This window comes from Pseudomonas sp. UBA7500, assembly GCF_002478435.1.
Classification (GTDB): domain Bacteria; phylum Pseudomonadota; class Gammaproteobacteria; order Pseudomonadales; family Pseudomonadaceae; genus Aquipseudomonas; species Aquipseudomonas palmensis.
Window position 1 is genome coordinate 365,762 of record NZ_DLNW01000044.1, and the last position, 57,671, is coordinate 423,432.

Below are 57,671 nucleotides of genomic sequence, written 5' to 3' on the forward strand. Positions count from 1 at the left end.
CTTGACCCGCGATGGGCTGCAACGCAGGCCCGAAGGTCAGAGAAAGCTGATCGGGTAGCTGACGATCAGGCGGTTCTCGTCGAATGCATTGGTGCTGAAGTCGCGGCGCATGGTCGAGTTGCGCCATTTGAACGACAGGTTCTTCAGGCTGCCGGACTGGATCACGTACGCCAGCTCCGATTCCCGCGCCCATTCCTTGCCGTCGCTGACCACGGCGGTGTGCACGTTGTCGCCCTTGATGTAGCGGTTCATCAGGGTCAGCCCCGGCACGCCAAGCCCGGCGAAGTTGAAGTCGTGACGCAGCTGCCAGGAGCGCTCCTTGGCATTGTCGAAGCTGGCGTTGTAGCTGTCGTTGGCCAGGGTGCCGCCACTGGTGCCGTTGACCCGCATCCACAGGTCGTCGCCGCTGACTTTCTGCAGCCCCACGTAGAAGGTGTTGCTGCCATAGCGTGCCGAAAGCAGCGCCGAGGCGGTGCGGTTGTCGAGCTTGCCGGCACGCTCGGCGCCGTCTTCCTTGCCGATGAAGTAGCCCAGGTTGGCGCCCAGGGTCCAGTCGCCCAGCGGCTGGCTGTGCACCAGGTTGATGTATTGCTGGTTGTAGATGTCCTTGAGCTGGGCGTTCCACACCCCGACCAGAGTGCGCTTGTCGTTGAAGGTGTACTCGCCACCGGCAAAGTTGAAGCGGTCGGAGGTGATACCGGCGCGGCCGTTCATGGACATGTCGTCCATGCTCGCGTCGTTGCGCGGGCTGTTGCCGCGAAATTGCCCGGCATACAGGGTCAGGCCGTCGATTTCCTGGGAGGTCAGCTGGCCGCCGCGAAAGGTCTGCGGCAGCGAGCGGCCGTCGTCCGAACGCAGGATCGGCAGTACCGGCATCCATTCGCCGACCTTCAGCTCGGTCTTCGAGACCTTGGCCTTGAGCGCCACGCCCAGGCGTCCGAAGTCATCGGCCGGGCGGCCGTCATCGTGTACCGGCAACAGGTGCGTGCCGGCGGTACCCTTGCCGCCGTCGAGCTTGACCGAGTACAGGCCCAGCACGTCGACGCCGAAGCCGACGGTACCCTGGGTGAAGCCGGACTTGGCGTCGAGGATGAAACTCTGGGTCCATTCCTCGCCCTTGCCCTGGGGGTTGGCCGGGTCGACGAAATTGCGGTTGATGTAGAAGTTGCGCAGGTTGAGGCCTACCTTGGCGTCTTCGACAAAGCCCCCTTCGTCGGCCAGGGCGGGCAGGGCGCAGCTCATGGCAAGCAGGCCGGGGAACAGGTGACGTGCGGGCTGGAAAGTGTTCATCGTTAGGGCGTCTCTTGTTTTTATGTTGGGGCGATGGCGGATGGATGGTGCTGTGGCAGGCAGGAGGGAATCAATTCGTTACAGGCGGAATTGGGCGATAACCGAACACTAACTGTCTGGTTACTTTTGGTAGGGGCAGGCTTGCAGGCACAAAAAAGCCCACCGCGAAGGGTGGGCTGTTGTGTCGCCACGCTATCGAATCAACCCTTGGGCGACTCGATCGACGCTTGCTGGCGGGCATCACCGGTGCGCTCGTACCAGCCGCCACCCAGGGCCTTGTACAGGTTGACCTCGCTGACCAGCTGCGACAGCCGGTCGCTGATCAGGGCCTGTTGGGCACTGAACAGGTTGCGCTGGGCATCCAGGAACGTCAGGTTGCTGTCGATACCGATACGGTAGCGACGCTCGGCCAGGCGGTAGTAGTCCTGGTTGGCTTCGACCAGATCACGCTGGGCCTGCAACTGCTCGTTGAAGGTCTGGCGCGCCGCCAGCCCATCGGAAACTTCCTGGAAGGCAGTCTGGATGGTCTTTTCGTACTTGGCGACGTTGATGTCCTTCTGGATCTTCGAGTAGTCCAGGCTTGCACGCAGGCTGCCGGCGTTGAAGATCGGCAGGTTGATCTGCGGCTGGAACAGCCAGGTGCCCGAGCCTCCCTTGAACAGCCCGCCCATGTCGGGGCTCAGGGTCCCGGCGTTGGCGGTCAGGCTGATGCTCGGGAAGAACGCTGCGCGCGCCGCGCCGATGTTGGCGTTGGCGGCCTTGAGCAGGTGCTCGGCCTCCTGGATGTCGGGACGACGCTGCAGCACGTCCGACGGCAGGCCGGCCGGCACGTCGGCCAGCAGGTCGCTGTCGAGTTTCATGCCGTTGGGCAGGTTCGCCGGCACGCCGGTGCCGACCAGCACGGCCAGGCTGTTCAGGTCCTGCGCCACCAGGCGCTGGTACTGGGCCAGCTTGACCCGTGCGCCCTCGACCGAGGTACGCGCCTGGCTCAGGTCCAGGGCCGAGGCCACGCCGACTTCGCTGCTGCGACGGGTCAGGGCATAGCTCTGCTCGTAGGTCTTGAGCGTGTCTTCGGTGAGCGTCAGCAGCTCCTTGTCGGCCTGCCAGGTGAAGTAGGCGTTGGCCACGCTGGCCACCAGGCTGATCTGCGTGGAACGACGCGCCTGTTCACTCGACAGGTAGGTTTCCAGGGCCTGCTCGCTGAGGCTGCGCACCCGACCGAACAGGTCGAGTTCGTAGGCACTCACGCCCAGGGTGGCCGAGTACTGGCTGTTGATGCTCGACTCGCCGGTCTGCGAAACGTTGGCCGGCACCCGCTGGCGGCTGCCGCTGCCGGTGGCCGAGACCGCCGGGAACAGGTCGGCCCGCTGGATGCGGTACTGCGCCCGGTAGGCATCGATGTTCAGCGCGGCGACCCGCAGGTCGCGGTTGTTGACCAGCGAGGTCTGGATCAGTTGCTGCAGCGCCGGGTCATGGAAGAACTGGCGCCAGCCCTGTTCGGCCGCAGCCACGTCGGCCGACTGGGTCGGCGAGTAGGCCGGCCCTTGCGGCCACTGGGCCGCCACCGGCGACTCGGGGGTCTGGTAATCAGGGATCAGCGAGCAGCCACCGAGAATGAAGGCGGTGACTGCCAGGGACAACAGGGACTTACTCATTGCCCGGCCTCATAGCGTGGGGTTTCAGGTTTGGCGTCCTCTTCTTCGGGCTTCTTGCTACCGAACAGCGACGACACGCTTACGAAGAACAGTGGTACCCAGAAGATCGCCAGTACCGTTGCGGTGATCATGCCGCCGATCACACCGGTACCGATGGCGTGCTGGCTGCCGGAGCCTGCACCCGTGGCGATGGTCAGCGGCACCACGCCCAGGATGAACGCCAGCGAGGTCATGATGATCGGACGCAGACGCATGCGGCACGCCTCGATCGCCGCATCGACCAGGCTGCGGCCCTGCTCGTGCAGTTCCTTGGCGAACTCGACGATCAGGATCGCGTTCTTCGCCGCCAGGCCGATGGTGGTCAGCAGCCCCACCAGGAAGTACACGTCGTTGGACAGCCCGCGCATGCTGGCCGCCATCAGCGCACCGATGATACCCAGCGGCACCACCAGCACCACCGCGATCGGGATCGACCAGCTCTCGTACAGTGCCGCCAGGCACAGGAACACCATCAGCAGCGACAGCGCGAACAGTGCCGGCATCTGCGAGCCCGACAGCTTCTCTTCGTACGACATGCCGGTCCAGGCGAAGCCGACACCGGCTGGCAATTGCGCCGCCAGGCGCTCGACCTCGGCCATGGCCTCACCGGTACTGTAGCCAGGGGCTGGCGCACCGAGTACTTCCATTGCCTCGACACCGTTGTAACGCGACAGCTTGGGTGCACCGTAGCTCCACTCGCCGCTGGCGAAGGAAGAGAACGGCACCATCTCGCCGGCGGCGTTGCGCACGTACCACTTCTGCAGGTCTTCAGGGCTCATGCGCGAATCGGCAGTGCCTTGCAGGTAGACCTTCTTGACCCGACCACGGTCGATGAAGTCGTTCACATAGCTGGCACCCAGGGCGATCGACAGGGTGTTGTTGATATCGGCGATGGTCACGCCCAGGGCACTGGCGCGTTCGTCGTCGATGGTCAGCTGGTATTGCGGCTCATCGTTCAGGCCGTTCGGACGTACCTGGGTGAGGATCTTGCTCTGCGCGGCCATGCCCAGGAACTGGTTGCGCGCTTCCATCAGCTTGTCGTGGCCGACGCCGGCGCGGTCCTGCAGGAACACGTCGAAACCGGTGGCGTTACCCAGCTCCAGTACGGCCGGCGGGGCGAAGGCGAACACCATCGCGTCGCGGAAGCTGAAGAAGTGCTGTTGGGCACGGGTTGCCAGGTTGAACACGCTGTTTTCGGCAGAACGTTCACCCCACGGCTTGAGCATGATGAAGGCCATGCCCGAGCTCTGGCCGCGGCCGGCGAAGTTGAAGCCGTTCACGGTGAACACCGAGGCCACTGTGTCGGACTCCTTGTCCAGCAGGTAGGCGCGCATTTCGTCGACCACCGCCTGGGTGCGCTCGGCACTGGAACCGGCCGGGGTCTGCACCTGGGCGAACAGTACGCCCTGGTCTTCCTCGGGCAGGAACGCGGTAGGGATACGCATGAACAGCCACACCATGCCCACCACGATCAGGATGTAGGCCAGGAAGTACGGGGCCTTGTGACGCAGGATGTTGCCCACGCCGCGCTCGTAGCTCTGCACGCTGCGGTCGAAGTTGCGGTTGAACCAGCCGAAGAAGCCACGCTTGGCGGTATGGTGCTCGCCTTTCTTGACCGGCTTGAGCATGGTGGCGCACAGCGCCGGGGTGAAGATCAGCGCGACCAGCACCGACAGGCCCATGGCCGACACGATGGTGATCGAGAACTGCCGGTAGATCACGCCCGTGGAGCCGCCGAAGAACGCCATCGGCAGCAGTACCGCCGACAGTACCAGGGCGATACCGACCAGGGCACCCTGGATCTGGCCCATGGACTTCTTGGTCGCCTCCTTGGGTGACAACCCCTCTTCGGACATCACCCGCTCGACGTTTTCCACCACCACGATGGCGTCGTCCACCAGCAGGCCGATGGCCAGGACCATGGCGAACATGGTCAGGGTGTTGATGCTGAAGCCTGCCGCGGCAAGGATGCCGAAGGTGCCGAGCAATACCACCGGTACGGTCATGGTGGTGATCACGGTGGCGCGGAAGTTCTGTAGGAACAGGTACATCACCAGGAACACCAGCACGATCGCCTCGATCAGGGTGTGGATCACCCCACTGATCGATTCGGTGACCACAGGCGTGGTGTCATACGGGAACACCGCCTTCATGCCAGGCGGGAAGAACGGCTCCAGCTCGGCGATGGTGTTGCGCAGTGCCTTGGCGGTGTCCAGGGCGTTGGCCCCGGTTGCCAGCTTGATCGCAAGGCCGGAGGCCGGCTTGCCATTGAACTGTGCGCTGACGCTGTAGTTCTCGCCCCCCAGGCTGACGTCGGCGACATCGCCCAGGCGGACCTGGGAGCCGTCGCGGTTGACCTTGAGCAGGATCTTCTCGAACTGCTCGGCGGTCTGCAGGCGGGTCTTGCCGATGATGGTGGCGTTGAGCTGCGTGCCGGGCAGGGCAGGCAGGCCGCCCAGCTGACCGGAGGACACCTGCACGTTCTGCGCGGCCACGGCGGTCTTGACGTCCACCGGGGTCAGCTGGAACTTGTTCAGCTTGGCCGGATCGAGCCAGATACGCATGGCGTACTGGGCACCGAACACCTGGAAGTCACCCACACCGGCGGTACGCGAGATCGGGTCCTGCATGTTGGAGACGATGTAGTTCGACAGGTCGTCCTTGGTCATGCTGCCGTCTTCGGACACCAGGCCGATCACCAGCAGGAAGTTCTTCACTGCCTTGGTCACGCGGATACCCTGCTGCTGCACTTCTTGCGGCAACAGCGGGGTGGCCAGGTTCAGCTTGTTCTGCACCTGGACCTGCGCGGTGTCAGGGTTGGTACCCTGCTCGAAGGTGGCGGTAATGGTCATGCTGCCGTCCGAGTTGCTCTCGGACTGCACATAACGCAGGTTGTCGATACCGTTGAGCTGCTGCTCGATCACCTGGACCACGGTGTCCTGCACGGTCTGCGCCGAGGCGCCCGGGTAGGTCACGGCGATGGCGATGGCCGGCGGCGCGATGCTCGGGTACTGGTTGATCGGCAACTTGACGATCGACAAGGCCCCGACCAGCATGATCACCAGGGCGATTACCCAGGCAAAGATGGGGCGATCGATAAAGAATCTCGACATGGTTTATTCCCCTTTGGCCCCTGCTGACGCTGCATTGGCCTGGGACGGTTGGGCAGGCTTGACGTTGGTGGCTTCGCTGACCTTGACCTCGACGCCCGGCTTGACGAACTGCAGGCCTTCGGTGATCAGGCGGTCGCCCGGCTTCAGGCCTTCCTCGATCAGCCAGTCGCTGCCAACGGTACGGCTGGCCTTGAGCTGGCGCAGTTCGACCTTGTTGTCCTTGTCCACGATCAACGCGGTGGGCTGGCCCTTGAGGTCACGGGTCACGCCTTGTTGCGGGGCGAGGATCGCGTTGGCGTTCACGCCGGCGGCCAGGCGTGCATGCACGAACATCCCTGGCAGCAGGTTGTGCTCGGGGTTGGGGAACACGGCGCGCAGGGTTACCGAGCCGGTGGTCTGGTCGACCGAGACTTCGGAGAACTCCAGGCGGCCTTCGTGGGTGTAGGTGGTGCCGTCTTCCAGGTTCAGCGAGACCTTGGCGGCGTTGGCCCCGGCCTTCTGCAGTTGCCCGCTTTCGAGCTCGCGGCGCAGCTTGAGCAGCTCGGCCGAAGACTGGGTGACGTCGACGTAGATCGGGTCCAGCTGCTGGATCACCGCCATGGCATCGGCCTGGCCGTTGTTGACCAGTGCACCTTCGGTGAACATCGAGCGTCCGATACGGCCGCTCAGTGGCGCCAGCACCTTGGTGTAGCGCAGGTCGATCTGTGCGCTGCGCAGCGAGGCTTCAGCCTGCAAACGTTTGGCTTGTGCGTCGTCGTATTCCTGACGGCTCACCGCCTGCTCGGCCACCAGTTGCTTGTAGCGGTCCGACAGCGAGCGGGTCGATTGCAGGTTGGCCTGGGCGCTGGCCAGGGTCGCCTCGTACACCGACGGGTCGATCTGGTACAGCTGCTGGCCTTCCTTGACCTCGCTGCCTTCCTTGAACAGACGCTTGAGAATGATGCCGTTGACCTGTGGACGCACTTCGGCCACGCGGTAGGCGATGGTGCGCCCCGGCAGGTCGGAAGTCAGGGTATAGGCCTGGGATTGGAGGGTCACGACGCCGACCTGAGGAGCTTGCGCCGCAGGCGCCGCTTCTTCCTTTTTACAGCCGCTGAGCAGTGTTGCCAGGGCGACGGCGGAAACCAGAGCGGAAACAGCTGGCTTGAATTGCATGAAGATCCTCGGGTCGAAAGAGCTGAAGACGCTCAAGAGTAATGGAAACGGGATGAAGGGAAAATTAATTCCGGGTGGATAAGTAGGATGCTAAGGAATATACTTACATTCATGCTTGTTTGTAAATACCCGTGGCGCACCTTGTCGAGGTGACCACAGGCTTGATTAAGACACCCGGTAGAGGGCCCGACAGTGGCCATACCGGCTCAGAACCCGGACGCCCGCAGCGCGCGTCCGGCTCCTTGATGAGGTTGTACTGCCATGGTCCGTCGCACCAAAGAGGAAGCTCAGGAAACCCGCCAACAGATACTCGAGGCCGCCGAAAAAGCTTTCCATGCCCGTGGGGTGGCGCGTACCACCCTGGCGGATATCGCCAAGCTGGCCGGGGTGACCCGGGGTGCCATCTACTGGCACTTTCAGGACAAGGGCGAACTGGTGCAGGCCCTGCTCGACAGCCTGCGTGAGCCGATCGAGGCGCTGGCCCAGGCCGGCGAGAGCGAAGACGAGCCGGACCCGCTGGGCTGCATGCGCAAGTTGCTGATTCAACTGATGCAGCAGATGCTGCACGAGCCGCGTACCCGGCGCATCAATGAGATCCTGCATCATAAGTGTGAATTCACCGATGACATGTGTGAGATCCGTCAGCAGCGCCAGGCCACGACCCGCGACTGCTACGAGCGTATAGCGCTGACGTTGACCAATGCAGTCAGGCGTGGGCAATTGCCTGCGGACATGGACCCGCAGCGTGCCGCTATTGCAATATTCGCTTACATCGACGGCATCATTGGCAGCTGGCTGCTGCTGCCGGACAGTTTCGATATTGCCGGGGATGCCGAGCGGTGGGTGGATACCGGGCTGGATATGCTGCGCTTGAGCCCGTCGCTGCGCAATTGAGCATTTGTGAGCATTTGTGAAGGTTGGCATAGGACGTTTCCCTGTCGTGCCCCGTGCCCGGTCAACAAAAAACACCGGCGCTGCTTGGAACGGTAGTCGGTGACCGGGTAGTCTGCCCCCAAGGACCATCAACTTTGCATAGAGCCCTGGCATGAGTGCGCACAACCCGACCCTCAAAGGTGCCGAGCAGCCGCTCAAGGCAATCGCCCTGATGTGCATGGCGGTGCTGTTGTTCGCCAGCCACGATGCCCTGTCCAAATACCTTTCCGGCTTCTATGCCATCGTCATGGTGGTGTGGGCACGCTATGTGGTGCACACCCTGCTGATGCTGGTGGTGTTCGTGCCGCGCAGCGGCTTCTCGGCGGTGGTGCGTACACGCCGCCCCGGCCTGCAACTGGCCAGGGCGCTGTGCCTGATCGGCACCAGCCTGTTCTTCACCACCGGCCTGCGTTACATCCCCCTGGCCGAAGCCACCGCCGTGAACTTCCTCGCGCCCCTGCTGGTAACCGCATTGTCGGTACCGCTGCTGGGTGAACGGGTCAGCCGCGCCCAGTGGCTGGCGGTGCTGGCCGGGTTTGTCGGCGTGCTGATCGTGGTGCGCCCGGGCGGGGCGCTGTTCACCCCCGCAATCCTGCTGCCGTTGTGTTCGGCCTTCTGCTTTGGCTGCTACCAGTTGCTCACGCGCAAGCTCAGCGGCATCGACAGCCCGACCACCAGCAACTTTCTCACCGGCATCTTCAACAGCCTGATCATGACCGCGCTGGTGCCATTCTTCTGGAGCATGCCGACCCTGGGGCATGGCCTGTTCATGATCGGCCTGGGCACCTGCGGGATGCTCGGGCACATGCTGCTGACCCAGGCTTTCCGGCATGCCGCGCCGGCCATGCTGGCGCCCTTCAGCTACGGGCAGATCCTGTTCGCCGGCCTGTACGGCTACCTCATTTTCAATCACACCCCGGACGCCTACGGCGTGGTCGGCATTGCGGTCATTTGCCTGAGCGGCCTGGCGGTGGCCTGGGCGCAGCGGCGCAACTGACTACTGCCGGCCGCGCAGCTCGCGGTTGGGCAATGCCAGCGCCGCCGACAATCCCAGCAGGGAGACGGCGGCGCTACCCAGCAACAGGTTGCGAAAGGTCTGCAGCAACTGCGCCTGCACCGCCGCACTGGCCTGGCCGTCCTTGAGGCTGCCGATCAACGCCTCGCCGGCCAGGCTGAAGCCGCTGTCGTGCAGCAGGCTGAGCAGCAGTGCCGACATGCAGGCCACGCCCATCGCCCCGCCCAGCGAGCGGAACAGGTTGGTGGTGCTGGTCGCCACGCCGATGTCCCGCGGCTCCACTGCGCTCTGGGTTGCCACCAGCGAGGTGGGGAACTGCAGGCCCGAGGCGATGCCGGTCAGCAGCATGAACGCGCCACTGAGAAGCACGCCGTCGATCGGGCTCAGGGCCATGCCGATGATCGCCACCGGCATCAACAGTGCACCGCCCAGAATCTGCGGCTTGTAGCGCCCGGTCAGGCTGGTCAGGCGGCCGCCGCAATAGGCGCCGATCGGCAGGCCCATGGCCAGGGGCAGCAGGTGCAGGGCGGCGCTGTCGGCGCCCGCCCCGGTGATGCTCTGAAAGCGCAGCGGCATCAGCATGGTCAGCGAGATGGCCTGGAAACTGGTGAAGAAGATCGTGCACCAGCACAGCACTGCCACCCGGTTGCCGAACAGCTGCAACGGCAGCAGTGGCTCGACGGCGCGGCGTTCGTGCAGCACGAATACGCCCAGCCCGAACAGGGCTGCCAGCAGCAGGCCGGCAACCGGGCCGGACCCGATGGGCTGGCCCTGGCCGATCAGGGTGATACCCAGCAGCAGGGCCGTCAGGCCCAAGATCAACAGCACCGCGCCGGGGTAGTCCACCTGCGCCTTGCGTTGCGGCGTGGCCAGCCCGCGCAGGGTACGCTCGGTGACCCACCAGGCGGTCAGCCCCAGCGGCAGGTTCAGCCAGAACACCCAGCGCCACGACAGGTACTCGGTCAGCAGCCCGCCCAGCACCGGGCCGGCGACGCTGGCCAGGGCATACATGCTGCTGAAATAACCCTGGTAGCGACCGCGCTCGCGGGGCGGCACGAAGTCGCCGATGATCGCCTGGCTGACCGACACCATGCCGCCCGCGCCGATGCCCTGCAGTACCCGCGCCAGCACCAGTTGCTCCATGTTCTGTGCCAGCGCGCAGAACAGCGAGGCCAGGGTGAAAAGCCCGGTACCGGTCAGGATCATGCGCCGCCGGCCGTACAGATCGCCGAGCTTGCCGTAGATCGGCACCGCCACGGTCATGGCCACCATGTAGCCGGAAATCACCCAGGCCAGCAGGGTCACGTCGTTGAATTGCGCGGAGATCGCCGGCATCGAGACCGCGACGATGGTCTGGTCCAGCGCGCCGAGGAAGATCGCCAGCATCAGCGCGACGAGCACGCTGCGCAGGGCGGGTTGCGGAGTGTTCAATTGCGTCACGGGGCAGCTCTGGGCAAGTGGACCGGGGTGCTGCCCAGTGTACTCGATAGCCTGCTAAGCGTCTTCGATGGGCTCGTAGGGCAGGCCCACGTAGTTTTCTGCCAGTGTCCTGCGCCCGGCCTCGGAGCCCACGAAGTAGTCCAGCTCGGTGTGCTGGATACGTTGGCTGAAGGCGTCGCTGTCGGGGAAGCGGTGCAGCATCGAGGTCATCCACCACGAGAAGCGTTCGGCCTTCCAGATGCGCCGCAGGCAGATCGCCGAGTAGCGGTCCAGCAGGTCGGTGCGGCCTTCGGCGTAGACCTTGCGCAGGATGTTGTACAGCGTGCTGACGTCGCTGGCGGCCAGGTTCAGGCCCTTGGCGCCGGTGGGCGGCACGATGTGCGCGGCGTCGCCGACCAGGAACAGGCGCCCGTACTGCATCGGCTCCACCACGAAGCTGCGCAGCGGGGCGATGCTTTTCTCGATCGACGGGCCGGTGACCAGGCGCTCGGCCAACTCGTCGGGCAGGCGCGACTTGAGTTCTTCCCAGAAGCGCTCATCCGACCAGTCCTCGACCTTCTCTTCGGCCGGCACCTGCACGTAATAGCGGGTGCGGGTGGGCGAGCGCATGCTGCACAGGGCGAAGCCGCGTTCGTGGCGCGCGTATACCAGCTCGTCGCTGACCGGCGGGGTGTCGGCCAGGATGCCCAGCCAGCCGAACGGGTAGACCCGCTCGAACACCTGCAGCGCCTCGCTCGGAATCGACTGGCGTGCCACCCCGTGATAACCGTCGCAGCCGGCAATGTAGTCGCAGTCCAGGCGATGCTGCTGGCCGTCCTTTTCGTAGGTGACGTAGGGCTGCCCAGTCTTCATGTCGTGCGGGCGCACGTTCTCGGCGTGGTAGACCGTGGTCGCACCGCTGTCGGCGCGGGCGGCCATCAGGTCGCGGGTGACTTCGGTCTGGCCGTAGATCATCACGCCCTGGCCGCCGGTCAGGCCCTTGAGGTCGATGTGCTCGCGGCGCCCGTCGAAGGCCAGCTCGAAGCCTGCATGGGGCAGCCCTTCGGCGTCCATGCGCTGACCGACCCCGGCTTCGCGCAGCAGCTCGACCATGCCCTGTTCGAGCACGCCGGCGCGGATACGCCCCAGTACATAGTCGGGGCCCTGGCGTTCGAGGATGACGTTGGAGATGCCGGCGTTGTGCAGCAACTGGCCGAGCAGCAGGCCGGACGGGCCCGCACCGATGATCGCGACTTGGGTTTTCATGGTTGTTGGACTTTTTATGATTGGAGTACCTGCATTTTTCGCTTGCCGGCTGGCCTTCTGAAGGGACAAACCGAGCACAAAGCGGTACTTTTCGCTAATGGGTGCGTTTATCGGACAGTGGTCGGGAAGCGAGGGTGTGATGAACAGGGTGTCGATTCCGGTATTCAAGCTGTACGGCGAGACGCTGGGCTGGCCGACGCCCGACCTGCTGCACAGCGAGTCGATCCCGGCGCGCAGCCGCCTGCACCAGTGGGAGATCGAGCCGCACCGGCATGCCGACCTGTGGCAGTTGCTGTTCCTGTACAGGGGCCAGGCCGAGATCGAGCTGGAGGGGCAGGTGTGTCGCCTGGAGCAGGCGGCGATCCAGGTGGTGCCGGCGCTGTGCGTGCACGGCTTTCGCTTTTCCGAAGACGTCGACGGTTATGTGGTGACCCTGGCGGCGCCGCTGGTGGAGGTGCTGCAGCGGCAACTGACGGGCGTGCCAGCCGCCCTGCAGCGCGGCGCCAGTTACCTGGCCGGGGCCGACGCCGATTACCTCAACAGCCTGTTCAGCACCCTGCAGGCCGAGTACCAGCAGGACCTGCCCGGGCGCGAGTTGCAGCTGCATTCGCTGATCAACCTGATGGTGGTGTGGATCAGCCGCCAACAGTTGCGCCGCAGTGCCGGTGCCCAAGTGCCGGAACGTGGGCGCGAGTATCTGCAGCGTTTCAACGGGCTGGTGGAGCAGCAGTTTCGCCAGCAGCCGAGCGTGGAGCAGCTGGCGCATCAGGTGGGGGTGTCGGTGGCAACGCTCAATACCTTGTGCCGGGCATTGGCCGGGCAGTCGGCGCTGCAGATCGTGCACCAGCGCATCGTGCTGGAAGCCAAGCGCGACCTGATCTACACCAGCCTCACGATCAACCAGTTGGCTGACAGCCTGGGTTTTGCCGACCCGGCATACTTCTCGCGCTTCTTCCGGCGCATGACCGGCCTCTCGCCCCGCGACTTTCGTCGTCGTGAACCTTCGCTGGCTACCTGACCACGCTCAGCGTGCCGGCATGGGGCAGGCAGTGGGCGGAGCTGCAGCTGGACGCCGCATAGGGTTGCTGGCGCAGCAGTTCGACCCGATACGCCGCTGCCCCGTACACCCCGAGCACGGCAGTGATGGCCAACAGGGCAGCGCACTTTCTGGATTTCAGGGTCATGGCACCAACCTCCTGTATCCCGCACACAGATGCTTCTACAAGCATAGGCCAGCATTGCGCCAGGTGCCTGCCGGTCAGTCCAGGCCGTGGTCCCAGTGGGGCGGGTCGGTGAAGCGTGCCGCCAGAAAGTCGAGCATGCTGCGCAGGGTTGCGGGCATGTGCTTGCGTGAGGTGTACACCGCGTTCAGGCCCAGTTCGCGGGGCCTGGCCTCGGGCAGCAGGCGTACCAGCGTGCCGCTGCGCAGGGCTTGCCACACCAGGTAGGTGGGCAGCATGGCGATACCGGTGCCGGCCAGGGTGGCGCGCTCCAGGGTCAGGGCCTCGTTGGCGCTGATATTGCCTTGCACCGGCACCGACACCTGTTCGCCGTCGACCTCGAAATGCCAGAGGCTGTGGCCGAAGTACGAATGGGTCAGGCAGTTGTGCTGGCTCAGGTCCTGCACCTGGCGCGGTACGGGGTGCTCGCGCAGGTAGGCTGGCGAGGCGCACACCACCGAGCGGCACACACTCAGGCGGCGGGCGATGAGGTTGGGGTCCAGGTCGTTGCTGACGCGGATGGCCAGGTCGATGCGTTCGTCCACCAGGTTGACCGTGCGGTCGAGCATCTGCAGGTCGACCTTCACCAGCGGGTAGCGCTTGACGTAGTCCGCCACCGCTTCCACCAGTTGCGCATGCCCGAACGAGGTACTGACGCTGATGCGCAGTTCACCCCGCGGGGCGTCATCCGGGGCGCCCACTGCCGCGTGCAGGTCGCCCACCAGTTCCAGCATCTGCCGGCAGCGCGGCAGGGTTTCCAGGCCGGCGGCAGTCAGGCTCAGCTTGCGCGTGGTGCGCTGCATCAGGCGCGCGCCCACCCAGTCTTCAAGTTCGGCCAGGTAACGCGAAACCACCGGGCGCGACAGGTCCAGGTGGTCGGCGGCGGCCGACTGGCTGCCCAGGTCGACTACGCTGACGAACACTTTCATTGCGGTGAGACGGTCCATGATCTGCCCGATTTCAGAAACAAACTATGTTGGAGCATCGCATTTTTTGTGATGGTTCGTGCAACTAAGCTGTGCTCATCGATGACTTGAACAGGTATTGCTTGATGGCTGCTTTCTTTTCCCTGCGTCGCCTGCTGCTGGCGTGTGCCGCTTTCGGTGCGATCACCCAGGCCGTTGCCGGCGACGCACCGCTGAAACTGGACGTGTACAACCCCGGCAGCGAGGCGCTGTTTCCGGTCAGCTCGGTGATCGTCAGTGGCCAGCACGAGGCGATTCTGGTGGATGCACAGTTCGGCAAGGGCCAGGCCGAGCAGGTGCTGAAGATGCTTCGCGATAGCGGCAAGCAACTCACCACCATCTACATCAGCCATGGCGACCCGGACTATTACTTCGGCCTCGACACCCTGACCCGTGCCTACCCCAAGGCCAAGGTGCTGGCGTCGCAGGCGACGGTCGCGCACATCAAGCAGACCATGGCTGCCAAGCTTGCCTACTGGGGCCCGCAGATGGGGGCCGACAAGCCCGCCCGGCTCGTCGTGCCTGACGTGCTGCCCGGCAACGTGCTCACCCTTGAAGGGCAGCGTCTTGAAGTGATCGGCCTGGACGGCCCGCAGCCCGACCGCAGCTTTGTATGGGTCCCGTCGATCAAGGCGGTGGTCGGCGGGGTAGTGGTGGCCGAGAACCTGCACGTGTGGATGGCCGACACCCAGTCGGCGCAGTCGCACAAGGACTGGCTCGCGACCCTGGCGCGCATCGAGCAACTGGCGCCGCAGACGGTGGTACCGGGGCATTACCTGGGGCAGAGCAAGGGGTCGCTCGAGGCGGTGCGCTTCACCGCCGATTACATCCGCGCCTTCGATGCCGAAACCGCCAGGGCGGCCAACTCGGCCGAGCTGATCGCTGCAATGAAAAAACGTTACCCCGGCCTGGGCGAGGAGAGCTCGCTGGAGCTCGGCGCCAAGGTCGCCAAGGGCGAAATGAAGTGGTAAGTGTCGTTCAATCCTGATCGGAGGTTTTCATGAGCAAGATCGCAATCATCGGTGCTACCGGACGTGCCGGCAGCCAGTTGCTGGAAGAGGCCCTGCGCCGTGGCCACAGCGTCACCGCCATAGCCCGTGACCCGTCGCGCCTGCAGGGGCGCGAAGGGGTGAGCACGGTAGCCCTGGACGTGACCCGGGGCGAGGGGCTGGAGCAGGCCGTTGCCGGGCATGACGTGGTGCTCAGCGCCGCGCACTTTGCCACGGTGCCGGCGCAGGCGATCATCGGGCCGGTCAAGAAGGCCGGGGTCAAGCGCCTGCTGGTGGTGGGCGGGGCGGGCAGCCTGCTGCTGCCGTCAGGGGAGCGCGTGATCGACGCGCCGGACTTCCCCGAGGCCTACAAGGCCGAGGCGAGCGCAGGTGGCGATTTTCTGCAGGCCTTGCGCCAGGAGCAGCAACTGGACTGGACCTTCCTGTCGCCGTCGGCGGAGTTCGTCGAAGGCGAGCGCACCGGTAGCTACAGGGTGGGCAAGGATCACCTGCTGGTCGACGCGAAGGGCAGGAGCTGGATCACCTTTGCCGACTATGCGATTGCGTTGCTCGATGAGGTAGAGAAGCCAGCGCATTCGCGTCAGCGCTTTACTGTGGGGTACTAGGGGCTGTATGAAAAGTCTTGAGACGAAGGTCAGGCAAGGCGAAAACAGCCGAGGAAGCGGAGTTTACGGGTTGTAAATGAGCATTCCGAGGCTGTTTTCAACGCAGCATCACCGAGTATCAAGGCTTTTCGTACAGAGCCTAGAAAGCATTCGCCGGCAAGGCCGGCTCCTACAGGTATAGGAGCCGGCCTTGCCGGCGAATGCATCAACAACGCGGTGCCCCTGCCTGTCCGCCCAACCACTCCAGCAAGGCCATCAACCCCGGCGCCGCCACCTGCGCGGGCCGCACCAGGTAATAGCCCTTGCCGGTCTTGACCCGCAGGTCGAACGGCATCACCAGCCGTCCGCTGGCCAGGTCATCGCCGATCAACGCCCAATCCCCTATCGCCACGCCGGTGCCCTGGGACGCCATCGACATGGCCATGTCCAACGTTTCGAAATGCTGGCGCCGGCCTTGCCTGGGCAGTTGCACGCCGGCTGCGCCAAGCCAGGTCGCCCAGTCCTTCTCGTCCCGCGCCGGGTGCAGCAGCATGTGCTGCTGCAGATCATCCAGCGTGCGCAACGGCAACTGCGGCGCGCACACCGGTGTCAGTTGTTCATCGAACAGCTTCAGCACCTGCAGGGCCGGATCAGGCTCGGCGCCATACACCACCGCCGCATCGAACGCTTCCCGGCGAAAATCCACCCCGTGCTGCACCGTGGTGGTCAGCTCCACCGGTACTTCGGGGTGCAGCGCCTGCCATTCCATCAGGCGCGGCAGCAACCAGCGCATCACGCAGGTCGGCGCCTTCAGTTGCAGGGTGGTGCGCTGCGCGCCCACCTGCTGCACGCCTTCCTCGATCAGCCCGAATACCTGCTGCACCCGCGGCAGCCAGTCCTGGCCCTCGCGGGTCAGGCTCAGGCCGCGTGCCTGGCGCACGAACAGCGCGTAGCCCAGGTGTGCTTCCAGGCCGGCGATCTGGCGGCTCACCGCGCCCTGGGTCAGGTGCAGTTGCTGCGCCGCACGGGTGAAGTTGCAGCATTGCGCAGTGATCAGGAAGGTGTGCAGGGCAGGCAAGGGAGGCAGGCGTTTCATCGGGGTAAGCCATGAACTGTAGACATGGCTAGTATGAGGATTTTTGCATTGTGCCGGTAGCGCCTGGCGGGTCCAATCAGGCCTTGTTCCAGAATGATTCCAGGCAGACCACCATGGCGACTTGCGGCGAAGTATTGGTAAAACTCCTCGAAAACTATGGCGTCGACCATGTTTTCGGCATTCCCGGCGTGCACACGGTCGAGCTGTACCGCGGCCTTGCCGGCTCGACCATCCGTCATATAACCCCGCGCCACGAGCAAGGCGCAGGCTTCATGGCTGACGGCTTTGCCCGTACCCGTGGCAAGCCTGGGGTGTGCTTCATCATCACCGGCCCGGGCATGACCAACATCACCACCGCCATGGGCCAGGCCTATGCCGACTCGATCCCGATGCTGGTGATCTCCAGCGTGCAATCGCGCAATGCCCTGGGCGGCGGTCGCGGCAAGCTGCACGAGCTGCCCAACCAGGGCGCGCTGGTCAGCGGTGTGGCGGCGTTCTCGCACACACTGATGAGCGCCGATGACCTGCCGGCCGTGCTGGCCCGTGCCTTTGCGGTATTCGAGGGCGCGCGCCCGCGCCCGGTGCATATCGAGATCCCGCTGGACGTGCTGGTCGAAGACGCCGATCACCTGCTTGGCTGCGAGCCGGTACACATCGCCCGCGCCGGTGCCGCGCCAGGGCCGGTGGCGAGCATGGCGGCGCTGCTGGCCGCTGCCCGTCGCCCGTTGATCCTGGCCGGTGGCGGTGCCATCGACGCAGGCGCCGCACTCGCCCGGTTGGCCGAGCACCTGCAGGCGCCCGTTGCACTCACCATCAATGCCAAGGGCGTGCTGGCCTCCGGGCACCCGCTGCTGATCGGCTCCACCCAGTCGCTGGTGGCGACCCGTGCACTGGTGCGCGAGGCCGACGTGGTGCTGGCGATCGGCACCGAGCTGGCCGAAACCGACTATGACGTCACCTTCAAGGGCGGCTTCGAGATCCCCGGCACCCTGCTGCGCATCGACATCGACCCGGACCAGTGCGTGCGCAACTACCCGCCCAGGGTGGCAATGGTGGCCGATGCAGAGCAGGCGGCGCAGGCCCTGTTGCTGGCCCTGGCCGAGCAGCCGGCGCCACCGCGCGAAGGTGAGTGGGGCGCGGCGCGGGCAGCGCGCCTGCGCGATACCCTGGCCAGCGAATGGGACGCGGCCACGCGGGCGCAGACGCTGTTCCTCGACAGCGTGCTGCAGACGTTGCCCGATGCCGTGCTGGTCGGTGATTCGACCCAGCCGGTGTACACCGGCAACCTGACCCTGGACCTCGACCAGCCGCGCCGCTGGTTCAACGCCTCGACCGGCTACGGCACCCTCGGCTACGCCTTGCCGGCGGCCATGGGCGCGTGGCTGGGCAGTGCGGAGCAGGCGGATCGACGCTTGCCTGCGGTGTGCCTGATCGGCGACGGCGGCTTGCAGTTTACCCTGCCGGAGCTGGCCAGTGCGGTGGAGGCTCAGGTGCCGCTGATCGTGTTGCTGTGGAACAACCAGGGGTACGAGGAGATCAAGAAGTACATGCTCAACCGCGCCATCGAACCGGTGGGCGTGGATATCCACACCCCCGATTTCATTGGCGTGGCCAAGGCCCTCGGTTGCGCCGCCGAAGCGGCGAGCGGGGTGGCGCAACTGCGCGAGGCGTTGTTGCGTGCCCGCCAACGCAGTGGCCCGAGCCTGATCGAGGTCGACCAGGCAGCGTGGATGCAGGCGGTGCAACCATGCTGAACCTGCCCGGTATCTACATCGAGGGCGCGTGGCATCACGGCGCGCAGCCGCTCACGGTAATCAACCCGAGCACCGGGCAGTCCCTGGCCGAAGTGGCCGGGGGCGATGGCGATGCAGTCGCCTGTGCCGCCACGGCGGCGCAGGCCGCCTTTGCCGGCTGGTCGCGTACCACCGGGGCACACCGTGGCGAGCTGCTGCACAGGATCGCGCGGGGTGTGGAGGCCCGCCGCGAGCGGCTGATCGAACTGCAATCGCGCAACAACGGCAAGCCTCTGGCCGAGTCGGCGATGGACGTCGACGATGTGGTGGCAACGTTCGAGTACTACGCGGGCCTGGCGCAGGCCCTGGACAGGCAGCAGGACCAGCCGCTGGCCTTGCCCAGCGAGGATTTCAGCGCCCGCCTGCGCCGCGAGCCGTGCGGTGTGGTCGGCCTGATCGTGCCGTGGAACTTCCCGATGGTGACCACCGCCTGGAAGCTGGCCCCGGCGTTGGCGGCAGGGTGCTGCGTGGTGCTCAAGCCGTCGGAGGTCACGCCCCTGGCCGAGCTGGAACTGGCCCGGATCATCGCCGACTGCGGCCTGCCGGAGGGGGTGTTCAATCTGGTGTGCGGCACCGGGCTGGCGGTGGGGGCGCCGCTGACGAGCGACCCGCGTATCGCCAAGGTGTCGTTCACCGGCAGCAATGCGGTCGGCGTGCAGGTGATGCAGCGCGCGGCCGAGACGGTCAAGGGGGTGAGCCTGGAGCTGGGCGGCAAGTCGTCATTGCTGGTGCTGGAGTCGGCCGAGCTGGAGCTTGCGCTCGAGCTGGCCTGCGCCGGCGGCTTCTTCAATGCCGGGCAGATGTGCTCGGCCACCAGCCGCGTGCTGGTGGCCGATGCGCTGTACGACGCCTTTGTCGACGGGGTGAAGGCACGGGCTGCGGCGATCCGGGTGGGTGACCCGTTTGCCGGCGACAGCGACATGGGGCCGCTGGTCAACCAGGCCCAGTACCAGCGCGTGCTGGGGCACATCGAGCGTGGCGTGCACAGCGGCGCGCGCTTGCTGTGCGGTGGCAAGCCGCTCGAACACGCTGCTGGGTACTTCATCGAGCCCACGGTGTTTGCCGAGGTACCGCTGGACAGTGCGCTGTGGCGCGAGGAAATCTTCGGCCCGGTGCTGTGCGTGCGTCGGGTGGCCAGCGAAGCCGAGGCGGTGGCGTTGGCCAACGACAGCGAGTTCGGGCTGGTGGCCAGCGTGGTAGGTGCAGACCCGGCGGCCGCCGAACGGGTGGCCGACCAGCTGCAGGCCGGGCTGGTGTGGATCAACGCACCGCAGGTGATCTTCCCGCAGGCAGCGTGGGGTGGCTACAAGCAGAGCAGCCTGGGGCGCGAGCTGGGGCCCTGGGGGCTGGCGGCGTTTCAGGAGATCAAGCATGTGGTGAGGGCGGTGTAGCGTTCTTCGCCGGCAAGGCCGGCTCCTACAGGCGACCGCGTACTGCCTGTAGGAGCCGGCCTTGCCGGCGAAAGCGATCTAGAGCGCACTCCGCAACCTGGCCATGTCCCGCAGCGGTGGCGCGCCATACAGCCGGCTGTACTCGCGGCTGAACTGCGACGGGCTCTCATAGCCCACCCGATACCCCGCCACCGACGCCTCCAACCCATCGTTGAGCATCAGCCGCCGCGCTTCCTGCAAGCGCAGTTGCTTCTGATACTGCAACGGGCTCATCGAGGTCACCGCCTTGAACCGGTGGTGCAGCGTCGAGGCACTCAGGTTTACCTCCCGTGCCAGGTCGTCGATGCGCAGCGGGCGCTGAAAATGATCATTGAGCCACTGGATGGCCTGGCACACGCGGTGGGTCTGGGTGTTGGCCATGGCGATCTCGTACAGCCGCGCACCCTGCTGCCCACGCAGCAGCCGATAGAGAATCTCGCGACGGATCAGCGGCGCCAGCACGGCAATGTCCTTGGGCGTATCCAGCAGGCGGATCAGGCGCAGCAATGCATCGAGCATCTGGGTGTCCAGGCGTTCGATGAACACCCCCCGCGACGACGGCTGCGACGGCACGCCCATCGGCCCGGCCTCGGCGATCAGGCTGTTGATCTCGGCCGGGTCGATGTCCAGGCGAATGCCCAGGCTGGGGTTCTGCGGGCTGGCCTCCAGCAGTGCACCGCTGATCGGCATCGCCACCGACACCACCATGTAGTGCAGCGGGTCGTACACATAGGTCTCGTCGCCCAGGCAGATCTCCTTGCGGCCCTGGGCCAGGATGCACAGCGCCGGCTGCGCCAGGGTCGGCATCGAGCGGGTGCTCTGCTCGTAGCGGCTCAGGTGCAGGTCGGCGATGGCCGAAGGCACCGTGCCGCTGGGGCAGTGGCGAACGACCAGCCCGGCCAGTTCCTGGCGCAGAAGCTCCAGGGCCGGGTCCAGCAACGGTGGGGTGGGGTCTGGGGCTGACATGTGCGGGTTCCTCTGCCGATGGGCGCAGCATAGGTTCGCGCACGCCGGGGCGCTAGCCGAATGCTGCGCGGTTCTTGCCTGATCCTGCGACGGGTGCAGAATCAGGCAAGCCGTCGACAGGAATCGCCTAACGCCGCGCGTGGCCTGGGCCGTAGCCTTGGCAGCCTGGGTTTTCTTCCCTGGCCGCTTCAAGGAGCACCGCACATGACGTCATCACAACCGGTCAGCCATCTTTCCTTCGTGCGCGCCAGCGTCGGCCGTTCGGCCGAGCTGGGCGTGCGCCTGCAGCAACTGCTCGAACCGTCGCGGCAAACCCCGGGGTGTCTGCATTTCAGCGTGCAGCGTTCCACCTGCGATGCCGACCTGTGGTTGCTCAACGGGGTGTGGGCCGACACTTCGGCGCTGCACGACTACTTTGCCTCGCCCAGCCTGCAGCTGTTTGGTGAACTGGTGCAGGCGCGGGTGGTGGACAGCCTCGACCTGCAGACGTTCACCGAGCAGCCGGCGAGTTAGAATGGCGCCTTTCCGGCAACCGATGTGGATGTGAGAGGCAATGGCACGTAAAGAATTCGACGTATTCGAGGCTGTTTCGGCGGTGGTGCCGGGCGAGGGTGGCTACAGCGCCGCGATCGCGGTCAAGGCCCTGGGCGCTGGCGGCGCACCGCGTTTTCACAAGGTGCTGCCAGGGCAGGTATTCAAGACCGCACTGGAGGCCGATGACGCTGCAGTGGTCGAACTGCAGCGCCTGAACGGCGTCAGTGACGACGCCGAACTGATCTGGTGATCAGGCCTGCGGGCGGGCCATCTTGAACAGGTTGCCCAGCTCGAAGTAATCCGCCGGGCCGCCGCCGCGCAGAATCGGCTCGGCGGCCGCGGTGTCGTAGATCCCTTCCTTGAGCAGGTGCTCGGCAATGTGCACCGCTACCACTTCGCCCAGAATCAGCCAGCTTGGCACCAGCGCCTGGTCGGCACGTTGCAGTTGCACGATCTGGGTCACCTTGCATTCGAACGACACCGGGCTTTCCTGCACCCGGGGTACCGCAATCACCCTGGAGGCTGCCGGGGTCAGCTGGCTCAGGGCGAACTCGTCGACCTCTGGCGCCACGGCGGCGCAGCTCTGGTTCATGGCCTCGGCCAGCGGGCGTGTGGCCAGGTTCCAGGCGAACTCGCCGGTCTGTTCGATGTTGTTCAGGCTGTCTTTACGCCCGACGCTGCAGAACCCGATGATCGGCGGAATGTAGTTGAAGGCGTTGAAAAAACTGTAGGGCGCAAGGTTCAGGCGGCCGTCGCGGTCCTGGGAGGAGATCCAGCCGATCGGGCGCGGGCCGACGATGGCGTTGAACGGGTCGTGGGGCAGGCCGTGGCCTTTTGCGGGTTCGTAGTAGTACATCATCGGGCCTTGTGGGCGGAGGGTGCGCCTAGTGTGCCAACAGTTGCCGGCCCTGAAAATGACTAAGCCCGGCCGAAGCCGGGCTGTGGCGCTGCATCGGCTGTCAGCTGATGCGGTGGGCCTGGGTGCGGTCGAAGCCATCTTCGACGAAGCGATGCGCGTTGGTGTGATCGAAACCGTCTTCTGCCACGGTAGCGGGCTGGGCGTGTTCCACGGCGAAGTTGTGCGCGTTGGTGCGGTCGAAGCCGTCTTCGGCGAAAGCGTTGGCGGCCAGGACAGAAAAGGTGAGGGCCAGCATCAGTTTGGTTTTCATGGGGGTTACTCCGGTGGTGAGGGGTTGTCTGTTGCTATGGGTTTGATTTTACGCCCGTTAATTTGATTAAAAAGCACAAAATATTGCCTATATGAATCTATTAAATCGATACATAAGAAAGCGGTTGGCCTCTGCTGGCAAGCCAGTGCCCTCAGTGTTTTGCGAGCGCCGAAGCACCCAGGGGCGCTGGCTTGCCAGCCAGGAGGACGACTCGGTTCTGAGTGGGCCCAGCATCGCGCACCCGCATTAATGCCGAATTAAGCCCACAAAAAAGGGGCCTCCATCGCTGGAGGCCCCTTGTCTATTGCAGCAAACCGATCAGTCGGTCTCGATCCGCGAGTTGTTGCGGGTGTCCTTCATGAACACGTACACCAGCAGCGAGACGGCAATGCACGCCGTGACGTACCAGTAGTAGCCGGTCTCCATGTTGATGCTCTTGAACCACAGTGCCACGTACTCGGCCGTGCCACCGAAGATCGACACGGTCAGCGCATACGGCAGGCCCACGCCCAGCGCGCGGATCTCGGTGGGGAACAGCTCTGCCTTGACCACCGCGTTGATCGAGGTGTAGCCGCTGACGATGATCAGTGCTGCCATGATCAGGAAGAACGCACCCCACCAGGTCTCGATGGTGTGCAGCGTGGTCAGGATTGGCACGGTGAAAAGGGTGCCCAACACACCGAAGGCGATCAGGATCGGGCGACGGCCGATCTTGTCCGACAGGCCGCCGATCACCGGCTGCAGGCACATGAACAGGAACAGGGTGGCCGCCGAGATCATGGTCGAGTCACTGATGCTCATGCCCACCGTGTTCACCAGGTACTTCTGCATGTAGGTGGTGTAGGTGTAGAACGCCAGGGTGCCGCCCATGGTCAGGCCGACCACGGTCGCCAGTTCCTTGGGGTGGCGCAGCAGGGTGCGCATCGAGCTTTCCTTGGCCTTTTCCTTCTTGGTGAACGAGGCCGTCTCTTCCATGCCGCGACGCAGGTACAACGCCACCACCGCGCACAGCGCGCCGATCACGAAGGGTACGCGCCAGCCCCACGAGTACAGCTGCTCGGTGGTCAGGGTCTGCTGCAGGATGATCAGCACCGCCAGCGCGATGAGCTGGCCGGAGATCAGCGTGACGTACTGGAAGCTGGAGAAGAAACCGCGACGCTCCTTGGTTGCCATCTCGCTGAGGTAGGTGGCCGAGGTGCCGTATTCACCCCCCACCGACAGGCCCTGCATCAGGCGTGCGATCACCAGCAGCACCGGCGCGGCGACGCCGATGGTTTCGTAGCTGGGTGTCAGGGCGATCACCAGGGAGCCGGCGCACATCAGCAGTACCGAGGCCATCAGCGCGGCCTTGCGGCCCTTGCGGTCGGCATAGATACCCATCAGCCAGCCACCGATCGGGCGCATCAGGAAGCCCACGGCGAAGATCGCGGCGGTGTTGAGCAGTTGGGTGGTGGTGTTGCCGGCCGGGAAGAAGGCCTTGGCGAAGTACAGCGAGAACGCCGCGTAGACGTACCAGTCGTACCATTCGACCATGTTGCCGATGGAGCCGGAGAAAATCGACTTGAGGCGGCTGGAGGTGGTTTTTTCAGCGGGTGCGGCCGCTGCCCCAGCAGGCAGAGAGGTGGAGTTATCCATTGAAGCAACCTTCTAGTTGTTTTTGTGGTGCGCGTGTAAACGCGGCCTGACAGGGCCATAGCAGGACCCGTGCCAGCCAGCGAAGGCCCGGTTTAGAAGGGTTTGGCAGGTCGAATGAGCGGAAATCCGCTCATTGGTGGTGCAGCGATAGGCAAGAATCCGCCTATGAGCCGGGGCGTTCGAGGAAGTCTTCGCGCACCAGTGCGTGGCGTTGCATCTTCTCGTTCAGGGTACGTCGGGGCAGTTGCAGCTCCTCGAGCACCGCCTTGATGTCGCCCTGATGACGGCTCAGGGCGGCGCGCAGGCACTGGGCCTCGAAGGCTTCCTGTTGGGCAGCCAGCGATTGCCCGGTATGCGCCACTGCCGCCGATTGCGCATCGTCCAGGCCCAGGGCGTGGCGCTCGGCGGCGTTGGCCAGTTCGCGCACGTTGCCCGGCCAGTCGTGGCTGAGTAGCCGGCCCAGTTGTGCGCCACTGGGGTCGGCGGCGCTGCGGCCCAGGCGTTCGGCGGCGGCGCGGGCAAAATGGGCAAACAGCAGGGGGATGTCTTCGCGCCGCTCGCGCAACGGCGCCAGGCGCAGTTCGGCCACGTTCAGACGGTACGCCAGGTCTTCGCGAAAACGCCCGGCGCGGGCTTCGAGCAGCAGGTCGGGCTTGGTGGCGGCAATGATGCGCAGGTCCACGCTGATGCTCTGGTTGGCGCCCAGGCGCTCGAGCTTGTGCTCCTGGATCACCCGCAGCAGCTTGGCCTGCTGGGCCAGCGGCATGCTCTCGATCTCGTCGAGGAACAGCGTGCCACCGTTGGCATATTCGAGCTTGCCGATGCGCTTGCCCTGGGCGCCGGTGAAGGCGCCGCTCTCGTGTCCGAACAGCTCGGCCTCGAACAATTGCTCGGGGATCGCCGCACAGTTGAGCGCCACGAACGGCTTGTCGGCCCGCGGGCCGAAATCATGCAGGCACCGCGCGACGCGCTCCTTGCCGCTACCGGTTTCGCCGCGTATCAGCACATTGACCGGCAGCCCGGCCAGGTCCAGCACCTGGCGACGCAGTTGCTGCAGGCCAGGCGACATGCCCAGCAGGGTGTTTTCCAGGCGCACCTTGAGGTCGGCCTGTTCATGCAGTCGGCGGTTCTCCAGCACCAGCTGGCGTTTCTCCAGGGCGCGGCGCAGGCTGCCGAGCAGGCTGTCGGGGCTGAAGGGCTTTTCCAGAAAATCGTAGGCGCCATTGCGCATGGCTTCGACCGCCATCGGCACGTCGCCATGCCCGGTAAGCAGAATCACCGGCAGGTCGGCATCACGCCCCTGCAGTTGCTCCAGCAGTTGCAGGCCGCCCATGCCGGGCATGCGCACATCGCTCAGGATCACCCCGGGAAAGTGCTCGGGCAGCTGTGCCAGACACGCCTCGGCACGTTCGAACAGCTGCACCTCGAAGCCGGCCAGGCTCAGCCACTGCTGCACCGCGGTACGGATGCTGGCCTCGTCGTCGACGACAATCACCGCATTCAGCATGCAGGCTCCGGGTCGCAGGGCAGGGTCAGGCTGAAACGCGCACCGCCTGGCTGGTTGTCGACCTGCAGGCGCCCGCCGGCTTCATGGATGATGCCGTAGGAAATCGCCAGCCCAAGGCCCAGCCCTTCGCCCACCGGTTTGGTGGTGAAGAATGGGTCGAACACGCAGCCCAGGTGCTCCTGCTTGATGCCGCCGCCGCTGTCGAGCACGCTCAGGTGCCAGTGGTCATGCTGCTTTTCGATACGGATCTCCAGGTGTTTCCAGGTTTTGTCGGCCATGGCGTCCAGGGCGTTGCGCAACAGGTTGATCAACACCTGTTCCAGGCGGATGGCGTCGCCGCGTACCCAGGCCGGACGCGCCAGGTACAGCGCGGTGCTGACGCCCTCGGCGCGGATGCGCGGGTCGAGCAACTGTAGCGCCTGGTCGACCACGGTGGCCAGGTCCAGACGTTCGCGCAGGCCGCTGGGGCTGTTGCGGGCAAAGGTTTTCAGGTGTCCGGTAAGGGCCGCCATGCGCGTGAGCATCTGTTCCAGCGGCTGCAGGGCCTGGCGTGCTTCGTCCAGGCGCTCGTTGTCGAGCAGCAGGCGCAGGGTGGCCAGCTGCATGCGCTGGGTGGTCAGCGGCTGGTTGAGCTCGTGGGCCAGCGCGGCGGACATCTGCCCCAGCGCCGCCAGCTTGGTCGACTGCACCAGGCCCTCCTGAGCCATGCGCAGTTCATGGGTGCGTTCCTCCACCAGGCGCTTGAGCTCGTCGCGGCTGCGCTGGCGCAGGCGGGCCAGGCGCAGGCGCTGGCTGATGAACAGCACCGCGAACACCAGGGTCAGCCAGACGGCGGCGGCCGTCAGCCCGGCGTTGCGCTCGTCATCCCCGGTGCGCGGTGTGCGCAGCAGGTGCAGGGTCCAGCCCTCGGCTTCCAGCGGCAGGCTTTCCCACAGGTAGTCGGTGTCGCCTTCGGGGCGCTGCACGCGCACCAGGTGGCTGTTGTCGTCAAAGCGGGTCAGCACCTGGCGCTGCAGGGGCAAGAGCGACTTCTTGTCGTACTGGCGGGTGGCGTCCAGCTCATTGAAATCGGCCGCCGATAGCGGGTTCAGCTCGCGGTAGCGCCAGCCGTCCTGGTTGGCCAGGAAGATGATCCCGCGGGCGTCGCTGACCAGCAGCACGTCGCTGCCCTGGCGCCATTCGCGCTCAAGCTCGGGAAACTCCAGCTTGACCACCATGGCCCCGAGAAACCGCCCCTGGTCGCCCAGCACCGCGCTGGACAGAAAGTAGCCGGGAATGCCGCTGGTCACCCCCACCGCATAGAAGCGCCCGCTGCCCTGGGTGCGGGTCTGCTTGAAGTACGGTCGAAAGCCGTAGTTCTGCCCCACGTAGGTGGTAGGCAGGCGCCAGTTGCTGGCCGCCACGGCCAGGCCGGTGTGGTCGAGCAGTTCGAGGGTGGACGACCTGGCGGCGCCGTTGATGCGTTCGAGCTTGCGGTTCAACGCGTCCTGGGTCGCTTCGCCCACCGGGCCGCCGAGGGCTGCGATGAGTTCGGAGTCCAGCGCCAGCACAGCGGGCAGGGCGCGGTAGCGTTCGATCAGGGTGTGCAGCGAGTTGGCGTACAGCGCCAGTTGCTGGCTGGCCCGCTGGGTATCGTCGAGCATGGCTTGACGCTTGGCCTGATTCATCGCCCAGCCGGCGGCCAGCAGGGTGCCGGCGGTGATCAGCAGCAGAATCAGGCCCAGTCGCACGGCGCGGTAAGTGAACGGCATGGCAAGCAGTACCCTGGCAGGGGGGAAGGCTGCCAGGCGCTTCCCCGTGAACGTCACAGCGACTTACAGCAGCTCGAAGCGTTGCTGTTGCACGGTTTCGGAGTCCAGGCCGACCTGGACGTTGAACTCGCCAGGTTCGGCAACCCACTGCAACTGGCTGTTGTAGAACTTCAGGTCGTCCGGCTGCACGGTGAAGTGCAGGGTGCGCTCCTCGCCGGCCTTGAGCATGAGCTTCTGGAAGTTCTTCAGTTCCTTGACCGGGCGGCTCATCGAGGCGGCCACATCCTGCAGGTACAGCTGCACCACGGTTTCGCCGTCACGCTGGCCGGTGTTCTTCACGCGCACACTGACCTCCAGGCTCTGGCCCTGTTTCAGTGTCGTGCTCGACAGGCTCGGTGCCGACACACTGAAGGTGCTGTAGCTCAGGCCGTAGCCGAAGGGGTACAGCGGGCCGTTGGGTTCCTCGAAGTACTGCGAGGTGTAGTTGCCGGGCTTGCCGGGGGTGAACGGGCGGCCGATGCGCAGGTGGTTGTAGTACATCGGGATCTGCCCCACCGAGCGCGGGAAGGTGATGGCCAGCTTGCCCGAGGGGTTGTAGTCGCCCAGCAGCACGTCAGCGATGGCGTTGCCGCCTTCGGTGCCGCTGAACCAGGTTTCCAGGATGGCGTCGGCCTGCTCGCGCTCCCACGCCAGCGACAGCGGGCGACCGTTCATCAGCACCAGCACCAGCGGTTTGCCGGTGGCCTTGAGGGCCTTGATCAGCTCGCGCTGCACCGCCGGGATCTCCAGGGTGGTGCGGCTGGACGATTCGTGGGACATGCCCCGCGATTCGCCGACCACGGCCACCACCACGTCCGACTGCCTGGCGGCCTTGACCGCTTCGTCGATCAGCACGGCAGCCGGGCGCGGGTCATCGACGATTTCCGGGGCGTCGAAGTTGAGGAAGTTGAGGTAGTCGAGCACGGCCTTGTCGCCGGTCACGTTCGAGCCTTTGGCGTAGAGCACCCTGGCCTTGTCGCCCAGGGCACGGCGCAGGCCCTCGCGCACGGTCACCGACTGGTGCGGGCGACCGGCGGCGGCCCAGCTGCCCATCATGTCGATCGGGGCATCGGCCAGCGGGCCGACCAGGGCGATGGTGCCGGACTTTTTCAGCGGCAGGGTCTGCTGGCGGTTCTCCAGCAGCACCAGGCTGCGACGCGCCACGTCCCGTGCGATGTCGCGGTGCAGGCGGCTGTCGGCATAGGTGTCGGCCGGGTCGTCCTTGGCCTGGCCGATGCGCCGGTACGGGTCGGCGAACAGGCCCATGTCGTACTTGGCGCCGAGAATCTCGCGCACCGCGTTGTCCAGCTCGGCCGGGCTGACCGCGCCGGACTTGAGCAGCCCCGGCAGTTCCTGGCCATACAGCGTGTCGTTCATGCTCATGTCGATGCCGGCCTTGATCGCCAGCTGCGCCGCCTGCTTGCCATCGGCGGCCACGCCGTGGCGCACCAGCTCGGTGATCGCCCCATGGTCGCTGACGGTCACGCCCTTGAAGCCCCAGTCGCGGCGCAGCAGGTCGTTCATCAGCCAGGTGTTGGAGGTGGCGGGCACACCGTTGATCGAGTTCAGCGCCACCATCACGCCGCCGGCACCGGCATCGATGGCGGCGCGGTAGGGCGGCAGGTACTCGTTGTACATGCGCGTGGGGCTCATATCGACCGTGTTGTAGTCGCGCCCGCCTTCCACCGCGCCGTACAGTGCAAAGTGCTTGACGCTGGCCATGATGCTGTCGGCGTTGGCCGGGCTGCGGCCCTGGAACGATTCGACCATCACCCTGGAGATACGCGACACCAGGTAGGTGTCTTCGCCAAAGCCTTCGCTGGTACGGCCCCAGCGCGGGTCGCGGGCAATGTCGACCATGGGCGCGAAGGTCATGTCGATGCCGTCGGCGGCCGCTTCCAGGGCCGAGGTACGGCCGACCTGGGCGATGGCCTGCATGTCCCAGCTGGCGGCCAGGCCCAGGCTGATCGGGAAGATGGTGCGGTGGCCGTGGATCACGTCATAGGCGAAGAACATCGGGATCTTCAGGCGCCCGCGCATGGCGGCGTCCTGCATGGGCCGGTTCTCGTCACGGGTGATCGAGTTGAAGGTACCGCCGATGCGCCCGGCGGCGATTTCCTCGCGGATTTTCTCGCGCGGCATTTCCGGGCCGATGCTGATCAGGCGCAACTGGCCGATCTTTTCCTCGACGCTCATCTGCTTGAGCAGGTTGGCGATGAACGCCTGTTTGTCTTGCAATGGCGCGGCGGCAGGCGAGTCAGCGAAGGCCGACTGGCTGGCCAGGCTGACGAGCAGGCCCAGCAAACACAGCTTGTTCATGAATTCTGTTCTCAAGGCTGCGGCAGTCGTCACGGTGCAGACTGGCAAGCCGAAGTTGGGGAAGCGGCTATTGTTGTAGTTTGCTGGGGCACCTTTTAGCCGATTGGGCCATCACGATCCAGCGGCGGCGTCGGATTATGCCTCAAGTCCGGCGCATTTCGAGCACTCACGGAGCGTAGCGACAATGCAGGTATCGAACAGAGCACGGTTGTGGCTGGTGCTGGCACTGGCCAGCCTGCTGGCCGGTTGCGGCATCAACAACATTCCCCAATACGACGAACAGGTCAAGGCGGCCTGGGCCCAGGTGCAGAACCAGTACCAGCGCCGTGCCGACCTGATTCCCAACCTGGTCGAAACGGTCAAAGGTTACGCCAGGCAGGAGCAGGCCACCTTGACCGCGGTCATCGAAGCGCGGGCCAAGGCCACCTCGATCAAGGTCGATGCCAGCACCCTGGACGATCCTGAAAAACTGCGCCAGTTCCAGGCCGCACAGGCCCAGCTGGGCGGTGCGCTGGGGCGCCTGATGGTGGTCTCGGAGCGTTACCCGGACCTGAAGTCGAACCAGAACTTCCTGGCCCTGCAGTCCCAGCTCGAGGGTACGGAAAACCGTATCGCGGTGGCGCGCAAGGACTTCATCGCCGCCGTGCAGCGCTACAACACCGAGATCCGTACCTTCCCCGGGCGCCTGTGGCACAGCGTGATGTACAGCGACATGCCGCTGCGCGAGAACTTCGAGGCCACCAGCGCCGATGCCGACAAAGCGCCTGAAGTGAAATTCTGATGCGTGTGCTCAAGGCGGCGCTGCTGCTGGTGCTGCTGGCGGCGAGCGGCTGGCTGTGGGCCGCGCCCCAGTTCCCGGCGCTCAGTGCACGGGTGGTGGACCAGGCCGGGCTGCTCGACGGCGCCACCCGCAGCCAGCTTGAGCAGATGCTCAAGGCGCACGAGCAGGCCACCGGCGAGCAGGTCGTGGTGGTGACCCTGGCCAGCCTGCAGGGGCAGGCCATCGAGGACTATGGCTACCAGCTGGGGCGCCACTGGGGCATCGGCCAGCAGGGCAAGGACAACGGTGCGCTGTTGATCGTCGCCCCCCAGGAGCGCAAGCTGCGCATCGAAGTCGGCTATGGCCTGGAGGGCCGCCTGACCGATGCCCAGGCCTCGGTCATCATCAACAGCGTGATCACCCCGGCGTTTCGCCGTGGCGACTTCAGCCAGGGCATCGTGCTTGGCACGGCGGCCATCCTTCAGGTGCTGGGCGGCGCACCGCTGGACGAGCCGGCGCGGCCTCTGGCAGACGAGGCGCAGCAGCAAGGTGCGCCGGTCTGGGCGGTGGGCCTGTTCATCCTGATGATCATCATCGTGTTCGCCCTGCAGGGCCTTGGCGGGGGTGGCCGCGGTGGGCGCGGGGGCTTTGGCGGTGGTCTTGGCGGCGGTTTCGGGGGCGGCCTGGGCGGTGGCGGCGGTGGCTTCAGTGGCGGCGGCGGCAGTTTCGGCGGGGGCGGGTCCTCCGGCGGCTGGTAACTACACGACAAGAGACACACACGTACATGGCATTGCTCAGTGAATACGAACAGCGTCAGGTGGCCCAGGCCATCGCCCAGGTAGAACAGCGTACCGATGCCGAGCTGGTGACGGTGCTGGCGGCGCGTGCCGACGACTATGCCTATATCCCGTTGCTGTGGGCCAGCCTGCTGGCGCTGGTGGTGCCGGGCGTCCTCTATTACCTGAGCGGCTGGCTGAGCGTGCATGGCCTGCTGCTGGCGCAGTGGCTGACCTTCATCGTGCTGTGCCTGGTGTTCCGCCTGCCGCGCCTGACCAGTTGGCTGGTGCCGCGCAGGGTGCGCCACTGGCGTGCGTCGAACCTGGCGCGGCGCCAGTTTCTGGAGCAGAACCTGCATCACACCGTGGGCCGCACCGGGGTGCTGATCTTCGTCAGCGAGGCCGAGCGGTATGTGGAGATCCTGGTGGACGAGGGCATCTCCAGTCGCCTCGACAACCAGGCCTGGGACGCCATCGTGCGCACCTTCACCGCCCAGGTGCAGCAGGGCCAGACCCTGCAGGGCTTTGTCACCTGCATCGAGGCCTGTGGCGAGCTGCTGGCGGCCCATGTGCCGGTGACCCAGGCGCGCAACGAGCTGCCCAACCGGCTGGTGCTGCTGGGCTGAGGCATGCGCGCTGATCGACAAATGCTGTGCCTGGGGCGGTCATCCACGTAAAATGCGCGCCATTGCGCGCCTGCGGGCGCCCCCCGCAACCCGAGGCACCCACTCCCCATGTCCGCAACCCCCACCGTCCAGGCCGCGCCGGATGCGCGTGCGCAGTTTCTGGCGCTGCTCGCCACCAGCCTGCACCAGCACACCTTCATCAAACTGGTGCTGGCGCGCCATGTCGGCGCCGAGGTCGACCTGCAGCGGGTAACGGCCAAGCCGCTGACGATCAAGGGGCAGGCCAGCCTGTCGTTCGTGTACCGCTACAAGACCCGCGACATCACCCGCAACCTGGCGCTGGACGAGGCGCTGACGTTGATCGGTGAGCTGTTGCCGGCTTCGTTTCGCAACGCGCACCTGCTCAGCCTGAACGACGAGGTGCAGCTGGAGTTCACCAAGAAGGGTAAGCCGATGCTGCATCGCAACGCCGTGCAGCAGGCGCGCGAGGTGGTGACCGGCGAGCATGATCGCGAGAAGAAGCGCTACCTGGAGCTGAGCCGGCCGTTTCTGCACGATCTGGGCGTGACCGACAAGCAGCAGGCGCTGATTCCGGCGATGTCGCGCAAATGGAAGCAGATCAACAAGTTCATCGAGGTGTTCTCCCATGCGCTGAGCAGCGCGCCACTGGCGGCAGATCAGCCGGTGCGGGTGGCGGACTTCGGCTCGGGCAAGGGCTACCTGACCTTCGCGATCCACGACTACCTGCGCAACACCCTGCAGCGCGAGGCGCAGGTGACGGGCGTGGAGTTGCGCCCGGACATGGTCGAGCTGTGCAATGCCGCCGCCGCGCGCCTGGAGCATCCGGGGCTGAAGTTCGAGTGTGGCGATGTGCGCAGCGTGGTGCCCAGCGCCATCGAGGTGATGATCGCCCTGCATGCCTGTGACATTGCCACCGACTACGCGATTCATACCGGTATTCGCTGTGGCGCGGCGATCATCATGTGCTCGCCGTGCTGCCACAAGCAGATTCGCCCGCAGATGCACAGCCCGGGGTTGCTCAAGCCGATGCTGCAGTACGGCCTGCACCTGGGGCAGCAGGCCGAGATGCTCACCGACAGCCTGCGTGCGTTGTACCTGGAGGCCTGTGGCTACGAGACCAAGGTATTCGAGTTCATCTCGCTGGAGCACACCAACAAGAACAAGATGATCCTGGCCACCCGGCGGCGCGAGCCGGTGGCGGCGCAGGCGTTGCTGGAGAAGATCCAGGCGCTCAAGGCGTTCTATGGGGTCAAGGAGCATTGTCTGGAGACGCTGCTGCGGGCCGATGGCTTGATTCCTGTCTGAACCTCACCACCGTCATCGCGGGTCAAGCCCGCTCCCACAAGGATCACCCTTACCTGTGGGAGCGGGCTTGACCCGCGATGGCGGCACCTCAGACCTTGACCGGTGCCGGATGCACCCGCGCCTTGCGCCCCAGCACTACCGTCAGAATCACCCCGCCGGCAAACACCCAGGTGATCGGCGCCACCTGCTCGCCAAAGAACAGCGCCGACAGCGCGATGGTGAAGAAGATCTGCAGCAGCTGCACCTGGCTCACCCGTGAGATTCCGCCCAGCGCCAGCCCGGCGTACCAGGCAAAAAAGCCGATGAACTGCGAAAACAGCGACACATAGCCGAACGCCCACCAGGCCCGCGGGCTGATCGCGCCCTCATGCTGCAGCGCCAGGTACACCACCGGCCCCAGCAGCAGCGGGCTGGACAGCACCAGCGCCCAGCAGATCACCTGCCAACCGCCCATCTCCCGCGCCAGGCGGCCGCCTTCGGCATAGCCCAGCCCGCCCACCGCAATCGCCGCCAGCATCAGCAGGTCACCGGCCTGGATGTGTCCGGCGCCCATGATCATCGCGTAGGCCACCACCAGTGCGCTGCCCAGCGCCGCCCATGCCCAGAACGCCGTGGAAGGTCGCTCGTGGGACAGCCACGCCGCATACACCACCACGCACAAGGGTTGCAGGCCGTTGACCAGTGCGCCGTGGGAGGCCGGCACGCTCTGCATGGCCCAGGCCGACAGCACCGGGAAACCGAGAATCACCCCCAGCGCCACCAGGCTCAGGCCCTTGACCTGCTGCCAGGTGGGCCACTTTTCACGGCGCCACAGCAACAGCGCCGCTGCCGGGATCGCGGCCACCAGGGCCCGGCCCAGGCCGTTGAGCAGCGGGTGCATCTCCTGCACCACGATGCGGGTCATGGGCAGGGTCAGGCTGAAGATGATGACGCCGAGCAGGCCGAGGGCCAGGCCGGTGTTTTCGCGGGTAGACATGAGCGCGCCTGAGGGCTGGAGGGGCCGCTCATTGAGCCACAGGTGGGGTGGGGAATCTGGTTACAGTTGGCAACAAAGGTGTCCGTACAGTTGGGCGTCGCGCCGGCCTTTTCGCCGGCAAGGCCGGCTCCTACAGGCTTCGCGCCCTCCTGTGGGGGCCGGCCTAGCGCCGACGCCGCCCCACTGCCTTGGGCGGCGGCGCGGGCACATTCGCCAGCGCGCCCAGCGGGTGCGTGGTGGCATCGAAAAAATGCAGTTCGATGCCCGGGCACGCTTCGAACACCCGCGCGTAATGCTGCTTCTGGCTCACGATGGCCGCCTCGTTCACCGGCAGGATCGAAATGGCCAGGTGTGTCGGCTGCGCCTGCCTGATCGCCTCCACCAGGTGCCGGTCGGCACGGTCCAGGTGATGCCCGAACACGCACAGCCCCTCGCGCTGCGTCGCCAGCGCGGCGTAGCACCAGGTCAGGTAATCGGACCCGCGAATCGCCCGCAGCTTGTTGTCGCTGCTGTCTTCATTCACGAACAGCGGCACATCGCCCGGGGTGTTGATGGCAAAGCCGTCGAGCAACTGGCTGCCGCTGGCCGCCCGCTGGCGCGTGGTGCCGTGCTGGGTGCGCAGCAGGTGCAGGCCGCCATGCAGGTAGTGCATTCGCGTGCCCGCCCCCTGAGCCCGGCTGACGTCGAAATCGCCTTCCTCGTCGAACAGCTCGGCAAAGCCGTGCGGCGCCTGGTTCACGGCCCAGTGACAGAGCAGGTCGTAGTTGCTGGAAAACACACGCTGGTAGGTGCGCAGCTCGGCGTTGATCGCGGCCAGGTGGGCAGTGGGCAGCAGCTTCCAGGGAATGTGCACGCTGCGCACGGCGTGGATCAGCGCTTCCTTGATCGCGTAGTAGCGGTTGAGCGGTGCCGACGAACTGATCGCCAGCGCGGCATTGACCTGCACGGTGGTGTTCAGGGCACTGAGGACCGGCGCGAACAGCTCGCTGTTCATCGATTTGAACAGTGCCTGGTCGGTGAGGCCGAGGGGCTTGTGGCGCACGCGCTGGGCCAGCTCGAACAGCGAAAAGTAGGCGAACGGGCGCCAGATGGCGCGGCTGGTACCGTTGCCCAGCAGCAGGCTGGTGCACGGGTGGGCGGTATTGAGGTGCGGCCAGGCCGCCAGGGTTGCGTCGACGTCGGCGAGGGGCATGTGGATCTCGTAGGGATTTGTTGCACGTTGGCAGGGCGCGACTGTAGCACACCGGCGCGTTGTCATCAGCGCTCCGGAACCTGCGGTGTCTGCCACGGGGTACTGAGGGGTGGCCGAAGGCAGAGTGAGTGTGTGAGAATGATACGAATTCCCATTAATGTTTTGTCTGCCTTATCACGCGCCGGACGCCCATGACCTCGCTTTCAACCCCCTGGACGGCCGGCGCGCCGTCGTTTGCGGCTGTCGCCGACGAGCTGCTCGCGCACTACACCGACCTGCGTCGCTACCTCGGCAGCCGACTGCGCAACCCCGATGATGCGGCCGATATTGCCCAGTCGAGCTTTGCCCAGGCCTACGCGCATGCCCTCAATGCCCCGGTGATCAATGCCCGTGCGCTGCTGTTCCAGGCGGCGCGCAACCTGTGCATCGACCAGTTTCGCCGGCGCAGTCGCGAGCTGGCGGCGCTGGAGGACTGGCTGACACGGGCCGATGGGCTCACCCCCAGCGTGGAAGAGATCCTGATTGCCCGCGAGCAGTTGCAGCAACTGATTGCGCGTATCGAGCGCATGCCGCGTCTGCGCCGTGAGGTGTTCGTGCGCGTGCGCCTGCATGGCCAGAGCCATCGCCAGGTGTGTGACGAGCTGCAGCTGTCGGCCAAGGCCGTGGAGCTGCACATCGGCCGCGCGGTGTTCGACCTGTCCGAACTGAGCCAGGCCTGCCGTCATGTCTGAGGCGCGGCCGGTTTCGCCCCGCAAGGTACAGCAGGCGCTGGGCTACCTGGCGGGGCTGCACAGTGACGACCCCTCCCGCGTGCGCGAGGTGAGCGGGCAGTTGCAGCGTTGGCGCAACAAAAGCAGCGAGCATGAGCGTGCCTGGCTGGAGGCCGAGCAGCGTTGGCAGATGATCCATCGACTGACCCCGCAGTTGCGCGGCTCGCTGGCCCCCGAGCCGGTCAACCTCGGCCGGCGTCGCCTGCTGCGCCAGGGTGCCGGCCTGCTGGCGGTGGTCGGGTGCGGTGCATGGCTGGGTTGGCTGTGGCAGCGCCGGCCACAGTTCGACCAGGTGCTGCTGACCGAACATGCAGCGCCCGCACGCAATGTACTGCTGCCCGACGGCAGCCAGATGGTGCTGGCGGCCGAAAGCAACGTGCAGGTGAAGTACAGCAACGGCCAGCGCGAGGTCATGCTGGCCCACGGCAATGTGTTTTTCGACGTGGCCCACGAGCGCCTGCGCAGCTTCCTGGTCAGCACCCGGCTGGGGCAGGTGCAGGTGCTGGGCACCGCCTTCAGCGTCAGCGACCGTGGCGGCGATATCCAGGTGGCGGTGACCCGCGGTCATGTGAAGGTGCGCGGCCTGGATGGCGAGACCCGCGAACTGCTGGCGGGCGACCGGGTGCGCCTGGGCGAACCCGGCGTGCCGGGGCCGGTGGAGCATCACCCGCAGGCGGCCCCGAACGCCGAGCACTGGCGCCAGGGCTGGTGGTCGTTCACCGATGCACCGCTGGCCGAGGTGATCGACGAATTCAATGCCTACAGCAACCGTCAGGTGCGGCTTGGCGAGGGAGCAGCCGGGCTGCGCCTGACCGGCAGCTTCCCCAGCGACCGCCCCGACATATTGCTGAACGCCTTGCCCAGGGTGCTGCCGCTGAGCCTGATGCAGAAGGGTGAGTACACCTGGCTGCAGCTACGTTGAAATTTTTTTGAGGGGTAGCGGCCAGCTAGCGCGTCTTCCTGGCAACTCCCTAGCTCAAAGGACAGATCATGTCGTTTTTCCTCGCCCGGACCACGCGTCCGTCGCCTTCTTCGGTTATCCCCAGCACCCTTCGCCACCTGGTGCTGGCCTGTGCCCTTGGCGCGGCCAGCCTGTCGGCCGTGTCGGCCGAGCTGAGCGCAGGCACCCGCGTGCTGGCGCTCGACCTGCCCAGCCAGCCGCTGGATAGCGCGGTGCAGGCGCTGTCCCGCGAGGCGGGGGTGGCGATTGCCGCCGACAGCCAGTGGCTGGCCGGGCGCGATGCCCCGGCGCTGCAGGGCCGCTTCACCCTGCAACAGGCGCTGCAACGCCTGCTGGACAACAGCGGCCTGGTGGCCAGCGAAGAAAACGGCGTGATCATCCTGCGTCGCCCCGAGAGCGACGGCGCGCTGACCCTGGGTGCCACCACGGTCAATGCGCAGGTGGGCAACAGCAGCAACCCGCCCGAGCTCTACAGCGGTGGCCAGGTGGCACGCGGTGCGAAGGTGGGCATGCTGGGCAATCGCGACATCATGGAAACCCCTTTCAACATCACCGCCTACACCGCCCAGCACATGGAAAACCAGCAGAGCGGCACGGTGGGCGCGGTGCTGCGCAACGACCCGTCGGTGCGCTTCAGCACCGGTGAAGGCCACACCTACGAAAACTTCATGATCCGCGGCTACTCCATCGACTCCACCGAGCTTGCGGTCAACGGTCTGTATGGCCTGGCGCCCGATGGGCATGTGCCCACCGAGTTCCTGGAGCGCGTCGAGGTGCTCAAGGGCCCTGGCGCACTGCTCACCGGCATGGCCCCCAACGGCGGTGTGGGCGGGGTGATCAACCTGGTGCCCAAGCGGGCCGGGGATGCGCCACTGACGCGCCTGACCACCAGCTACGTATCCGACGGCTACTGGGCCGAGCACCTGGACCTGAGCCGGCGCCTGGGTGAGGAGAACCGCCTGGGCATCCGCTTCAACGGCGTGTACGGCAGCGGTGACACCGGGGTCGACGACCAGTCCAAGGACCGCACCCTGGCGTCCCTGGGCATGGATTACCGTGGCGATGGCTGGAAGCTGGAACTCGATGCCTACGAAAGCCACGAAAAGATGCAGAACGGCAGCCCGATGATGGCCGGCTTCAGCAAACTGGGCTACGTGACCAAGGCGCCCAAGCCGGATTCCAACATCCTCGACGGTATTTCGGCCAAGCAGATCAGCAAGGCGGTGATCCTGCGCGGCGAATACGAGCTGTCGGACGACTGGACGGCCTACGCCAGCGTCGGCGGTGCGCGTACCCGCTACAAGGGCTTCCTCAACGGCACGCGCTCGATCATCACCTCCGGCAACGGCGACGCCACCGCCGAAACCTACAACCAGGGCGGCTATACCCATAGCCTGTCCACCGAAGCGGGTGTGCGCGGCAACTTCAGTACCGGTCCGGTGACCCACCAGCTGGTGCTCAGCACCACCCTGCTGCACCAGGACATCGGTCGCGCCGCCACCGTCACCGGGGCAAAGTACACGACCAACATCTATCACCCCGGCAAGCCGATCATTGCCGGCAACATCGGCTCCAGCGACAAGACCGGCGACAACACTCTGTCGAGCTTTGCCGTGGCCGATACCCTGGGCTTCGTCGACGACAAGCTGTTGCTGACCCTGGGCGTGCGCTCGCAGCGGGTGCGCCAGAAGATGAGTTCGCCTTCGTATGACGAGCATGCGCTGACCCCGGCACTGGGCGTGGTGCTCAGGCCGTGGGAGGCGGATGTCTCGCTGTACGCCAACTACATCGAGGGCCTGACCCAGGGCGGCATGGTCAGCGACCTGTCGGCTGCCAACTATGGCGAGCAGTTCGCCCCGTACAAGTCCAAGCAGGTGGAAGCCGGGGTCAAGTGGGACCTGGGCGACTTCACCCACACCGTCAGCGTGTTCCAGATCGAGAAGCCGAGCATGATGCTCGACACCGCCAGCAACCGTTACACCGACGATGGTCAGCAGCGCAATCGCGGGGTGGAGTGGAACCTGTTCGGTTCGCTGACGCCGAGCGTACGCCTGCTGGGTGGGGTGACCTATACCCGTGCCGAGCTGACCAAGACCGCTGGCGGCAAGCTCGATGGCAACGCCGCGCGCGGGGTGCCGCAGTGGTCGGCCAACCTGGGCGGCGAGTGGGACACGCCCTGGGTCGAGGGCCTGACCCTGACCGCGCTGGCCATCCACAGCAGCTCGCAGTACCTGGATTCGGCCAACGAACTGAAGATTCCGCAGTGGACCCGCTATGACCTGGGCGGTCGCTACAGCACGCGCATCCTGAGCAAGGACGTGGTGCTGCGCGCCAGCCTGGAGAACGTCGAGAACCGTGCCTACTGGGCCGGTGTGTTCAACGACGGCTACGCCACGGTCAGCGAGCCGCGCACGCTGAAACTTTCGGCCAGCATCGACTTCTGAGGTGTACATGCAACGACTCAAGACATTTTGCGCCGGCCTTGCGCTGGCCAGCCTGACCGGCGGCGCCGCAATGGCGGCCTCGCTGGTGCCCGGGCACAGCGTCAGTGGCGCCATCGGCCAGGGCCGGCAGCCGGTATGGACCGTGCCGCTCAAGGCCGGTGACTTCGTGCAGGGGCGCGTGGAGGGCGACGTCAGCGTGCGCCTGCTCGATGCCGACGGCCAGCCGGTGCGGTTGCTGGTGGACGGGCTGGACATGGTGCGCGACTTCATGTTCATCGCCCCCCACGACGGCCTGTATGGCGTGCGCGCAGAAGCCATCGCCACCCGCCCGCAGGCTGCCTATTCGCTCAAGCTGACCGGTGTCACCAGCGTGGCCGAGCAGCAGGCCCAGCAGACGCGCCTGCAAAGCCCGGTGATGCGCGAGCTGGCGGCGCATGTGGCCAAGGGGGGCGATACCCAGGCCTTCTGGAAGGCCCGCGAGCAGCAGGGTACGCCCCTGGTCGAAGCGCTGGCGGAGCAGCCCGGGCAATCGCTGGTGACCTTCCTGTGGCGAGGTGCCCGGCACAACGTTCGGGTATTCGGCGCGCCGTCGGGCAACCATGATGAGCTGCAGCGCCTGGGCGACAGCGATGTGTGGTTTCGTAGCTACGTGGTGCCTTCCAGCACCCGGATGAGCTACCAGATGGCACCGGACGTACCGCCCTCCACTGACCGCCGGGTGATTCTGGCCAGCTCCCGGCAAGACCCGCTCAACCCCAACGGCTTTGCCGATGGCAGTGGCGATCGCTGGCTGTCGCGCTCGCGCCTGGAGCTTGCCGACGCGCCGGCGCAGCCCTGGGTGGCGCAGCGCCCCGGGGTAGCCCGGGGCACGCTGGAGCGCCAGGTGCTGACCAGCAAGGTGCTGGGCAACCAGCGTGACGTGTACCTGTACCGGCCGCCGGGCTGGACGCCGGGGGCGGCGGGGCAGGGGCTGCTGGTGCTGTTCGATGCGCATGCCTACACCCGGCAGGTGCCCACCCCGACGCTGCTTGACAACCTGCTCGCCGATGGCCTGATCGGCCCCACTGCTGCGCTGATCATCGCCAACCCGACCGACCTGTCGCGCCAGGTCGAGCTGCCACCCAACCCGCAGTTTGCGCGGTTCATGGCCGAGGAACTGATGCCCTGGGCGAAGGCGCGCGGGCTGTCGGCCCCAGCCGACCGCACGGTGGTGGCAGGTTCCAGCTACGGCGGGCTGGCCTCGGCCTACCTGGGGCTGCAGCATCCGGAGCTGTTCGGCAATGTGCTGAGCCTGTCGGGGTCGTACTGGTGGGCGCCGGAAGGAATGGAGCCTGGTTGGCTGACCCGCGAGTACGTGCGTGCACCGCGTGCGCCGCTGCGCTTCTACCTGCAGTCGGGGTTGTTCGAGGGGCCGAAGATTCTCGACACCAATCGCCAGTTGCGCGACGTGCTGCAGGCCAAGGGGTATCCGGTGGTGCAGGTGGAATACCCGGCCGGGCATGACTACCTGCAATGGCGTGGGTCATTGCCGTGTGGGTTGATCGCCCTGATCGGTAGCGGGCAGGGGACGCCGCAGGCCTGTGAGCCGCGTTGACCCTGCCGCTTCGCCGGCAAGGCGGGCTCCTGCAACATCGCCAGGAGCCGGCCTTGCCGGCGAAAGGTTTACTGCGCGACAGCCGCCTCGCGCCTGACCTTGTTGCGCCACAGTCGGTAGGCGCGAATGCCTGCCCGCACCGAGCCGTACAGCAGCTCGCTGCCCATCTCCCGCGCCAGCCCCGAGCGCACCAGCATCCGCAGGAAGCTGCCGCGGGCCCGGGCGATGCCCATCACGATACCCTGGGCCATCAGGGTTTCACGCACTTCGCGCAGCGCCGCGATGCCGCTCACGTCGATCGAGCTGACCGCCTCGGCGTCGAACAGCACGGCGCGGGCTTCCACCTCCTTCTGCACCGCGTCGAGCAGGCGCATCTTGAAGTAGTCGGCGTTGAAGAACAGGATCGCGTCGTCGAAGCGGTACACCACCAGCCCTGGCACCGTGCGCGCGTCCTTGTGGCGGCGGATGTCCACCTGGCCCTCGATGCCGGGCGCCCAGCCCAGCACTGCATCGGTGGGCTGGTAGATGGTGTAGAGCAGACGCAGGATCGCCAGGGTCACCGCGATGATGATGCCCGGCAGCACGCCCACGCCCAGCACGCCGACCGTGGTCAGGATGCACAGCCAGAACTCGAAGCGGCTGAGGGTGTAGATCTTGCTCAGCGACTTGACGTCGATCAGGCCCCAGCCGGCCATCAGCAGCACGGCGCCCAGGGCTGCCTGCGGGATCCACGCCATGGGCACGGTGAACAGCAGCAGGCACAGCGCGATCACCAGCGCCGCGATGATGCCCACCAGCTGGCTCTTGCCACCCACCATGTCGTTGACTGCGGTACGCGAGTCGGCGCCGCTGATGGCAAACCCCTGCGAGGCGCCGGCGGCCAGGTTCGATACGCCCAGGGCGAGGAATTCATGGTTGGCGTTGATCGCATAGCCATGGCGTGCGGCGAAGCTGCGTGCGGTCAGCATGGCGCTGCAGAAACTGACCGTAGCGATACCCAGGGCGTCACGCAGCAGGCTTTTCATCTCTTCGAGGTTGGTCTGCGGCCAGGCGAGGGTGGGCATGCCCGAGGGCACGTGACCGAGGACTGCCACGCCGAAGCGGTCCAGGCCGAACAGGCCGGCCACCAGGGTGGCGATGGCCACGGTCACCAGCGCTGCCGGCAGCTTGGGGTAGCGCCGGGGCAGCCAGATCAGCAGAGCCAGGCCGGCCAGGCCGATGAACAGCGTCAGCCAATGGATTTCGTTCAGGCGTTCGAGCAGGTTGATCAGGCTGAGCACGAAGCCGTTGCCCTCGATCTTGAACCCCAGCACCTTGCCCAGCTGGCCGGCCAGCAGGCTCAGGCCGATACCGTTGAGGTAGCCGATCAGAATCGGTCGGGAGAAGAAACTGGCAATGAAGCCGGCCCGTGCCAGGCCTGCGGCGATCAGCATCAGCCCCACCAGCACCGTGACGATCACCGACAACTGTGCCACGCGCGCCGGGTCGCCCATGGCCAGCGGCGCCACGGCACCGGCGACCATGGCGCAGGTGGCAGCGTCGGGCCCGACCATCAACTGGCGCGAGCTGCCCACCAGGGCGTACACCATCATGGGCAGGATGCACGCGTACAGCCCGACCTGCGGAGGCAGGCCGACGATCTGCGCGTAAGCGATGGCGATGGGGATCTGGATGGCGGCAACCGACAGGCCTGCCTGGAGGTCAGGGCGAAACCATTCGGCACGGTAACGCAGCAGGTTGGCGAGGCCGGGGAGCCAGCGGGAGAGAAACATGGACCGATCCTTGTGATGTTTCGGAGCAGCGGTGGGTTTTACCAAGGTCTTTGGGGGCGGTGTTGATCTGAATCAGGCGCAGGCAGGTTTCTACTGCAATGGTGCGGTCATCGCCAGGCGTCCCTACGGCACGGCTTCAAAAATTCAGTCGGAACAGCGTTCTCCAGAAGTTCTTGATCGGTGAGCGCTTGTGGCGATCCCAGTTTCGCTCCCACCACTCATCCTCATCTTTTGACGCTCCCTCGATATCACTACCAGTCTCATACGCTGCGTGTTGTCGAAACAGCATGGGGAAAGCGCAGTACTGCTTGATGTGATTCCTGAACAGCCTGTCGATCGGTGTGCCGTCGTATCGAGCCTCGGCCACGGCACGACAGCCTTCACGGGAGAGAATGTAGGCGTGCAGCGCTACCACGCGCCCTCGGGCAATGAAAGGAAACCAGGTCAACCACGTCCGGCCCATGCTGTAGCCGAGATGCAGGGCTTTGAAAGGGCGGGTACGGATGAAGCGGTTTGTCCAGCCGATCTGCGCAGGTTTCAGTTGATAGGGTTTTACGTCATCTTCGAATATCAGGATTCGCTGCAAACCATTGGCCAACGCCATCTTTGCCAGCGCCTGGTGAGACTCGAAGCACCCTCGCACAGGGTCGTCATTTCGCTCGACAATATAAAAGGTAACTGGATTCTCAAGCAGGCAACCGACGGCCTTCTCGAACAGATCACGCCGGTCCTGCCTTTCCTTTATGGATATGCAGTAAACAGTGTCGACATCAAATTTGATCTTTTCCAAAAGTGAGCCCTTTCATCTTCAGCGCTATCCGTAGCGTACTCACGCTAGCGGCAACAAAAGAAGTAGGCAACAAAAGAAGTGGAGCGTTGTGGCTTAGAAACGAGAAGGTAGGGAGGCAGAGGGGATTTGAAGAGGCTGAATTCGGATCAGGTACCGGTCAACCAAACGGTCATCCGTTCTGTCGAGCCGCCTGGTGTGGCGCTGGAGGAGCTGAAGTGACTGGAGCGGGTGAAGGGAATCGAACCCTTATTGGACATATACGCCTGAAAGCGTGTATCCGTGTAGTCCTCAATCCCCCCCCAAACCCCTTAATCACTGGCAATCCGGCTAGATTCTGAAGGTGCACCATGGTGCACGAAGCATCCACCTCCTTTTAGACCACTCTCCGCTGCGAACTCCTCAGGAAGGAAAGCAATGAGCAGCCCTAGGCCGAAAGCGGAGTCACTATATTTTACAATGTTGGCCAGCTATGCCCACCTGCCAGTTCGAACCCTAAACCATTTCTAATGGCGTCAAAAAAAACGAACGCCCAGCAAACCATGCCCTGCCGCTCACTAGAAAGGACTTCACTAGCCTGGTTCAGGCTCATGAATGGCTACAGGAGTCGCATTGGCAGATCGATTAATGCGTTCTTCTCACAGGGATGGCTCAATGCTAGCCTTCTAGGTTTGCACCGGTGATGTAAACATCCGATTTTTTGAGTTTCGGAGTCATTCACCTATTAGGGATTCCATACCGAGGGATGAGGTTTGAGTTTAATACCAGCATGTTGGAGATCGCATATGCCGCAGCTACACAGCGCCTGTGCCTATTCACCGGAACAGGATTTTCCAAAGCGATATCAGATCAGGAAGCGAGCGCCTGTGGGGGTACTGCTCCTAAGCGCTTTTCCATGCCCTGTTCCCGTCTGACCTCTCTGCCTTGAAGACGGCACAGGCACAGTGGCTTGCAATGGTGGCCCTGCGCCGATTAAGCCCGATGGATGAGCCCTGGATGGCAGCAGGTGACTGCTTTGGGGGCCTGTGATAAGGCGCGGCTAGCTGATGGAGCCTGGCGTCACGGCGGGTCGAGTAGAAAAAATAGCGATCTCGTGGTATAGATAATCGAACACCTGCGGGTAAACCGCTATTTAAATCCCAAACTGAAACCAGGGAGTTGGTATGAATAAATCCATAGAGTTCGATATTCCACTGGGCACGCTGGTAAAGTTTAAATTCAAGTTTGAAGGCGTTGATGGTGAAAAGCCTATCTCATATAGCGCTTCGTCGACCGCAACGCTCAATGCTGATCCGTCTCAGGAAGAGATTCAGGTTGCGGTCAATGCCGCAATTAAGAAACTATTGCTTCAGCAAGCGTCTGAAAATGGCTGGGGAAGTGATACTAAAGGCGGGTGTGAGATAGATGTTCTTGAAGTAAAGCAGTTTAATACCAAGATTGATGCAACCTTCAGGTAATGTGGGTGACTTTGCGTGTCGATTCATGCTCGATGCGCAGAGTGGTTTGAAGAATAACCATCAGCATTCTGACCCGAGTCTGGTCTCATTCAGCCACTAGCCGCTTGCTACGATCCAAGCTTTATCTAGAGCCCTATGCCCGCCTAAAATGCCGACACCCCACTTTGGTGGGCAGGAAGCGATGATGTCACCATTCCCCGGCGCATCAAGCGGCCACCTTCATTCGCCGTGAGAGCCGTCGTTAATGTCTGATAAGATTTTAGAAAATGACCGAAAACCTAACTGAGGAAGAAATGAGGCAAGCACTTTTTGGCTTGTCAGCGCCGACCATCAGTGAGCAACCGAAGTCTTCACCCAAGCCATTATCTCCCGCTTCTCCGAAGCCAGTGCAGCGTAAGTACTCTGCTCCAAGATTGCGAGTTACTTTAAAAGTGGCAAAGGTTTACGATGGGGATAAAGAGTTTTTTACTTATGATGCTAATACGTTGAGTAGTTTAGTTGCCGAGCAGGAAGCCAAAAGTGCCGCGAAGAAGAAACGGTTCAAATATTTTGAGCTCGTTTCAGTCGTGACTGTTTGATGTTGGAAGCATCGCAGAACAAGCGATGACTGCAAGCGCAAATTAGCTAAGTGCTTCCTGCGTAGCAGCATTGAGGCTTAGGGATCTGCGAAGGTTCTTACCGTCGTCATACTGATTCCCTTAATGATTCACTTGCACGTGAGCAAGTACGTTACGGCTCAGGCGTCTGGTTCGCAGCCTCTAGCGCCTCAGCGAGAGCCTCCAGTGCATCAGATACCCTGCGATCCTCCCAAGGGTCTCCCGAGCTTGGGCGAAATGACTGGCAATGCCGAAGTAATGCATCACGATCGTTTTGATTCAAGTCAAATTGAATAAGCATGCGCGTGTCCTCGGCCCGTGCGGTGACGTCGATTTTGCCGGGTTTCAGGAGGATCAGGCAACGCGGGTGATGGATTCTGATCGCAGGTATGAGGGGTTAAGGTAATAGGCCGAGCAGGTTAGACCTGCCGGCCCTTGAGCGTGGTATTAGTGGTTGATCCAGCGCTCAGCACCAATGTCGGCGCGCGCTTTTTGCACGTCGCCTTCACTGACGCGTGGCGCTGCATTGCCCCAGCTTTTGCGGATGTAGGTCAGAACTGCAGCCACATCATCATCGGGCATTTTCCAGTCGAAGCGCGGCATGCCAGCGCCGGTGGGGTTGCCCGTGGTCATTGGCCCTTCGGCCCCCATCAACACCACGTGCAACAGGCTGGGCGGGGTCTGCCGCGTTCACCTGGGCGTTGCCAGCGAGGCTCGCGCGCTCGCAGATTAACATTGCCCGATTGTCCATCCCGGTATCCTCATCAAGCTTCATTCAGCGTCTAAGTGAGCATGAGCTTGCTCCGTCACCCGAGCGTCCCGGTAGATTACGGATTGAGCGCAGCTTACGCCATCTGGAACGGCATCAGCGTCATTCGCAATCATTTGCCTACTTATCTCGATACGGCCCGCCCGTCACCGCATCCGGGCACTGCGCTTGCGTCAGGTGTTGGCTTTGCAGCTAGCTGCTATGGGATAGGCGTGCTTTTTCCGGCAAGCCTCGTGTTCTAAATCCAGCTCATGCGATGGGTCAGTGTTTTTATTAGTATGAGACGCATCGGGATCGTCTGAAATCGGGCAGCGTTTTCATCTCTGACTTTCCTCATCCCACCCACACGAAGTAGGAGCAGTCCATGCAAGATGGCGACCCACCGAATCGCCCAGGTGAACTTGCCCAGAGCGACCTCGACGCAGATCGGGCCGTCCTGGCGCCTGACGATGATGCCTTTGGGTATTACCCATTTGCACGATCACTTGCCAAGGCGATTCGCAAGACACCTAGCCCAACCGGTGTCGTGATGGCGTTGAATGGCCCATGGGGTAGCGGGAAGTCGAGCCTGCTCAATTTGATCCGGTATGAGCTAACGCAAAGTTCGGATGCACCGCCTCTCATCGTTGAGTTTAACCCGTGGTGGTTCAATGGCAGAGATCAGCTGGCTGGGCAGTTGCTTACTCAGTTTCACAAGACACTGATCGGTGAATCCGGTGTGTTGCGCGATGCCGGCGACATGCTCGCTAAATACGCGGGCGCAATCTCCAAGGTGGTTACTTACTCAACCGGTATTTCCTGGCTGGATAAGTTGCTCACCCCCTTCCTAAAGATGCTGGGTCGCAAGCCCATGGATGTGCCGAAGGCCAAGGCGAAGATCAGCAAAGCCCTGGCGAAGGCTGACCGGCGTGTTCTGATCGTCATCGACGACATCGACCGGTTGACGCCACCAGAAATGCTGGAGGTTTTCAAGGTCGTCAAAGCCTTGGCCGACTTCCCGAATGTCTTGTACCTGCTGTCCTTTGACCGAGAGGTAGTGGCCGAGGCGATAGGTAATGCGGTCAATGCGAGCGGGGTGGCCTATCTGGAGAAAATCGTGCAGGCAGCGTTTGAGCTCCCGATCATTTCGCAGGCTCAGCTCAATACTCACTTCTCCCAAGAGTTGAACAACCTGCTTTCAGCCGTACGTGCGCCCGATGCTGCACCCAGGTACTTCCAGAACATCTTCTTCGATGGCCTGGAGCAATACCTGCAGAAGCCTCGTGACATCGTACGCATCATGAACGTTCTGCGCGTGACCTTTCCAGCCGTTGTCGGGGAGGTCAACTGGGTGGATTTTGTGGCCTTGGAATTTTTGCGAACCTTCGAGCCCATCGCCTACCAGCGAATCCGGCAACACCGCCAGATGTTTACCGGCTCACCCCAGATCGGAGACGATCTGCAGAGCGTAGTGGCTTTTCATAATGCATGGCTTGAGCAGGTTCCCGAGAACAGAAGGGCAGCGGTGCGTGCGCTGATCTGCCGCATGTTTCCTAAGATCGATGCTGCGCTGAACCGGCAGTACTATGGAGGGTATGACGGGTACCGCCGCATGAACCTGAGCTGCGATGATTTTCATCCCGTGTACTTTAGCTTCGGGGTGCCGGAGTCGATACTCAGCAGAGCGGAGGCTGATCAGCTAATTGAGCTTTCGGCTGATCCGGAGCAATTCTCGGACGCATGGGCTGGTCTCAAAAGCACCCGCCGGCAGGATGGTCATTCCAAGGCCCGTGAGTTGCTGGATTTCATCTCCCGCATGGCACGTGACCTTGGCGGCGACCGGGCAGCCCAGCTACTGATCGCCATCTTGAGCGTATCGGAGAGCCTGCTTGTGGTGGCAGACGAGGCCGGCTTCCTGTCAATGCCGAACCACTGGCGGGTTTCATCGACGCTGCAGCGGCTCCTTGAGACGATCGCACCGCCTGATAGAGAGGTGGCGTTGAGATCAGCCGTCATGGAGGCGCGGGGTGTTCCTACGGCGCTGCATCTGCTGCGCTGGATTCGGGGTGACCTGCCTCACGGAACGCATATGGAGGGGCTTGAGCCTTCCGTGATAGCGGAGCTGCAGAGCGAAGTCGCTGAGCAGGCAATGCTGATGAGCTTGTCTGACCTGCTCGATTTTGACGAGCAGCAGTTATTGATCCGTCCCCTCATCGACATCGTTGGCGAGCAGCGTGTGCGTGAGCTGTATCAACCCATTTTGAGTGACCCCGCCATGCTGCTCAGGTACCTGGAGGCTTCAGCGTCTCGTGGAATGGCGCACGCCGACAGCGACAGGGTGTCGAGCAGTACGATCAATGTTTCCTCACGGGTGTTAGACCCCATCGTCGAGCGTGAGCGGGCAACAGTCTTGGTTGACGCTTTGCGGCAGCTGCCGGATATTTCCCGTGAGCAGGTAGGCATCATTGATGCCTATTTCCAAGAAGACGACTGGCACAGCAGTGATTCTGATGACGAGTGAATAGGGGCCGACTCACCGAATGTCTTGAGCTACTTGAATGACTGAATGACAGATGGAGGCGGCGCAATTGAGGCCCACAGTCCGCAATACTTTCTTGTGATCGTGTCGCAGGCCCGCCGACGAGATATGGCGCCGCTAGCCTTGACTACAGCGAAGCCGCATCGGGGCATGCCTCCAGCCCTTGCGGCCCCGCAGTTATCGTCTGAATTGGGGACGTTGTGCCGCTATTCGTGCTGTGGTGTAAGCGTTGGCGAACTCGGACTGGTCAATCGTATCCCTCGTTAGGCTCTCATTGAGCGCGGTAAAGATTCGTAGTCCTTCTCCGGCCTCTATGGATTCCAACTGAGCACATCTCGTACCTAGCAACCGGATAGCCACTTTCTCAAGACCTTCATCCATTTGATCGCCATGGTGAGACTCCACCAACAGCATGTAGACCGCCCAGAGTTGTTTGGCGCACGCCTTCGGCAAATGACTCATGAGTGCGGCGGTGATGATCAAAATGACGATGGTCTCAAGGGCCTGGCTGGGGGCATCGTTTTTCATGGCTGCTTTGACATGCCAGTGTCGCATCAGCGCCGCTAGCAAAATCTCAGGAAGCAAAGCCTGATCTACCAGTATGCGTAACACCGATGCTGCATGACGCAGCGCTCTCTCAAAGGGTGCGCGGTAGTCCCAGAGCGCCGAGATCACTGAAATGAGCCTAGGTTCAGCGTCGAGGATTTCTACGGCTTGACGTACGGTTCGTGCAGTAAAGGCAGCCGGGGGGAGCAGCCGCACAATTTCGGATAGCTGTACGATTACCCCGACCCGCCATTCGCACAGCTGCGCAATTTTGCCGGCTTTTTCAATAGGGGAGAGCTGCCCAACCTCTGTCATTGCGGCCAGGACATCAAGGGTGCAGAAACCGTCGACCTCGGAACCTGCAGCACAAAATATCCGCAGCGATTCGTCATCAGAATAGAGCCGGTACCGTTCCGGCTCATTGCCAAGTATCTCCACGATTTCACTGTTGCTGCGCCCAATGACTCTGGCGGGCGATGCCTCGCTTGCCACCTCTGGAGGGGAGGGCTGAAGGATCGAGGCGAGATGGGGTTTCAAAGCGTTCTGTAGCTCCAAGCATTTGCTTCGCTTTGGGCTTCCAAACACGGGGTTCGTGAACTCGGCAAGCTCCTCCATCGTGGCCTTGGTCACCGCAATTTGACCGAAGAAAGTGATGACGGCGTCGATCAGCCCCAAGTCGTTAAGGACTAACAGTGCTGTCCAATCCAGTAAAGGCACTCGCTTGCGCAGGTCATCGGCACCGGTCGGCTGCCAACCTGTATCGTTGACCATTGCTAAGTGATACTGGCGATCATCCCGGCTGGACACCTTGGCAATTTCCCACAGGTGCACGATATCGCAAACGTAAGACAGCACCAGTCGTGGGCGCCACGAGAAAGGAACGGTATTCAATCCCTGCTGTAGGGAGCGCTCTAGCCGCTTCTGGAAGGCCTCTCTGTCGGGCGTCATTCCAGTCAGTGCTTTCAGGCTTTCCACCAACTCCGTGCTAGAGGCGCCCTCTCGGATTTCGCCTCTCCAGAGCATCCGGGAATTCGGGAAATTCCTGAAGAATGCATCAGCGCGTGTGCGGAACTGCTCTCTATCCCTGGCAAGGTCGATGTCACTGCGTCCACCCAGAGTGCCGCTCAGGTGCATCATCAAGTAGGTGCCTTCCTGGCTCTCTACACTTTGATCCACCAGTTCGCCAGCTCGCAGGGCCAGCTCCAGTAGCCGTTCGCTCGTTGGGTCGGAAAACTGAATGAGAAAGAACAGTAACTTAACGAACTCCAATTGTTCCCCTTTGGATCTCGCAGTTTCGAGCGCTCTTTCCGCTGCCTCCACGGCGTCATCGACGTAGCCGCAACGCGTGGCAATCGTCGCATAGGTGTTCAGTGCCAGTGGATCGTCAGATCCTGTGGCTACAATTTTCAACAACCGATCGCGGGCCTTTTCCGTTTCGCCCAGGTGATCAAGTGCCAATGCCTCGAAGGCTCCCATTCGATCACCAGGCTCAACGCGGACTCGATTGCTTTGACACAGCTCTACGATGCCTTGCCAATCTCTCAAGGTCACCAAGGCCAACCCAAGCCGCGCAGCCACCGCAGGCGAGAGGACATAGTGCTCAGTGATCCTTTCGGAGAGTCGAACACACGCCTGCGCGCTCTGCGGGTCGGTAGGGTCAAGCTCGTGGATGAGGGTGAGTGCAATACTGACGGGCCGATCCAGTTCTTCATACCTGGCCTGCAGCGTCCTCAACGCCTCATCCTTGGCCAACCTGCTCATCTCCAACTGGAGATAAAATTGTGCGAGGGCGGCTTCGGGGGCCAGAGCAGGATCTGCTTCGAGCAGCCCCATCCACTGGTTCACGAGGCCGGTCTGAACTGATTTGTGCGCCGAAATAGACGCTGCGGTGACAGCCGACCCAAACAGGGGGTGGCTGCGATCCACGTCACCGACGTATGCGCCAAAGCCTTGATAGCACGCCCGAAATTTACGGGTTTCATAGAGCAGAAGCGTGCCCCAGAGCTGCTTGTCAGGTGAGTCGGGCAACTGATCATTTGCCGACAATGCGAGGGTGAAGTCCGCCAATTGACCCGCAATGCCCCGCAAGACCTCATGGATATGGGGCAAGTCCGGGCGCTTCTGCGCTGCATCCTTCAGGTCTGCAAGTATCGACTCTGCCTTGCCAAGGGCCGACGCTGTGGCCCCCCAGATGTCGACGAGCTGCTCTATGTTGGAGCCCCAGCCAGATGCCTTTATGGACAGGACAGCATCGTTAATCGCAACCCAAGCTTCCTCAAGCTTTTGAAGGTCTACACCCGGAAGACCTGCGGGTGGGATAGATTCACGTCGCGGCGTAGTGGCGGTGGCCACTGCGAGGGAAAATTTGGCTCGGGCCCTAAGCAACAGCAACAGTTCACGAATGTCATCGGACGCGTCACAGGCTTCAAGGCCCGCCTCGCAGTCCGTCAGGGAATTTGCCGGTTCTTCAGACAGCCAATGTGCAAACGCTCTGGCGAAAGACCGTTGAGGTTCCGCAAGCAAATTCGCCTGCTCAACGGCCAACTCGTAATGCCCTTGCACGGCATGCAGCCGGGAGCGAATGGCAATGATGGCTGGATCTTCACCCTCCAGTAAATCATGTAGCTCTGCAAGTGAGTCGCTATCGTTCTCGAATCGGATGCGGATCTCCGCTTCCACCTGGGCTGCTCGGAACTTGGGGAGCGGCGTTACCTCGTACGCGTTCTGGTAGGAAGAGACTGCCGCTTTGTTATCTCCCGTTTGAACCTGCCAGTTGCCACGTAGGCGCCAATATTCTGCGCGCTCAAGGGTGGCCGACCCTTCGAGTTTTGGCTCTGCCTCATCGAGCTGGATCTTCGCTCGATCCAGCGCGGTGACCTGTAGATCTGCCTTGGCCTGAGTCAAGTTCCAGGCAAGCGTGCCGCGAGCTGGGTTGACCCAGTAGTCTTCCGTTGGGCCTGCCAAGGCGTTCATCAGTGCGGAGCCTCGCGCAGCCACGCCTTTTACTACGCCCTGAACCAGGGTTAAGCGGTCATCTGCTTGCATCCCTGGGTGTGTTTGCTCTGCGCGCTCACTCAGGATATGCCCCATGCGAGACAGTTCGTTCTGGTGGCGAATGTCTTCCGAGAGATCCGTAGCTATTTTTAGTACGTTCTTTGTGGGCGCACGAAGGGTGACGGATTTGCGTTCAGCGGACAGATCGTCGACCGAGATGCGATTCAGCTCATCCCTGAGCCAAACATAGTAAAGGGGGCAGTCGACAGGATCTTCGTTCACCGATAGGTCGCAGATCACCAGAAGTACCGGTTCTACGGCTCGGGCGTAATAGCGGACAGTGGTGGCTTTCAGAGACACCGAAATGTATTCGCCATCCGCCGTCAGGTTCGGAGAGCGGGTGCCCTTAAGCTGGATACGGAAAATATCCGTCGCTTGTTGATTCGGCGTGGTCTGCACTTGGAAGTCATAGCCATAGTCGTCAGTCCCTTCCAGGCTTTGCACTCGCCAATTCTTGGGATGTCGAGCCATCAGGCAACGTGTTGCATCGGCATTGATGTCGTGCTGATCACCCGTCCCAGGTAGAGGCCCGTCAACTGGCATGGTGCTTCCTCGGTATTATCAAAAATGGGTGCTGGAGGCTTGAACGGCGTTTTGATGCAGCACTATTTGTCCTGAGTATACCGGGCGTCAAACCGAGTTTGGGATCAGACTATGGGATCAATATCTCTGTAACTGGGGCTGCGAGTCAGGTTGGGTGCATCCCCCATGTTGTACGAGACTGCCCAAGTTTTTCCGAACTGCGGCCCATTCACAGCGCTCGGTAATGGCTTCCTGATGCCAGTCCGGTTACGCTGATGCGTACCAGGGAGGAGGCGCAATGAGTCAGTACCTTTTAAGTTTTGCCAGGCAGAACCTTGAGGGGCGTACTGATGCGTACCTGGTGCTTCTTTGGTGTATGTACCAGGCCAACCAAAGCAAGGGCCGCTACTCCGACCACATCAAGTCACACATCACCACGGCGTCGGATCAATTGCTGGGTCGCAACTACCAGCGTGTCGCTGCTCGCTTCAAGAAAGTGCTCGATAAAAGGCCTGAACTGGATCGGATACCACCATCGGGCTTGGGGGCGTTGGATTACCTGCGCGTCAGGAATTTCCGGGGCTTTGGCGAGTTTGGTGCTGACGACAAAGGCACGTTCATTCGATTCAGTAAGCTGAAAAACATTTTCTACGCGCCCAATGGGGGCGGCAAATCATCGCTCTGTGAAGCCATCGAAATTTGCACCACTGGGGACATCAAGGAAGCCGCCAGGCGCAAGACCAAGGTCAAGCAGTACATTGCGCGAGGAGAAACCAAGCCCCAGCTCGCTCTCCTGGGAACGAATAAGCTCAAAATTGCGCCCAGTATCAGTTGGTCAAGCTGCTTTATTGATCGCAATCGCCTTCAGGAGTTTTCGCTCCTGGGCTCCAAGGACACTGGCAGTGGCGAAAGTGATGTCTTGGCGACCCTGTTCGGCCTGGAAGAGCTTCAGGAAGTCATTTCCCGATTCGTGCGCCCTGACAGTTTTACGCTCAAGGCATTCATGCGTGCCGACCAGGCCGAGGCCCTGACGAACCTTGAACGCGCTCGAACAGAGCTTGGCCAAGTGCGGAGCAAGCACAGGGCAGATCTGTACGCTGCGATATCGCAAACCTGTCAGCTCTTGGGGCTGCGGGCCGATCAGGATTTCGAAATTCGTCCAAAGGCAAAGCGGCTGCGCAAGACGATAGACATGCACATCCGTGGGGCCGAGCGACTGCGAGCCGCCAAAGCACCGGTGGTCATTCCCATCAAGCATGTTGCGCGTACGTCTGCCATCGCCAAGCGGTTGCTCAGCCGCAAAACGCAGATCGAGACACTGTTTCTGAAAAGGGCCAGTGACGTTAACTATCGCGCTGTTTTTGAAGCCTTGGAGGCTTTGGAAGCCACCGAACAGCCGTCTGAGAAGACCTGTCCCGCCTGTTTGACGCCCCTTGACCAAGTCACGGTGAACCCGTTTGAAAGGGCTCGTGATCAGATCAAGGTGCTCGGGGCTCTGGAGGCTCTGAAGCGATCCAAACAGAAAAATGATGCTCAAGTTGTCCTCTGGGCTTCAAGGATCGCGACCGGGATCAGTTCCGTGAAGGCCAATGCCTATGCCGATGTACCCTGCCCACTGGCGATGGACGCATTGGAAGCGGTGCTCATCGAGTTCCATACGGCGACTGACCGCTCGACAGTGGCGGGGGCTGTCCTCAATGCTTTCATCGCGCTCTGCGCTGACAGTACAGTCCAGATCGAGGCCTATCTGCGTGCCTGCGAGCGCAAGCAACGGGAGGTTGATCAGGCGGAGGTTCAAGCGGCTCGTCTGGATGCGCTCATCGAACACCTCAAGCAGGTCGATGAGTCGCTGAAACGACAGTTTGACCTCAAAACCCAGGCGCTAACCGGGTTCACAGACGCCAATGACAGGATGCTTGCGCTGATAGGGCAGAGAACGGCTTTGCTCAATGACTCGGTGGATAACAGCCACTTCAACCAGTTGCTCAAGGATCTTGAGGCTGAATACCGAACGCTCTACGGCGACCTGTTGGACTACAAGCTGGAGCTTGAAAAGGCGCGCATTACAGGGATCGAAGCCAAGGCTGCCGAGTACTACCGAGCGATCAATAACCACGACGATGACCATGAGCAGATAGAGACGCTGGCCTTTGAAAAGCTTACGGAGAGCTACCGGATTAAGATCACCAACGTGGACGGATCCCTGCTGGATGCGTTTGCTGTGCTCAGCGAAGGGCATCTGAGGGCGCTGGGCTTGTCGATTCTCTTGGCGATGGCTGAGAAAAACAATTTTCCGCTCATCGTTTTTGATGACGTCGTCAACGCGATCGATACGGATCACCGATCCAACATCATCGACTTGTTTTTCAATGATGACTACCTGCGCCGGATCCAGATGGTGGTGACGACCCACGATCGCCTCTTCTGGGAGCGCTTCTGCATCATCGCTGATCGCCATCCTCAATCCGACCAGCATGCAAACCATGTGCTCAGCTATACGAACAAAGGCATCGTGGTCATTGATCACTCGGGCGGTTTTCAGAAAAAGGTGCACGTGGCGCTTTCGGTTTTCGACGTTCGACAGGCGTTGCTGTATTGCCGGATCTGGTTCGAGTCCATGGTGCTGGAGTTCTGCATTGAGAACGGCGTACAGGTCACTGCCAATTTCAACAAGTCCCAGCTCAAGAAGAGCATGTACCTGCAGATAAGCCTGGAGCACACCTTCAAGCTGGTGGAGCCGTTCATCGACTACGACCTGTCGCACTTCAATTTAATCAAGAACGACCTGGTCAACTGGGGCGGCCAAAACCAGGAGCACCACGCCTTTGATGAAGGCAGCCTGAACTTCGTGCACTCCAAGACCAGTGGTGAAGTCTTGAAAATATACGATGCCATCCGTTTCCTGGAATGCCAGCTTTTCACGGACAAAAAGAAGGAGTCCGGTGAGAGATACCTTGCTGAGGTCAACGAAAAAATCGAGAAGGGCCGCAGGAAGCTGGCAGGCCTCGCCAGAGCGCCGGAAGAGGTGCAAAAAGACCACCAGGCCGTGTTGAAGGCGCTGGAAAAGCGCGCCATTGAACTCACCCAGGAGCTTGAGTTCATCGAGCGCTGCGTAGTGAGCGTGGCGGATCGTGAGGGAGCAGGGGCGTTGCCCGCTGAGTTGCCACCTGCTTAGTGCCTCATACAGCGAGAGGTGCCAAGCAAATGAACGCGGCGCCAGAACAGGGTTCTGGCATGGCTACTTTCAATCGCCCATTGCCAACCCCGCCGTATAGGCCGGATCTCACTCTGGTGAGTGCCGGGTCAAGTAGGCTCTTGAGCCGGTAAGCAACTGACTCCCATTGGTGAGTACACAGGCTTTGAGGAGTCCCTGCAATTAAAAAGCTTGGATGGCTGATTTCCTGGGCCTGGATAATCCGTTCTTCGCTGAAAGTAACGGCGATCAATCAGATACGTTTCGGGCGGGTACGCCGTCGCTCCTGCACTTGAGCCGTCAGCGCTAACGAATGGCTTTGGTTGGACTCGCCTGCAGCCTCGCGTGTGCCAAGGTACTCAAGGGAGGCGGTCTATCACGGAGCCGTAGTCAAAGTCGACGGTACTCCCTGACGGTTGTTTTCGCGCTGTCGCCCACGCCGATCAGGCAACAAATGGACTGTCCCATCAGCTTCCATTCGAGATGCTTGATGCCCCTGAAATTTTTTACAGTCAACTGCGCAACGCGCATCCATCACCCGGGAAGTGGCCAATTGCGATCAAGGGTAGCTGAGCTCGAACATAACTCAATTTTTTGCCTTGTTGTTTTCAGAGTCGTATCGGCACTCCGCAGCCAAGGCGAGTGGATAGATCGAGTCTCGTCGGACTCCGCGAAGACCGCCTAGGGACGGCGCAATCAAGCATCACTCAACCAGCGGCACAATCCTCTGCAAAGTCCCAGGACTTGCAAGCCTCGGAGAGCCCTCAATCTCATACACGCAGTGCTCAATCACGCGAACCCCTTGCGCCTGCAGGTTCCTGACGAAGGCAGCCCCAGTCCTTTCCCCACCAGCACCGCCTTGAGCGGAGGTAAACACCAGTACCGGAGGGAGCTCGACCCCCAGTGCTTCATTCGGGCTCAATGCGAATCCTGCATCCCATGAGTCCCCCGCGAACTCGTCCGCTTTGATCATCCGATACGTCTGTGACTGAGACACGAAAAGCTCATTCGACTTGACGTTCACAATGCGAATCAGGACGTCATCTTTACGTCGAAGACCACGTGGTGAGAGCCGAATTATGTCGCCCTTTTTAGGCACCTTCGTATCTGCTGGAACTGAGCTGTATCG

Annotated in this window: 43 protein-coding genes and 1 pseudogene (1 of these 44 cut by a window edge); 21 read left to right on the forward strand and 23 right to left on the reverse strand. The window is 63.2% G+C overall.

What is annotated here, in order from left to right; translation table 11 throughout:
* Positions 1 to 36: 36 nt before the first annotated feature.
* From B4I46_RS18810 to B4I46_RS18825, 4 genes are all read right to left on the reverse strand, one after another.
* Positions 37 to 1,290 carry an OprD family porin gene (locus tag B4I46_RS18810; RefSeq protein WP_100633546.1) on the reverse strand — a complete coding sequence of 418 codons (1,254 nt, stop codon included), beginning with the start codon at positions 1,288 to 1,290 and terminating at the stop codon, positions 37 to 39.
* Positions 1,291 to 1,490: 200 nt separating this feature from the next.
* Positions 1,491 to 2,945, reverse strand: coding sequence for an AdeC/AdeK/OprM family multidrug efflux complex outer membrane factor (locus B4I46_RS18815; RefSeq protein ID WP_043860765.1), 1,455 nt, complete (start codon positions 2,943 to 2,945; stop codon positions 1,491 to 1,493).
* On the reverse strand, positions 2,942 to 6,097 hold the full coding sequence (gene ttgB, locus B4I46_RS18820; RefSeq protein WP_043860766.1) for a multidrug efflux RND transporter permease subunit TtgB: 3,156 nt from the start codon (positions 6,095 to 6,097) through the stop codon (positions 2,942 to 2,944). Before ttgB ends, B4I46_RS18815 begins: the two co-directional genes overlap by 4 nt.
* A 3-nt stretch (positions 6,098 to 6,100) precedes the next feature.
* Entirely contained in the window at positions 6,101 to 7,252 is a 1,152-nt protein-coding gene (locus B4I46_RS18825) for an efflux RND transporter periplasmic adaptor subunit (RefSeq protein ID WP_054914799.1), read from the reverse strand.
* Between the two features lie 261 nt (positions 7,253 to 7,513).
* On the opposite strand from B4I46_RS18825, the gene B4I46_RS18830 reads away from it, so the two are divergent.
* Together B4I46_RS18830 and B4I46_RS18835 are read left to right on the forward strand one after the other, a co-directional pair.
* On the forward strand, positions 7,514 to 8,146 hold the full coding sequence (locus B4I46_RS18830) for a TetR family transcriptional regulator (RefSeq protein WP_043860768.1): 633 nt from the start codon (positions 7,514 to 7,516) through the stop codon (positions 8,144 to 8,146).
* A gap of 151 nt (positions 8,147 to 8,297) precedes the next feature.
* On the forward strand, positions 8,298 to 9,182 hold the full coding sequence (locus tag B4I46_RS18835; protein ID WP_043860769.1) for a DMT family transporter: 885 nt from the start codon (positions 8,298 to 8,300) through the stop codon (positions 9,180 to 9,182).
* Here the strand turns inward: B4I46_RS18835 and B4I46_RS18840 are convergent, their stop codons facing one another.
* Entirely contained in the window at positions 9,183 to 10,586 is a 1,404-nt protein-coding gene (locus tag B4I46_RS18840) for an MDR family MFS transporter (protein WP_054914927.1), read from the reverse strand. It abuts the gene before it with no gap.
* A 108-nt stretch (positions 10,587 to 10,694) separates the two neighbouring features.
* Positions 10,695 to 11,885: a 4-hydroxybenzoate 3-monooxygenase gene (gene pobA, locus B4I46_RS18845; protein ID WP_196932605.1), complete on the reverse strand. Its 1,191-nt coding sequence runs from the start codon at positions 11,883 to 11,885 to the stop codon at positions 10,695 to 10,697.
* A gap of 139 nt (positions 11,886 to 12,024) precedes the next feature.
* On the opposite strand from pobA, the gene B4I46_RS18850 reads away from it, so the two are divergent.
* A complete protein-coding gene (locus B4I46_RS18850) occupies positions 12,025 to 12,903 on the forward strand; it encodes a helix-turn-helix domain-containing protein (RefSeq protein ID WP_100633550.1) in 879 nt (292 codons plus the stop codon).
* Here the strand turns inward: B4I46_RS18850 and B4I46_RS18855 are convergent.
* Complete coding sequence (locus B4I46_RS18855; protein ID WP_167400210.1) at positions 12,896 to 13,069, reverse strand: hypothetical protein; 174 nt, start codon at positions 13,067 to 13,069, stop codon at positions 12,896 to 12,898. The genes B4I46_RS18850 and B4I46_RS18855 overlap by 8 nt on opposite strands.
* 74 nt (positions 13,070 to 13,143) lie before the next feature.
* Positions 13,144 to 14,052 (reverse strand): LysR family transcriptional regulator, encoded by a 909-nt coding sequence (locus tag B4I46_RS18860; RefSeq protein ID WP_104571995.1) that lies wholly within the window; start codon positions 14,050 to 14,052, stop codon positions 13,144 to 13,146.
* Positions 14,053 to 14,156: 104 nt separating this feature from the next.
* Here B4I46_RS18860 and B4I46_RS18865 point away from each other — a divergent pair, with 104 nt between their 5' ends.
* Together B4I46_RS18865 and B4I46_RS18870 are read left to right on the forward strand one after the other, a co-directional pair.
* The gene (locus tag B4I46_RS18865) at positions 14,157 to 15,041 is read left to right on the forward strand and encodes an MBL fold metallo-hydrolase (protein ID WP_286901309.1); all 885 of its coding nucleotides are present in this window, start codon (positions 14,157 to 14,159) and stop codon (positions 15,039 to 15,041) included.
* Between the two features lie 29 nt (positions 15,042 to 15,070).
* Positions 15,071 to 15,685 carry an NAD(P)-dependent oxidoreductase gene (locus B4I46_RS18870; protein ID WP_043860774.1) on the forward strand — a complete coding sequence of 205 codons (615 nt, stop codon included), beginning with the start codon at positions 15,071 to 15,073 and terminating at the stop codon, positions 15,683 to 15,685.
* 205 nt (positions 15,686 to 15,890) lie between these two features.
* Here the strand turns inward: B4I46_RS18870 and B4I46_RS18875 are convergent, their stop codons facing one another.
* The gene (locus B4I46_RS18875; protein ID WP_286901311.1) at positions 15,891 to 16,760 is read right to left on the reverse strand and encodes a LysR substrate-binding domain-containing protein; all 870 of its coding nucleotides are present in this window, start codon (positions 16,758 to 16,760) and stop codon (positions 15,891 to 15,893) included.
* Positions 16,761 to 16,873: 113 nt separating this feature from the next.
* Between B4I46_RS18875 and B4I46_RS18880 the strand changes: the two genes are divergently transcribed.
* Positions 16,874 to 18,514: a 5-guanidino-2-oxopentanoate decarboxylase gene (locus tag B4I46_RS18880; protein ID WP_286901313.1), complete on the forward strand. Its 1,641-nt coding sequence runs from the start codon at positions 16,874 to 16,876 to the stop codon at positions 18,512 to 18,514.
* Entirely contained in the window at positions 18,508 to 19,944 is a 1,437-nt protein-coding gene (locus B4I46_RS18885; protein ID WP_286901315.1) for an aldehyde dehydrogenase family protein, read from the forward strand. Before B4I46_RS18880 ends, B4I46_RS18885 begins: the two co-directional genes overlap by 7 nt.
* A gap of 78 nt (positions 19,945 to 20,022) precedes the next feature.
* On the opposite strand, the gene B4I46_RS18890 is transcribed toward B4I46_RS18885, so the two are convergent.
* The gene (locus B4I46_RS18890; protein WP_054914792.1) at positions 20,023 to 20,949 is read right to left on the reverse strand and encodes an AraC family transcriptional regulator; all 927 of its coding nucleotides are present in this window, start codon (positions 20,947 to 20,949) and stop codon (positions 20,023 to 20,025) included.
* Positions 20,950 to 21,153: 204 nt separating this feature from the next.
* Here B4I46_RS18890 and B4I46_RS18895 point away from each other — a divergent pair, with 204 nt between their 5' ends.
* A complete protein-coding gene (locus tag B4I46_RS18895) occupies positions 21,154 to 21,462 on the forward strand; it encodes a putative quinol monooxygenase (RefSeq protein ID WP_043860779.1) in 309 nt (102 codons plus the stop codon).
* Between the two features lie 40 nt (positions 21,463 to 21,502).
* A complete protein-coding gene (locus B4I46_RS18900; protein ID WP_054914791.1) occupies positions 21,503 to 21,733 on the forward strand; it encodes a hypothetical protein in 231 nt (76 codons plus the stop codon).
* Here the strand turns inward: B4I46_RS18900 and B4I46_RS18905 are convergent, their stop codons facing one another.
* The 6 genes and pseudogenes from B4I46_RS18905 to bglX form a co-directional block, all read right to left on the reverse strand.
* Positions 21,734 to 22,339 carry a flavin reductase family protein gene (locus B4I46_RS18905; RefSeq protein ID WP_043860781.1) on the reverse strand — a complete coding sequence of 202 codons (606 nt, stop codon included), beginning with the start codon at positions 22,337 to 22,339 and terminating at the stop codon, positions 21,734 to 21,736.
* A gap of 106 nt (positions 22,340 to 22,445) precedes the next feature.
* Positions 22,446 to 22,652 (reverse strand): annotated as a pseudogene (locus B4I46_RS18910) (hypothetical protein); the annotation flags it as partial.
* A 318-nt stretch (positions 22,653 to 22,970) separates the two neighbouring features.
* Positions 22,971 to 24,287, reverse strand: a complete 1,317-nt coding sequence (locus tag B4I46_RS18915; protein WP_043860783.1) for an MFS transporter — start codon at positions 24,285 to 24,287, stop codon at positions 22,971 to 22,973.
* 163 nt (positions 24,288 to 24,450) lie between these two features.
* The gene (locus B4I46_RS18920; RefSeq protein ID WP_078479560.1) at positions 24,451 to 25,794 is read right to left on the reverse strand and encodes a sigma-54-dependent transcriptional regulator; all 1,344 of its coding nucleotides are present in this window, start codon (positions 25,792 to 25,794) and stop codon (positions 24,451 to 24,453) included.
* Positions 25,788 to 27,545 (reverse strand): sensor histidine kinase, encoded by a 1,758-nt coding sequence (locus tag B4I46_RS18925; protein WP_054914789.1) that lies wholly within the window; start codon positions 27,543 to 27,545, stop codon positions 25,788 to 25,790. Before B4I46_RS18925 ends, B4I46_RS18920 begins: the two co-directional genes overlap by 7 nt.
* A 63-nt stretch (positions 27,546 to 27,608) precedes the next feature.
* A complete protein-coding gene (gene bglX, locus B4I46_RS18930; protein WP_088515508.1) occupies positions 27,609 to 29,903 on the reverse strand; it encodes a beta-glucosidase BglX in 2,295 nt (764 codons plus the stop codon).
* Between the two features lie 184 nt (positions 29,904 to 30,087).
* Between bglX and B4I46_RS18935 the strand changes: the two genes are divergently transcribed.
* From B4I46_RS18935 to B4I46_RS18950, 4 genes are all read left to right on the forward strand, one after another.
* Positions 30,088 to 30,684, forward strand: coding sequence for a LemA family protein (locus B4I46_RS18935; protein WP_043860787.1), 597 nt, complete (start codon positions 30,088 to 30,090; stop codon positions 30,682 to 30,684).
* Positions 30,684 to 31,421, forward strand: a complete 738-nt coding sequence (locus tag B4I46_RS18940; RefSeq protein ID WP_286901319.1) for a TPM domain-containing protein — start codon at positions 30,684 to 30,686, stop codon at positions 31,419 to 31,421. Before B4I46_RS18935 ends, B4I46_RS18940 begins: the two co-directional genes overlap by 1 nt.
* Before the next feature lie 26 nt (positions 31,422 to 31,447).
* Positions 31,448 to 32,065 (forward strand): TPM domain-containing protein, encoded by a 618-nt coding sequence (locus B4I46_RS18945; RefSeq protein ID WP_043859748.1) that lies wholly within the window; start codon positions 31,448 to 31,450, stop codon positions 32,063 to 32,065.
* A 108-nt stretch (positions 32,066 to 32,173) separates the two neighbouring features.
* Entirely contained in the window at positions 32,174 to 33,391 is a 1,218-nt protein-coding gene (locus tag B4I46_RS18950) for a class I SAM-dependent methyltransferase (protein WP_286901321.1), read from the forward strand.
* Between the two features lie 88 nt (positions 33,392 to 33,479).
* Here B4I46_RS18950 and B4I46_RS18955 read toward each other — a convergent pair whose 3' ends face one another.
* Together B4I46_RS18955 and B4I46_RS18960 are read right to left on the reverse strand one after the other, a co-directional pair.
* Entirely contained in the window at positions 33,480 to 34,367 is an 888-nt protein-coding gene (locus B4I46_RS18955; protein ID WP_043859746.1) for a DMT family transporter, read from the reverse strand.
* A gap of 163 nt (positions 34,368 to 34,530) precedes the next feature.
* The gene (locus B4I46_RS18960) at positions 34,531 to 35,559 is read right to left on the reverse strand and encodes a DUF4917 family protein (RefSeq protein WP_054914785.1); all 1,029 of its coding nucleotides are present in this window, start codon (positions 35,557 to 35,559) and stop codon (positions 34,531 to 34,533) included.
* A 191-nt stretch (positions 35,560 to 35,750) separates the two neighbouring features.
* On the opposite strand from B4I46_RS18960, the gene B4I46_RS18965 reads away from it, so the two are divergent.
* The 4 genes from B4I46_RS18965 to B4I46_RS18980 all read left to right on the forward strand — a co-directional run bounded on the left by B4I46_RS18965 (position 35,751) and on the right by B4I46_RS18980 (position 41,328).
* Positions 35,751 to 36,290 (forward strand): RNA polymerase sigma factor, encoded by a 540-nt coding sequence (locus tag B4I46_RS18965; RefSeq protein ID WP_043859744.1) that lies wholly within the window; start codon positions 35,751 to 35,753, stop codon positions 36,288 to 36,290.
* On the forward strand, positions 36,283 to 37,251 hold the full coding sequence (locus B4I46_RS18970) for a FecR family protein (RefSeq protein ID WP_286901322.1): 969 nt from the start codon (positions 36,283 to 36,285) through the stop codon (positions 37,249 to 37,251). Before B4I46_RS18965 ends, B4I46_RS18970 begins: the two co-directional genes overlap by 8 nt.
* Before the next feature lie 68 nt (positions 37,252 to 37,319).
* Positions 37,320 to 39,734: a TonB-dependent receptor gene (locus B4I46_RS18975; protein ID WP_286901323.1), complete on the forward strand. Its 2,415-nt coding sequence runs from the start codon at positions 37,320 to 37,322 to the stop codon at positions 39,732 to 39,734.
* Positions 39,735 to 39,741: 7 nt separating this feature from the next.
* Positions 39,742 to 41,328: an alpha/beta hydrolase-fold protein gene (locus tag B4I46_RS18980; protein ID WP_253086616.1), complete on the forward strand. Its 1,587-nt coding sequence runs from the start codon at positions 39,742 to 39,744 to the stop codon at positions 41,326 to 41,328.
* 68 nt (positions 41,329 to 41,396) lie between these two features.
* Here B4I46_RS18980 and B4I46_RS18985 read toward each other — a convergent pair whose 3' ends face one another.
* Positions 41,397 to 43,100: a SulP family inorganic anion transporter gene (locus B4I46_RS18985; RefSeq protein WP_043860081.1), complete on the reverse strand. Its 1,704-nt coding sequence runs from the start codon at positions 43,098 to 43,100 to the stop codon at positions 41,397 to 41,399.
* A 136-nt stretch (positions 43,101 to 43,236) separates the two neighbouring features.
* Positions 43,237 to 43,890, reverse strand: coding sequence for a hypothetical protein (locus B4I46_RS18990; RefSeq protein ID WP_043860082.1), 654 nt, complete (start codon positions 43,888 to 43,890; stop codon positions 43,237 to 43,239).
* 1,160 nt (positions 43,891 to 45,050) lie between these two features.
* On the opposite strand from B4I46_RS18990, the gene B4I46_RS18995 reads away from it, so the two are divergent.
* The gene (locus B4I46_RS18995) at positions 45,051 to 45,344 is read left to right on the forward strand and encodes a hypothetical protein (protein WP_110766560.1); all 294 of its coding nucleotides are present in this window, start codon (positions 45,051 to 45,053) and stop codon (positions 45,342 to 45,344) included.
* A 266-nt stretch (positions 45,345 to 45,610) separates the two neighbouring features.
* The gene (locus tag B4I46_RS19000; protein WP_286901326.1) at positions 45,611 to 45,922 is read left to right on the forward strand and encodes a hypothetical protein; all 312 of its coding nucleotides are present in this window, start codon (positions 45,611 to 45,613) and stop codon (positions 45,920 to 45,922) included.
* A gap of 465 nt (positions 45,923 to 46,387) precedes the next feature.
* Here B4I46_RS19000 and B4I46_RS19005 read toward each other — a convergent pair whose 3' ends face one another.
* Positions 46,388 to 46,573: a c-type cytochrome gene (locus B4I46_RS19005; RefSeq protein ID WP_286901327.1), complete on the reverse strand. Its 186-nt coding sequence runs from the start codon at positions 46,571 to 46,573 to the stop codon at positions 46,388 to 46,390.
* Between the two features lie 500 nt (positions 46,574 to 47,073).
* On the opposite strand from B4I46_RS19005, the gene B4I46_RS19010 reads away from it, so the two are divergent.
* Positions 47,074 to 49,209, forward strand: coding sequence for a KAP family P-loop NTPase fold protein (locus B4I46_RS19010; protein WP_286901328.1), 2,136 nt, complete (start codon positions 47,074 to 47,076; stop codon positions 49,207 to 49,209).
* Positions 49,210 to 49,404: 195 nt separating this feature from the next.
* Here the strand turns inward: B4I46_RS19010 and B4I46_RS19015 are convergent, their stop codons facing one another.
* Positions 49,405 to 53,370, reverse strand: a complete 3,966-nt coding sequence (locus B4I46_RS19015) for a DUF4365 domain-containing protein (protein ID WP_286901329.1) — start codon at positions 53,368 to 53,370, stop codon at positions 49,405 to 49,407.
* 277 nt (positions 53,371 to 53,647) lie between these two features.
* On the opposite strand from B4I46_RS19015, the gene B4I46_RS19020 reads away from it, so the two are divergent.
* The gene (locus tag B4I46_RS19020; protein WP_286901331.1) at positions 53,648 to 56,524 is read left to right on the forward strand and encodes an AAA family ATPase; all 2,877 of its coding nucleotides are present in this window, start codon (positions 53,648 to 53,650) and stop codon (positions 56,522 to 56,524) included.
* Positions 56,525 to 57,245: 721 nt separating this feature from the next.
* Here B4I46_RS19020 and B4I46_RS19025 read toward each other — a convergent pair.
* Positions 57,246 to 57,671, reverse strand: partial view of a hypothetical protein gene (locus B4I46_RS19025; RefSeq protein ID WP_286901333.1) — the 3' portion only. It continues 1,530 nt past the right edge of the window; only the last 426 of its 1,956 coding nucleotides appear in the window; its start codon lies beyond the right edge, outside the window; it ends in the stop codon at positions 57,246 to 57,248.

What these genes read in the sequence shown, in the direction of transcription:
- B4I46_RS18810 (WP_100633546.1), bottom strand. Translation starts at nt 1,290, where the DNA reads ATGAACACTTTCCAGCCCGCACGTCACCTGTTCCCCGGCCTGCTTGCC.
- B4I46_RS18815 (WP_043860765.1), bottom strand. Translation starts at nt 2,945, where the DNA reads ATGAGTAAGTCCCTGTTGTCCCTGGCAGTCACCGCCTTCATTCTCGGT.
- ttgB (WP_043860766.1), bottom strand. Translation starts at nt 6,097, where the DNA reads ATGTCGAGATTCTTTATCGATCGCCCCATCTTTGCCTGGGTAATCGCC.
- B4I46_RS18825 (WP_054914799.1), bottom strand. Translation starts at nt 7,252, where the DNA reads ATGCAATTCAAGCCAGCTGTTTCCGCTCTGGTTTCCGCCGTCGCCCTG.
- B4I46_RS18830 (WP_043860768.1), top strand. Translation starts at nt 7,514, where the DNA reads ATGGTCCGTCGCACCAAAGAGGAAGCTCAGGAAACCCGCCAACAGATA.
- B4I46_RS18835 (WP_043860769.1), top strand. Translation starts at nt 8,298, where the DNA reads ATGAGTGCGCACAACCCGACCCTCAAAGGTGCCGAGCAGCCGCTCAAG.
- B4I46_RS18840 (WP_054914927.1), bottom strand. Translation starts at nt 10,586, where the DNA reads ATGCTGGCGATCTTCCTCGGCGCGCTGGACCAGACCATCGTCGCGGTC.
- pobA (WP_196932605.1), bottom strand. Translation starts at nt 11,885, where the DNA reads ATGAAAACCCAAGTCGCGATCATCGGTGCGGGCCCGTCCGGCCTGCTG.
- B4I46_RS18850 (WP_100633550.1), top strand. Translation starts at nt 12,025, where the DNA reads ATGAACAGGGTGTCGATTCCGGTATTCAAGCTGTACGGCGAGACGCTG.
- B4I46_RS18855 (WP_167400210.1), bottom strand. Translation starts at nt 13,069, where the DNA reads ATGACCCTGAAATCCAGAAAGTGCGCTGCCCTGTTGGCCATCACTGCC.
- B4I46_RS18860 (WP_104571995.1), bottom strand. Translation starts at nt 14,052, where the DNA reads ATGGACCGTCTCACCGCAATGAAAGTGTTCGTCAGCGTAGTCGACCTG.
- B4I46_RS18865 (WP_286901309.1), top strand. Translation starts at nt 14,157, where the DNA reads ATGGCTGCTTTCTTTTCCCTGCGTCGCCTGCTGCTGGCGTGTGCCGCT.
- B4I46_RS18870 (WP_043860774.1), top strand. Translation starts at nt 15,071, where the DNA reads ATGAGCAAGATCGCAATCATCGGTGCTACCGGACGTGCCGGCAGCCAG.
- B4I46_RS18875 (WP_286901311.1), bottom strand. Translation starts at nt 16,760, where the DNA reads ATGAAACGCCTGCCTCCCTTGCCTGCCCTGCACACCTTCCTGATCACT.
- B4I46_RS18880 (WP_286901313.1), top strand. Translation starts at nt 16,874, where the DNA reads ATGGCGACTTGCGGCGAAGTATTGGTAAAACTCCTCGAAAACTATGGC.
- B4I46_RS18885 (WP_286901315.1), top strand. Translation starts at nt 18,508, where the DNA reads ATGCTGAACCTGCCCGGTATCTACATCGAGGGCGCGTGGCATCACGGC.
- B4I46_RS18890 (WP_054914792.1), bottom strand. Translation starts at nt 20,949, where the DNA reads ATGTCAGCCCCAGACCCCACCCCACCGTTGCTGGACCCGGCCCTGGAG.
- B4I46_RS18895 (WP_043860779.1), top strand. Translation starts at nt 21,154, where the DNA reads ATGACGTCATCACAACCGGTCAGCCATCTTTCCTTCGTGCGCGCCAGC.
- B4I46_RS18900 (WP_054914791.1), top strand. Translation starts at nt 21,503, where the DNA reads ATGGCACGTAAAGAATTCGACGTATTCGAGGCTGTTTCGGCGGTGGTG.
- B4I46_RS18905 (WP_043860781.1), bottom strand. Translation starts at nt 22,339, where the DNA reads ATGTACTACTACGAACCCGCAAAAGGCCACGGCCTGCCCCACGACCCG.
- B4I46_RS18915 (WP_043860783.1), bottom strand. Translation starts at nt 24,287, where the DNA reads ATGGATAACTCCACCTCTCTGCCTGCTGGGGCAGCGGCCGCACCCGCT.
- B4I46_RS18920 (WP_078479560.1), bottom strand. Translation starts at nt 25,794, where the DNA reads ATGCTGAATGCGGTGATTGTCGTCGACGACGAGGCCAGCATCCGTACC.
- B4I46_RS18925 (WP_054914789.1), bottom strand. Translation starts at nt 27,545, where the DNA reads ATGCCGTTCACTTACCGCGCCGTGCGACTGGGCCTGATTCTGCTGCTG.
- bglX (WP_088515508.1), bottom strand. Translation starts at nt 29,903, where the DNA reads ATGAACAAGCTGTGTTTGCTGGGCCTGCTCGTCAGCCTGGCCAGCCAG.
- B4I46_RS18935 (WP_043860787.1), top strand. Translation starts at nt 30,088, where the DNA reads ATGCAGGTATCGAACAGAGCACGGTTGTGGCTGGTGCTGGCACTGGCC.
- B4I46_RS18940 (WP_286901319.1), top strand. Translation starts at nt 30,684, where the DNA reads ATGCGTGTGCTCAAGGCGGCGCTGCTGCTGGTGCTGCTGGCGGCGAGC.
- B4I46_RS18945 (WP_043859748.1), top strand. Translation starts at nt 31,448, where the DNA reads ATGGCATTGCTCAGTGAATACGAACAGCGTCAGGTGGCCCAGGCCATC.
- B4I46_RS18950 (WP_286901321.1), top strand. Translation starts at nt 32,174, where the DNA reads ATGTCCGCAACCCCCACCGTCCAGGCCGCGCCGGATGCGCGTGCGCAG.
- B4I46_RS18955 (WP_043859746.1), bottom strand. Translation starts at nt 34,367, where the DNA reads ATGTCTACCCGCGAAAACACCGGCCTGGCCCTCGGCCTGCTCGGCGTC.
- B4I46_RS18960 (WP_054914785.1), bottom strand. Translation starts at nt 35,559, where the DNA reads ATGCCCCTCGCCGACGTCGACGCAACCCTGGCGGCCTGGCCGCACCTC.
- B4I46_RS18965 (WP_043859744.1), top strand. Translation starts at nt 35,751, where the DNA reads ATGACCTCGCTTTCAACCCCCTGGACGGCCGGCGCGCCGTCGTTTGCG.
- B4I46_RS18970 (WP_286901322.1), top strand. Translation starts at nt 36,283, where the DNA reads ATGTCTGAGGCGCGGCCGGTTTCGCCCCGCAAGGTACAGCAGGCGCTG.
- B4I46_RS18975 (WP_286901323.1), top strand. Translation starts at nt 37,320, where the DNA reads ATGTCGTTTTTCCTCGCCCGGACCACGCGTCCGTCGCCTTCTTCGGTT.
- B4I46_RS18980 (WP_253086616.1), top strand. Translation starts at nt 39,742, where the DNA reads ATGCAACGACTCAAGACATTTTGCGCCGGCCTTGCGCTGGCCAGCCTG.
- B4I46_RS18985 (WP_043860081.1), bottom strand. Translation starts at nt 43,100, where the DNA reads ATGTTTCTCTCCCGCTGGCTCCCCGGCCTCGCCAACCTGCTGCGTTAC.
- B4I46_RS18995 (WP_110766560.1), top strand. Translation starts at nt 45,051, where the DNA reads ATGAATAAATCCATAGAGTTCGATATTCCACTGGGCACGCTGGTAAAG.
- B4I46_RS19000 (WP_286901326.1), top strand. Translation starts at nt 45,611, where the DNA reads ATGACCGAAAACCTAACTGAGGAAGAAATGAGGCAAGCACTTTTTGGC.
- B4I46_RS19005 (WP_286901327.1), bottom strand. Translation starts at nt 46,573, where the DNA reads ATGACCACGGGCAACCCCACCGGCGCTGGCATGCCGCGCTTCGACTGG.
- B4I46_RS19010 (WP_286901328.1), top strand. Translation starts at nt 47,074, where the DNA reads ATGCAAGATGGCGACCCACCGAATCGCCCAGGTGAACTTGCCCAGAGC.
- B4I46_RS19015 (WP_286901329.1), bottom strand. Translation starts at nt 53,370, where the DNA reads ATGCCAGTTGACGGGCCTCTACCTGGGACGGGTGATCAGCACGACATC.
- B4I46_RS19020 (WP_286901331.1), top strand. Translation starts at nt 53,648, where the DNA reads ATGAGTCAGTACCTTTTAAGTTTTGCCAGGCAGAACCTTGAGGGGCGT.